Genomic DNA, 41,289 nt, shown 5'->3' on the forward strand with positions numbered 1-41,289 from the left:
GATTTTGTCGGGACGACCCGCAACAACAACATCACCGTGACCGTCAGCGTGCGCGGACGCGCGTCGGACCCCGACGTCACCTTCTCCTCGGCGCCGGACCTGCCGCAGGACGAGATTCTGGCGCGGCTGCTGTTCGGCCGCAGCGTCACCGACCTTTCGCCGCTGCAGATCGCGCGGCTGGCGGCGGCCGCCGCGGAGCTTGCCGGCGGCGGGGGCAATTCGCCGATCCTCGACCGCATCCGCGCGACCACCGGCCTCGACAATCTCGACATTGTTACGCAGCAGGGCGGCGGCATCGGGGTCGAGGCCGGGACCTATATCAACGAGAACGTCTATCTCGGCGTGCAAGCCGGCGAGGAATCGGCCGACGCGACGATTAATCTGGACGTCACCCCGGAACTCAAGCTGCGCGGCACGGCGGGAACACGCGACACCAGCCTCGGCATTTTCTACGAGCAGGAATATTGAGTTCGAGCGGCTCGCGCTGCGAAAAGGGGCGGCGAAACGGCATCGAAAGCGAACGGCGCATTGCCCTCATCAATTCCGTGGCTGGCCTGACCGCATCGCACCTCAGGTCGAGCTGAACCATGTCCTTTATCAGGAACATATTCACCAAGACATTATTGTTCATGCGAAATCCTCGCAATTACGAGCCAAGTCGCCCTGCCTCAATCGTCCCTTCTCGAAACCGGCACTGTCGATCGCATTTCGTGCTATCGATGACGCTTCGCACGAAGGCCAGAGGGGCGAGAAGCCACGGCAGGTCGCGACAGTCCCGCCCCCTTAATCTTCTATTCCGCCGCCGGCGCTGCTGCTGCTAGTAGGTTGTGGTTCGCACGGAATAGGTTGGCGGAGTCATATTTTGCTTTGATCCGGCACAAACGGTCCATGTTGCCGCCATAGGCTGCGCCAATCCTTCCCACTTCGTCCTCGGGCATGAAGTTAACATAGACCGAGCCAGCTGCATGCGGTGCTGTGCGATCAAAGAAGTCCCGCGCCCAGCCGATGCAGGCCGCATCCTTCGCAGCGTCCGACCAGCGCGCATGCACGTTCATCGTGAAGTGCGCTGCACGTTGCGGAAAGGCGGTTGCGTCGGGGGCGACACGGGCCATCGCGCCGCCGACATGGGCGATGAATATCTCGGACTGCGGGTCCGGCAATGTGCCGATGGCGTCCACGATCAGCGATATGGCCACGTCCGAGAGGTTGATGAAGTCATGGCTTTTCCAATAGTTGCGTGCGCCGGGCGTCAGTAGCGGATCGAAGGCCGCCTGCCAGCCGGTAAAGGGATGCGGCGAGATCACGTCGGCGATGGGATTGCCCAAGGCGCGCAACCCCGCCATGGCCTTTTCGCCTTCGGCCATGTCGCCCGCATAGCATGCGGCAAAGACCAGTACCTCACGCCCGTGCCATTCTTCTGGCAGGAACGGCAGTGGGGGTGCCTTGCGCATCACGGTCCAGACGGTCAGTTCCTCTGGCGCGTTCGCACATATCTCGCGGAATCCGCGCAGCAGGTCGGGCGCGTCCGCGATCGGATGCACAATCAAACCCGACATCACCTGCGGGCCGAGCGGATGCAGCGCGAATTCGAACGAGGACACCACCCCGAAATTGCCGCCGCCGCCCCGGATCGCCCAGAAGAGGTCCGGGTGATCTTCGGGACTGGCGCGGACGATGCTGCCATCAGCCAGCACCATCTCCGCCGACAGCAGATTGTCGATGGTCATGCCGTATTTGCGGGTGATCCAGCCAAAGCCGCCACCCAGCGTCAGCCCAGCGATACCGGTCGTCGAATTCACGCCAACCGGGACCGCCAGCGCATGCAATTGCGTCTCGCAATCCACGTCCGACAGCAGGCATCCTGCCCCTACCCGCGCCTTGCGCGCCGCAGGATCGACATGCACCGACCGCATCAGCGACAGGTCTAGCAGAACCGCGCCGTCGATCACCGCATGCCCCGCGATCTGGTGGCCGCCCGCCCGGATCGCCATGAGCAGGTCGTTCTCGCGGGCAAAGTTCACCGCCGTGCGAATGTCGTTTGTCCCAAGTGCCCGGATCACGAGGCCCGGCCTGCGGTCCACCATGCCGTTCCAGATCGTGCGCGCCTCTTCATAACCGGCCTCCCCGGGCAGCGGGGCGCTGCCGCGCAGGTCGGCCCGCAGGGCAGCGAGTGCCGCATCGTCGATGCGCTTCGTGCCGCCGCCAAGGGTCTTGAGGGAAAAAGTCATCGGATAACCTCCTTCATGTTAGAATGAATATAATCCCGTCAGCCTGCGCCCGGCCACTGCGCACGGTCCAGTGAAGGGACTGGACCGAGCGATACAGTTTCTGGACTATGCGCGGCCCGGCGGTTCCCCGATCCTTCCCGCAGACAAAGGATGATTGCATGACACATGGAAGCTACCAACAATTCTGCCCGGTCGCGATGGCGGCAGAAGTGCTGTGCACCCGCTGGACAATGGTCCTGCTGCGTGAGTTCGTGGCCGGATCAAGCCGATTCAATGATCTGCGGCGCGGCGTGCCGCGGATGTCGCCGACGCTGTTGTCGCAACGGCTGAAAGAGCTTGAAAGCAGCGGCATCATTGAACGGATGCGCGTCCGGGGCGAGCGCGGCGTCTACGATTATCGTCTGACGCCTGCGGGACGCGATCTGCAACCGGTGATCGAAGCAGTGGGCATCTGGGGCCAGCGATGGGTCGAATCGCAGGTTTCTCTGAAGAATCTCGACCCCTCGCTGCTGATGTGGGACATGCGCCGAAACCTCAATCCAACGCCGCTGCCCGCCGCCCGCTCAGTGGTTCAGTTTCGCTACTCCGAACTTGCGCCCGCCCGCCAGAACTGGTGGTTGGTGGTAGAGCCGACCGGCGAGGTCGATCTGTGCTCGGCCGATCCCGGCTTCGAGGTCGATCTTTATGTCACAACGGATCTGCGCACGATGACGGCGATCTGGATGGGTATCGAACGGGTCGCTGCAGCGAAGAGCCGGATCATTTTCGACGGTAAGCGCGAGATCGCGACCTCCATGCAGGACTGGCTGGGGCTCAGTCCATTTGCGAAGGAACCGCGCCGCGTCGCGTGAATGTGTGCTGGCAGGTTAAGGCTAACTTTTCTCCGGTTCGGGGCCGTACAGTGACCCCGGCCGGGGAGGAATCATGAATCCGATCTCATTCAAACGTCACCGGTTTCCGGCGGACGTCATCCGTTACGCGGTATGGCTCTATTTCAGATTTACGCTGAGCCTTCGGGATGTCGAGGAGCTGCTCGCCCAGCGGGGCGTTGAGGTCAGCAATGAGACCATTCGGTGCTGGGCCTTGAAGTTCGGGCCGTTGATGGCTGCCAATCTGCGGCGGCGGCGATTGCCGCCGACCAGTCGGTGGCATCTGGACGAGATGGTGGTGAAGATCGGCGGCCGGCGGATGTTCCCGTGGCGGGCTGTCGACGATGGGGGCGAGGTCCTGGACGTTCCGGTCCAGAAGCGCCGAAACAAAGCTGCAGCGCTGAAATTGCTGAGAAAGTTGCTCAAGCATCGGGGAATCCATCCCGAGACCATCGTCACCGACAAGCTCGCCTCATACCGCGCCGCGGCCAGGATCTTGGGGCTGGGGGACCGACATCGACCAGGCGGCATGCACGCCGACAATCGGGCGGAAAACTCACACTTGGACATTCGACGACGAGAACGAAAACAGCAGAAATTTAAGTCGCAGGGCTCAGCCCAGAGGTTCCTTTCCACCCGCGCCGCCGTCTCCAACGTCTTTAACCTCCAACGCCATTTGATCCGCCGACCGACCCTCCGCCAGTTTCGGGCCGAGGCTCACCAGACGTGGGCAGCGGCGACCGCGGCTGCGTGACTGACGGTCGGGCTGGGGATTTCTGCCGCTCAGCCCAGTTAACGTGTCAGTTCCCTGCAATCTATGCAAGACCGCTTTGCCCTCATATCGCCTCGCGGCTTCAAACCACCCAGGGCCGTATGCCCCCTACCCATTCATCACCTAATCTTGTCGGGAGAGGGTCATGAGAGGGCTGCGACCGTTGATGATGTAGGCAATCGCCTCCAGAATGATGCCATTGGTGTTGACGTCGGAATGGATGGTCGGCTCTCGAGTGGCCTCATAGATGCCGGAAGCGAAGCCGAAACCGTTTGTTTGTCCCTTTTCCCGCGCCAGCGCGTACAGCATTTGCGAGTAGGCGTCAGGTCGCGTCGCGAGCCAGAGAAAACAACCCTTGGTGCTAACGAGGCGAATTGCGTCACCCAATCTGATTATCTGCCTCTTGCCGCTTGGCGAGGGGGCATCGACAACCCAAGTGCCGCCATTCCCGCCGATCTGATAGCCCTGATAGGTGAACCAGGGCGGCTGATCGATCGGGCATTCCGACACGCACGTCGGAATGCCGGTCTCCTCGTATCGCTTGATCTGCGCCGCGTGGAGGACGTCGGCGATGATCTTGCCGTATGCCGATGCGCCGAGCTCGACCTCCTCGGTGGTGCTGGGCTCGGTCGCAATGCGGCCGCGGCTGCGGACCTCCTCGAGGAAGCGCAGGGTGGCGTCCATATCCGCGAGGGGATTGCGCTCCTGGTAAACCGGATTGACGTCGACGCCCCAAAGCCTGAAGCCGCGTGCCGGGTAGTGGGCATAGGAATTCTGCTGCACCGAGGTCGTCGTGCGGGTGCCAATATCGTGCATGTCGCCGTCAATTATCGAGGCCTGCAGACCCCATGTGGTCACCAGATCCGCGACTGGAAAACTTTGTTCCGTGTATCGGTCGAGAATCTTCAGGGTAATCAGCAACCGGCCGACGTCGGCCGAATCAAACCCTTTCCGCTGGCCGCGTTCCCTGCCAATCGGTCTTTCAGCTTCCGGCAGATTTACAGCCTTGTAGCGATAGGCTGACCGGCCAAGAAAATCGATGATCCGCTGTATCGAGGTTTCAAAGCGGGTCTGGTCGATCAATCCGATCCGGTGCGCCGACACATTCGCCATTATGAATGATCCAATGTCCCACATGGTCGCAAACGCGTAGCCCTGAAGCTTGCCGGCCTCCTCCCATGCGGTCGCAGGAGCCATGCCGTCATTTTTCGCGGTTCCGCGCTCGAAATACTGCCAGGCGACAGCGGCATCCTGCTTCAGCTTCCGTTCCATATCAGCGGTCACGGTCGCGGCTCCGGCATCGGTTACGACGGTGCGTGCGCGGGCTGACTGAACAAGCTTCAGCACCGGCATTTCGGGGGTCACGGCTTTGTAATAGGACTCGAAATTCGTCAACTGCGTTCCCGGTAGCGAAGCGAGTGCCGCGAGAGTATCCATCACCTTGTGCCTTTTCTCCGGCAAGTTCAGCGTTACGGGGTGGATCATGAATACCGCGTCGTTCCGCGAGCCGAAAAATTTCAGGACCTCCCCGGTTTCGAAATACGGGACCTCACCATCCCAGCCTTTCTCGAATGCGACCGTGTTCGACAATTGAAGGATGCCGCCTTGACCCATCCCCCAGATCCATTTGTAGTCGTGCTTGTCGGCGCTCAGCATCGGAACGCCGCATGTCTCCAGGGCCGAAAGGGTCGCTGCGTCGAAGGCGTTGTTCGGCGGAACGAAGGTCATCGGCAGCTTCCCGGTCGCCCGGTACATCTCGCTGGTTGCCCGCCTGAGCATATCGCCGCTCTCATCGGAGGAAAGGCCGACGAACTCCTCGGCCGTGTGATTCAATCCATGGGTGGCGATGTCGTAGTTCGGATTGCTGAGCAGCCCTTCAATATGGGCCTTGGAGATGCCGTCGGCGCCAAGAGAGTTTTGGCCGCCGGGAATGACCGCTTCGGTCAAAGGAATTCCGGCTCGCAACAGGTCGCTGGTGAATTCGCGATGCGCGACATCTGTCGCAGGGCTGAGGTGATAATCATCCACTCGGACGATTACGTAGCGGGAGGGGCCCTGACGCGACTGGACGTAGAGATCATGGGGCAGAACGCAGCGGACCGTTCCCTGATCTCGTGCGGCGGCGAGCACTTTCGCCAATTCCGTCGCGTAGGCCGACAAGTCGATGTCGCTGAGGCTGTCGACGGAGGAAAGCGGAATATGGACGATGATCGGGTCGTGTTTCGCTGCCGCGATCTGGATGCCTTTCTGGATTGCCCTTGGCGGGCGCGGCTGGCCGGCCACTGCCTCCGACAGCGTCGTCGTCGCGTCATCGCCGAACGTATTGGCGAGCCCGGTCGACGTCATGATGTAACCGCCGCTCAGCACGGGGTTTCTCAATCTGGACCCCTCATCGCCGGGCACGCGGATCGCCGTGCGGATTCCGGCCGCTCGCACGCCCGCTAGATCCTCTGAAGAGCGGAGCGGAGAGGAAGTGATGAGGGTTAGCGCAGTTAGAAGAGGCTGTTTCTCATAATCGCCCCGGGTGTTCATGGCCCAGGAAAACGCGGCCTGGGCGATACTCGCCTGCCTGAGCTGGAAGTAGGGGTCCTCAGAGAAGACGGTTTGAGCGTCGATGGCCAGTTCGAGCAAGTCGGGAAAGGTGTCGGCCATAGTGCGAAGTTGCTGCGCCAACTTCGACCGGGGCTCAAGCCGCGATACGCCCTCGCTTATCGGCGCAATACCAAGCGTCACCGCGATCGTCCGCTCCAGCAAGGGCGCAAGGAGAGCGGCAAGCCGGCGGGGCGCGGAATCGGCATTGCCGCCGGTGATTGCCACGATAAGCGGATTGGGCAGCGTCTCAGCCGTCGCACCGGACGCGCCGCTGCGCATTGCTATTGCGACCAGCGGGAGGCTCAGACCACCCAGAAGCGCAGCGCGCCGGGTAATGTTCATAGTCTTTGCTCCGATCCAACGGATGCCTCACGCCGCCGCTGCGGACTTATCCAACGTCCCTCCGATCGGTAGGAGAAAGACCTGAGGAGAGCGCCCAGGAAAAGTGCCGCGTCCAGAAGACGCAGAGCTGGAAACGCAATGCCATAGACCAGCATGGCGAAGCGGCGGTCGATGACAGCGACCAACATGGTCAGCGCGTAATCGAAGGAAAGGAAGAGGGCCAGCAGATAGAGCGGCGAGACCGGCCGGATCGACAGATCGCTCAGCGAAAAGGCGAGGCTGTCGATCCCGAACGCCAGCTGCAGGACCGCCATCACCGGCAAAATCAGCGAGAAGGCACAAAAGATCAGAAGCTCTATGAGAATGGGACCGAGAGCCGCCCAGAACTTTCCGCACCATACGCCGTGCCGCCACACGGTCTGCCAGAATCCGAGATACCAGCGACTGACCTGCTTGCGGTAATCGGTGAGGCGGAAAGGATCCTCGGTGAGGCAGCGTGCGCGGGGCGAGTAGGCGATGCGGCCAAGCCGCTTGTGCTGGACCTCAAACGTCATGTTGAAGTCTTCGATGACCAGCCCTGGCGCCGCGATGTTGATCCTCTTCAGGGCCGACGTGCGATAGATGCTGGCTACGCCCGGAGCGATATAGCTGACGCTCGTCCACTTCCACGACTGGCCGAACTGGAATACCGCCTGCACGATCCGGTAGAGCCGGGTGCGATACGCGGTGAACAGCATCCCACGGCTCGGGCATCGCTGGTTCTGCCAGCGCGAAAGAACATGTCCGGCGACGACGACAACTTCGGGGTCGTCGAAAAGCGGCAGCGCATGATCGAGATAGTGCGGATCGATCTCCGAATCGGCGTCGTGGATGAGGACCGCCTCATAGGCGTCGCAAAGGCGATGCTCCTTGATCGCCAGCGCGAGCGCCTGCGCCTTGCCCCGGTTCGGCTGGATGTCGAGCACTTGGCAGCCCAGCCACCTGGCGATTGCAACGGTCCGATCCTTCGAGCCGTCGCTCGCCACATAGATCTGGCTCGCCGGCATGATTTTCGTCAGGGCGCGGATGCATTTCGGCAGCGCGACCTCTTCGTTGTATGCGGGGATGACAGCCGCGACATCGGCCACTCTCAGTCGGGTCGATGGCTGAGGATGATGGCTCACAAACCTTTCCGCAATAAAGCGAAGAAGCCCGATCGCGCACCAGAACGCAATGTTAAGTCCGAGCGAAGCGCTCAGCACGATTAGGGCCAGATTGATGATCGCTTGATCGGTCATCGAAGCTCCGTCCGACAGACGCGTGTGGCGGCCGAATGGGTCCCGCCCCCTCTTTCGCCTAGACAGCCATGCCGGCGGCTGCGGTTGCGGCCAGTTTGTCGCCCGCGCGGCCAACTGCATCGGAGGGACGCGACGTTAGTGCCTGTCGCATATGAGCATAAGTCGTCTCGATGCCGGCGCGGATCGATATCTTCTGACGCCAGCCCAGCGCCTTGACTTTGCTTAGATCGGGCAAGCGCCTGGCATGGTCGGCAATGAAATGTTCTTTGAACGTCGGCGTGACATCGACATCGACTACCGATCGGACGATGTCGAGCAGTTCGAGGATGCTGAGCTCCTTGTCGCCGCCGATATTGTAGACCTCGCCCGAGCCGCCTTTTTGCATCATCCGGACGAAACCCTCGATGAGATCGTCCACGTGCAGGAACGTTCGCGTCTGCAAACCATCGCCGAAAATGACCACCGGTTCGTGATTGATGACACGTCTCAACATCTGAGGAATGACGCGCTGGTCGTCGGGCGACATGTTGGGCCCGAAGGTGTTGAAGATCCGAACGATGCGGGCGTCGACGCCAAACTTGCGGGCGTAGAAGACCGTCAGCGCCTCGCCGAAACGCTTGCCCTCCTCATAGGCGCTGCGCGGCCCAACCGGATCGACATTGCCGACATAGGTTTCCGCCTGCGGAAAGACCTTGGGGTCGCCATAGGCTTCGGCGGTGCTGGCAAAGAGGTATCGCGCCTTCGACCAACGGGCTACCTTGAGGAGATTGAGCGAGCCAACGGACGATGTGACCAGCATATTCTCGCCAAGGATGGCGATGTTCGGCACGCCCGTCGGACAGGCAAGATTGTATATCTCGGTGTAACGGCGCCTAAGCAGGCGCGCAAGGATTCGAGGATCCGCGATATCTCCCTCGATGAATCGAAAGTTCGGCCGGCCCAGCAAGTCGCGGATACTCTCGATTCTGCCGGTGATCAGATTGTCGACGCAATCGACTGCCGCACTGTCGTCGACAAGCATCCTCGCGAGATTGCTTCCGATGAAACCGGCACCCCCGGCAATGAGCACTTGGACCGTCATTCTACGCACACGCATACATGAACCAGCAGTCATGTTGTGCGATGCGGGCCTCCCTCAGCCCGTTCGTCACATCAAATTTTATGTAAAACTAAACTACCCGCGGGAATAGTCCCGCCGGAGCGAAACCTTTCGTTAACTTTAACGCGCCGATGGATGCGGGATGAATTGCGTTCGAATGTCTGGCTGATTGAATGACTACAAATGTCTAAGTTTATTATAGATATTTCTTGTTCTTGCCAATAGGAAATACCGTAAAACCATATTCTGTCGCGCTTATTATATATAAGAGAATTATCGTTCTCTTGTAATACAACACGCCACTCATAATTTCACGTGTTTCTGCCTTAATTACAGACGTGACTTCATATTGGAGACTACGATGTCCCGCTTAATTTTAATAGCAATTAATGGTATTTGTGGACATGCGCGAACGTCGGCCAATGGCTAAGAACGGCTGATACGTTCCTTCATTGTAAACATCCGCTGTTGGCAGATTTTGCCCGTCGGCACCGTTCGGCCAGGTCGTCAGCAATACGGTGCTCAACGGACGTTAGGCTTGTCTGCGACCGCTTTGGGGCGGAGAGCGGAACCACCGGGCACCCGGAGTTTTGGGCGGGAGTTGACCCGATGCTGTCGTCGCGGCTTTCCCAACTGCGCAGCTGATATGCGAGGACCAGGAAATACCAATGGACAGGTCCTTCAGAACATTTTTCAATGCCGGCGTTAAGATGCCGGAGGCCTGTGTCCATGCCCGAAAAAGAATATCTTAAAATGACCATAAATGTCCTCGCCAGAATGACAGCGGCAGACGAAATCCGCCGCCAAAAGCGACTTGGCTTGGACGTGATCAATGAGAAGGTGATTGAAGGTCTCATTGAACAACGGCAACACCTCGAAAACCAACAAACACAGACCCTCAAGATTCTAGTTTTGCTTGTGTTTCTATCGTTTGTGGCGTGGCAGGGCGGAAACATCAAAATTCCAGGGACTGGAGCGTCCATCGCCGAAGTTCCAGGATTTCTGGAAATCAGCCTTGTCCTGTCTGCTTTGACTCTGATGTGGCTGCCTTATCTCTTTTTATCCATTCAAATTTACGAGGGTGTGATTCAGTCTATAGTAAAACAGCTATCTGCCCAAAATCTTATTGATGAAGATATCGTCGTGGCATCGAGGATGCCAGTGCAATTATTTTTAAAGTATGCGAGAGAGAGTGTTATAATTGGGCGAAAAAATGGATTCACAATATCGCCGCACGGTAAGGCATACAACACAATACTTGTCGGATTGCTATTGCTCGCTTTCAGTTTATTTTTTGTTTTTCTGTTTGTGTCTGTACTTGTCATTGCACACCTGGGATTAGACGACGAATTTCTCGGATGGTCTGTTTACTTGCTCTGTTGGTTCGTAATCTGTGTTGGCGTGATTGCAATCTCCGCCAATTTCGTGAACTCAAGATATGAAATGGACTTTAATCATCTAGAGATAATTGAACCGCCAGCGGACCAAAGTGGCGTCGCTGGATAGGGAGAGTTGGATTCTGGGTCAAACACCGTTTGGATTGTCAGAAATCTCACAAGAACAGCCGGTTTTGGCACATAGCTTCCGTTCCGAGTACAGCAGCAACACGTCTGGAAAGTGGGGGACAGCGGACCACCTAGAGCGGATTCGCCTTGATCCGGATCGTATCCTGCGGTGGCGAAATAGTTGGCGCATTGTTGCGGTGTGAAGAGCTCGATGATGTGGCCGATGGCGTCCCAAAGGCCGTCTACGGTTCTTTCAGCGGCCTTGCGGAGGAGGGCCCTCAGCTTGGTGAATGCGTTCTCGATCGGATTGAAGTCGGGGCTGTAGGGCGGGAGGAACAGGAACCATGCGCGCCCTTGCCCACCATCAAATTCCCAGTTCACTCCAGCCCATTCCCAGTTTCGCTTTTCGAATTCCCAGTTAATTTGCCATGGGAATTTGCGATTTTCGTCAGGGATTCCCGATACTTATAGGTCATACAGGACGGCAGATGGGCTCGATTTCGAAAAAATTCCCAGTTAATTCCCATAGAACTGGGAATTTTGGCAGAGACAGGTTCGCCCCAGACTGCACCCACCACCACCCAGTCTCCTGTTTCCGGGCGTCTCCAGCGCACTCCTGGAAAAAGCCCGTTATTTCCGCGGGTTGGCGGGCTTCTTCGTCGGGTCATCTGGCTTAGAAACGCGGGTTCGGCGCCGCTTTCGGGCAAATTGGCCGTTCGTCTCTGTCGGGCCTTTTCGGGGACCAGGCGGTCACGTCCCCCGGATGATGGTGTAGCCCGGCGGTGGCGAAGCCGTCCGCGAGCGCGCCCTTGGTAACGCGGGGGCGAGCGGGCGGCCTCGTGCGTGGCCGCGAAGTCGGAAGATCCTCAGACCTTGTCCCCGACCTCGCCGTCCAGGATAAACAGGTTCGGACCGCCTTGGGGCTTAATCACCAGCGAGCCGACGCCATGCTTGTCTTGGAACTGACCCGTGCCGCTGACCAGCTCCCAGAAGCCATTGTTGAAAAGCGCTGGTTTCCCTTCCGCACCTTTGACGAACGTGGCCTTCACCGTCCAGCGCAATATGGCGACGTCGCCGTTTTCCGCGGTCACTTGCAGATAGCCCTGAGGGTCGCCCGAGACGGGTGGATTAATGTCGTGCCACCCGATCTCCGTGACCGCCGCACCGGCGAACGCTCCCGAACCCTCGGCCTTTCCCTCGCGCCGAACAGCAAGGACGAAGTGCTTCGATCCATCGGCGAATTCGAACTTCAACTGTTCCTGCGGCGTGAGCATGACTTCGACGGACACAGGTTCGGCGAGGGCGCTGCTCCCGACGATGGCGGCCGCAGCCGCGACGGCTAAAATGAATGACGATCTCATAACTTGCTCCTTCCATTGTTGCCCGAAGCGAGAGTGGTTTGGTCCCGATTGGCCAGCGCAGTTTGTCCGCGTGTCGTCCGGAAGTGAATCAGCCAGGCGTCCTGCGACTTTGGTCGCGGCACGGCCCGCCGAAGGGGAAAAAGCGTTGTTCGCCAAGGAATCTGCGCTTGACTTGACGTCGGGCGGGGGGATGCTTTGGTCCTGGTTCTGAAGTATGGCCGCGGTAGGGTGCGCTTACCGCCGCGCCCGCTCAGTGCATGCAGCTCGTACGCATGAGAATCGTCATGGCGTCGAGTTCAAATTCATCGACAAGGTTCTTGCCGAATACCTCCAGCCAGCGCGCCTGCGCGCGGTAGGCCGGCTTTTCGCGCGCCCCGGAACAATCATATTTCAGTTCCGCAATGTTCTGCAGGTGATGGACCAGCTCGTGCACGAGCACGGAGACTTCGGCGGGCGTCGCGCCGGTCCATCCTTCGGGCAGGTAGATCGTCCGGCTCCGGTCGTCGTAGATCGCCTGAACGCCGTGGCCGAATTCGGGCGGGGCCGAGTGTCCGGCCTCGGCGGCAACGCGGTCCGGCCGAATCGATGCAAGCCGGCCGTAGCGGACTTCCGCCATCTTCGCCGCGGACGCGAACTCCACGCGCGGATGCTCGTAGATCGCCGGCAGGCCGAAGTTGATGGAAAGCCAGGTCACGATCGCCGTGAGCAGCATCTGCATGGCTAACCTCCGAAACTGGGCCGACGCGTGTCGGCTTCGGTCGCAAGTTTGTCGGGCGGATTGCGTTCCGTGAATCATTCAGGAGTCTTGCGACGAAGGTCGCGGCCGCGCCCGCCGGGCGATCAAGCCATTGCCTGGCAACGGAAATCCAGCGCGGCGCCGGATTGCCAGGGGCGTGCTTTGATCTTGGTCCTGAAGTATGGCCGGAACCCGGCCAAGCGCCGGGGCACCCGATGATGATCTGGTCGCCGGCGATCACGTCCTGATCCGCGAGAAGCTGGCGGCGCCAAGCGCATTCTGGAAACCGCCTGCTCGCCATCTACAGCAAGGGCTTGGCCCGGATGGGGGTAACGTAATCGGGGAGGGTGCGGTCATCGCGAACCGCACCCTCTTCGATCACTTCAGAGGAAGAACGCGCTGCTTGCGGCGGTGCTGGAATTCCACACCGAACTGCCGCTCAGCGATTGCAGCCGACCCAGTTACTCGTCGATACGCCGGGAAGCAAGGCGCTGGGCGGCAACAAATTCGGGCGGAACATAGCCGACATCGGCGACAGGACGCGAATATAAGAGCCGCGCCTGACGCAGGGCAGCAAGACGGCGGGCAAGGCGCCGCTCCTCACGCAGGGCTTCAAGGCGTTGCTCGGCAAGGTATTCGGGCGGAACATAGCCGACATCGGCGACCGCGTGAGAGCCTCCTGAGCGCTGCTGCCGACGCAGGGTATCCAGGCGTTGGGCAGCAATAACCTCAGGCGGAACATAGCCGACGTCGGCGACAGCACGAGAGGCTGCCAAGCGCTGTTGCCGACTCAGGGTATCCAGGCGTTGGGCAGCAATAACTTCCGGCGGAACATAGCCGACGTCGGCGACGTGCGCTTGCGTGCGGTGATCGTCATACGGGATGAACGGATCCTCTGCATATGCGAGGGAACCACTCATCAGCACGGCAGCAGTCGATGCAATCAGAAACGTCTTCATGATACTCTCCTTGGTATGGAGCTAGTTGACAGCGCCGACCACAACGATTGGCGCCCTGCTCCAGCGGCTGCGGTAGGGCGAGCATTCCGCGCGCCCGCTCAGTGCATGCAGCTCGTATGAGGAATATGTCGGCGGGCGGCGGCAAAATGAATCATCCAGGCGTCCTGCTACCGAAGGCGCTGGCCGAGCGCCGGGCCTCGCCCCAAGCCGCGGGCGGCCAATGGAAATCCGGCGCGGCGCCGGATTGCCGAGGGCGTGCTTTGCTCCTGGTCCTGAAGTATGGTCGGGGCCGGCAAAGAGCTGGGGACACCCGATGAAGATCCTCGTCGTCGACGATCATGTGCTGATCCGCGAGGCGCTGCGCGGCGTCCTGAAGGAACTCAAGGAAGATGCTGCGATCGTCGAGGCACCGGATTCGCGCCAGGCGATGCAGCGGATTGCCGAGAACCCCGATCTCGAGCTGATTCTGCTCGATCTGAACCTTCCCGACCGCAGCGGCTTCGAAGTGCTCGCCGAATTGCGCCAGCGCCATCCTGCGATCTCCGTGGTCGTGCTCTCGGCCAGCGACGAGCGCGACCATGTGGCCAAGGCGCTCGATCTCGGCGCGCTGGGCTTCATTCCGAAGTCAGCGCGGCGCGAGGTCATGTTGAGCGCGTTCAATCTCATTTTCGCCGGCGGCATCTATGTGCCGCCGGAGATTCTTGCCCGCCCGGGGCTGAAGCCGGCGATGCCAGCCCGATCGGGGAAGCCGGTCTCGGCCGCCGAACTCGGCCTTACCGGCCGGCAAATGGACGTGCTGGTCCTAATGATGGAGGGCAAGAGCAACAAGGCGATCTGCCGCGTGCTCGACATTGCCGAGCCGACGGTGAAGAATCACGTCACCGCGATTCTCAAGGCGCTGAAAGCCAGCAACCGCACCGAGGCGGTCATTGCGGCCGGGGCGCTCGGTGTCGCGCCGCGCGAGCGCGAGTAGGCCGGGTCGGCGCCGCGTCGGCGGCATCTCGCGCTTTCAGCAACTGGTTGAGCATGGCCCTGAGCCGCATCGGCGGCACCGGCTTGTGCAGCAGGTGGTAGCCGCTCGCGCTCGCCTCGCGCAACCGCTCGGGTGCGGTGTCGCCGCTGATGAGAAAGGCCGGGATCGCGGCGCCAAGTTCGCCGCGAAGCTGCTCAATGGCCCCGATGCCGGTCTTCGCATTGGCCAGTCGATAATCCGAAATGATGAGGTCCGGCTTGAGTCGTTGCGCTGCCAGTTTCGCTAGCGCCGTTTCCCCGGATTCGGCGGTGACCACGTCGCAGCCCCAGCTTCGGAGGATTCCGCCCATGCCGTCGAGCACGAGCGCATCGTCATCGATCACGATGATGACTTTGCCGCGTGCTGGATCAGCGATCGTCGCAAGCGGGACCGGGACCTCGGTCGCCTCGCTGCGAGTAGCTGACAAAGGGACGGTGATTGAGAAGCGCGATCCCCTGCCAACCCGCGAATTCACTTCAATCGGATGGTCGAGAAGGCGGCCCAGGCGGTCGACGATCGAAAGTCCAAGGCCGAGCCCGCCGCGGCGATCCAGCTTCGGAGCCGCCAGCTGAACGAACTCTCCGAATATTTTCCGCTGCTGTTCCTCCGGGATGCCAGCTCCGCTGTCGCAGACATCGATGCGCAATCGACCACCGCGGCGGCGGCAGCCAACCACCACGCCACCGTGCGTCGTGTAGTGCACGGCGTTGGACACCAGATTTAACAGGATTCGTTCGAGGAGAATAAAATCGCTCCGGACCCAAGCGCTGTTCGGCACCACGCCCAAGCGCAGCCCCTTTTCGAGTGCGGCCTCGGCGAAAGTCGTCTCCATGCGCGTGAGCAGCGGTTCGATCGGAAATTCGCTCAAGTTCAGTTCAAGCGCGCCGGCTTCGAGCTTGGACATGTCGAGAAGAGCCTCAAAAAGTTCATTCATCGAACCCACAGCGGCGTTGATGCGGGCGACGAGCCGGTTGCGTTCTTCTGGGTCGGATTCGGTACGCAATTGGGCCACGAACAGCGTCAGGGCATGCAGCGGCTGGCGCAGATCGTGGCTCGCCGAGGCGAGAAAGTGCGACTTGTACTTGTTGGCGATCTCGAGCTGCCGGCTTTTTTCTTCCACCTCAGCCGTGCGCTGTTTGACTTCCTTTTCAAGACGATCGGCCGCCTGTGCTTTCTCGGCCAGCAACCCGTCACGTTCCAAAGTGTTCTGGCGGAAGATCTCGACTGCTCGGCCCATCGCCCCGATCTCGTCGGCTCCTTCCACCGCGACGGGTGTATGAAGGCCGCCGCCGGCGATGGCGAGCATGCCGTCGCTGAGCGCGGTGAGACGGCGGACGATATTCCCGCCCACGTAGAGCCACACGATCAGGACCGAGCTCAGCAGGCTCAGCGCGACGACGACGACAAGGGCGCGGGTACTCAGCCGCTGTACGGACAGCGCATCGCGGATCGCCTCGCCGATGTCCCGCTTGGCCGCGCTCCCCAGCTGGTCGACCGCGGCGGTGAGTTGCGCCGATAGTCTGCCGGTCTCGGTGAGCAGCCTTTCGCCTTCCCCGACCAGCGCGAGTTCCTGCTTGCGGGCTTCCGCGATCGCGTTCGTTCCCTCGGCGAACTCCCGCAGCTTTGCCGCCTGCTCCAGGAACAGCGGACGCAGCTTGGGATCGAGCCCGGCCGCCGTCGCTTCGAGGTCGCGCAGCGCAAGGCCGAGTTGGAAGGCGAGAATCGGAAGACGTCGAGGCTGATCGGTGGTGGAGGCTTCGGCCAGCATGTCCGCGAGCGCGGAGACCTGCGCTTGGGCGGTTCGCATCAGCCGCTGCAGCTCAATCAGCGACGCCAGCCGTCGTGGCTGGTCGCCGGGGCCGGTCGGGCCTGCCTCGCGAGCCTCGACGAGCGTCGCGATCTGGCTGCCCGTGACCTCCAGCCAGGGCGCCAGAAGCCGCTGCGTCTCGTCATTGGTCTGGAAGACGCCGCGTCGCAGGGTTCTGATGCGCTCGCTGGTCTCGAGCCGGCCCGCGACCAGGTCCTCGAGGCTCGCGAGGTTGGCCGTCAGCGAGGAAACGATCGGCTCGATCTGCAACAGCGGCAGGAGCCCGGCATCATCGCCTTTCAGATCGGCGAGCCTGGCGTTCAAGCGCCCGACCTCTGAGACGAGTGCGGCCTTGATTTCGTCGCGTCGATTGCGGTCGGTCGCCGCCAACAGCGCGGGGGCCGCGGCGATGATGCGTTCGGTCGAGCGCGAGAGTTCGAGTGCCGAAAGGGTGGGAGGGATGCGCGCATCTACGACATCGAGACGGCCACCGACCTCGCGGAAGGCGTAAATCCCCGCGGCGGCGGCCAATACGGCGAAGGCGCTGATCCCGAAGAACGCGAGCAACAGCCGCGCGCGCACCCCGAGGTTCCAAGCCCGGCGCGCCGAATTCTTCGTACCTTCGGAATCCGATGTGGTCACAGCCGAACCGTACTTCCGAGCTTTGTATGTTAGATTAGCATTACGCTCGATGAACCGTTGAAGCAAACCGGAGGGAAGCCAATGAGGCGCAGGGATATTCTGGCCGGCGCCGGGCTAGCGGCGGCAGCGAACTTGCGGTTCCCGGCACCGGCAATCGCGCAGGGAATTCGGCACCTCACGATGGTGACCGACTATCCCGATGCACCGGGCATGCTGCCCAGTGCGCGGCGCCTGGCCCACACGATTGCCGATGCCTCGCAGGGGCGTATCAGGATCGAGGTTTCTCCGGCCGGAGCGGTCGTGCGGCCGTTGGAGACCTTCGACGCCGTGCAAGCCGGCGTCGCCGACATGTTTCATTCGCACATCGGCTACTTCGAGAAGAAATCGCCGGCGTTTCATTTCTACTCAGGCGTTCCATTCGGCTTTACCGCGAACGAGTTGTTTGCCTGGGTCCGGTTCGGAGGAGGTCAGGAGCTGTGGGATGCGTTGAGCGGGCAATTTGACGTCAAGCCGTTTCTTAGTTGCAGTACCGGCTCGCAGATGGGCGGTTGGTTCGTGAACGAGATCGCCTCGACGGAGGGGTTCGAAGGACTGCGCTACCGGATGGCGGGGCTCGGTGCCGAGGTGTATCGCCGGCTGGGCGCGATCGTCGTGCTCGTGCCGGGCGCTGACATCGTGCAGTCGTTACAATCCGGCGCTGTCGATGCCTGTGAATGGGTTGGGCCCTGGCTCGACACGGCCATGGGACTGCACGAGGCGGCCAACTTCTACTACTATCCCGCCTGGCACGAGCCGGGTACCGCGCTGGCGCTCGGCATCAACAAGCGCGTGTGGGAGAGTTTCGATGAGGGCGACCGGCGGCTCATCGAGATAGCTGCCGCGGGCGAGTACGCAATTTCGCTCGCGGAGTTCAACACCAATAACGCCCTGGCGCTGCGCCAACTAAGGGCGGAGGGTACCGTCAAGATTCGAAAATTTAACGATGCAATGCTGAAGACATTCGCCGAGATCAGCAAGGACGTGGTGGCCGAGGCAGGCTCCGGCGACGATCTCTCCAGAAAGATATACCGAAGCCACTTGGAGTTTCGAACTTTGATTGGGGAGTGGAGTGATGTCTCCGAAGGCGCCTATCTGGGCATCCGCGCGTTCGGCTGACGTTGGTGCGAACAAAAAACCCTCGTCCAGATGCCGCCGCCATTGAGGCAAAGCGCGCAGACTTTGAGCCCGCTTGCGCCGTATCCGTGCGGCGAAGATCGGGCCGAACCGGGCTCACCAAAACCGTACCGTCTCGTGGCTCACATCGATGCCGCGCTCGTGCAGCAGATCCTCAATATTGCGCAACGACAGCGGAAAGCGGACATACGGCATCACCGCAAGGCGGATCACCTCGGGCGATGTCTTGAAGTAGCGGAAGGGATTTCTCATCCGCCAACGCAACTGGCGAGTTCGAGCTCTCGGCTCATCTCCCAAGAGAGACCTGCCGGCCTATCTGCCGTCAGACCCCTGGGGCGCGGATCAGTTCGGTAATCCTCCGGATCGCGACGCGACGGTTTTCCCGTTCCGCTGCCTCGGTTGGGATCTTCAGGAACTCCTCGCCATAACCCTGCGTGATCAGGTTCTCCGGCGGGATTAAGAAGTTGCTGGAAAGCGCAACCGCGACGGCCTCGGCGCGGCGGTCGGACAACAGCAGGTTGGCGTAGTCACTGCCGACGGCGTCGGTATGTCCCTCGATCAGGAAGACCTCGTCCGGCCTTTCCCTCAGCACGTCGGCCATCGCCTCGCCGACCATCGCCAGTGCGCCGAATTGCGTCGGCGAGATGCTGGCGCTGCCGAAGTCGAAAGTGATGGTGTCGAGGTCGACTCGGCGCATCTTGTCGCGCAACCGCGCGTTGGCGCGGACCTCTTCCAGCGCGTAGACCCGCTCCATCTCCTCCACCGGCGGCGCCATCAGCGCCACGCGGATGGCGCGGCGGTCCGCCCGCCTTGTCTCGACGATGTACTGCTCGCGCGGGATGCCGATCCTGAGCGGCGGCAGAACGATGTCGTAGCGGAACTGCGGACGCCGGTCGCCCTCGTAGAAGTCACGATTGTCGATGAGGACAATCTCGCGGCCGCGGCGGTCGATGCGGGTGCGGATGATGATGTCGCCATAGCGGTCGCGCACGGTGACGATCTTCACGCCGTCGTCGCGGGTTATGGTCGTGCGCGTGCGTCCGCCTCTCAGATTCTCGACCTCGGCGTCGCGAGCGCGGTAGAGGAAGCGTTCGGTCTCGGTCGCCTCATCCTGGCGGATGATGAATTGACTGCCGAGCTGGATGATGAAGCGCGCGCCGAAATCCTCGACGACGTTTGCCTCCTCGGACACGGGACGCCGCCGGTCGCCGTCTCGCCTTCCGTCCTGGCCGGCGGCGGAAGGGGCGGCCTGCTGCTGTCCCTCCGTCGTGCCTTCCTCGCCAATCTGCTCTTCCTCGACCGCCTTGCGCTCCTCGCTCAAGTGCTTGCGGAGCGCGCGGAAGTTTTTCGCCTCTTCTTGGTCGCCCTGGGTCTCGAGCTGCTTTTCGACGACGGAATCCTGTTGCGCGGCGGCTGGCGGCGGCTGGTCGGCGGTCAGTTCCTGAGCCGGCGGTTCGTCGGTCTGCGGCTCGGCCGGGAGAGCGGGTTGCGCCTGAGTCTCCGGCGGAGCCGGCGCGACCTCGGGCTGAGGTTCGGCCTGAACCTCCGGATGAGCCGGCGCGACCTCGGGCTGAGGTTCGGCCTGAGGCTCGGCCACGGGCTGAGGTTCGGGCTGAGGCTCGGCCACGGGCTGAGGTTCGGCCTGAGGCTCGGCCACGGGCTGAGGTTCGGCCTGAGGCTCGGCGCACTGCCGCTTCATTTCATCCTCGCTCAGCCCCTGCTTCCGGGCTGCGGCCTCGCAGGCTCTCCTGTCGGCCGCCGCCGGCGCCTGCCGCTGGGCCATGCCGGGCCGCTGCGGCTGCTGCTGGGCCTGAGGCTGCGGAGACGGAGCCGGCTGCTGGGCCTGAGGCTGCGGAGACGGAGCCGGCGGCTCGGGAACCGCCGCGTTCGGCGGCGGCGGCGCCTCGGCCGGGGCGCCGGTCTCGGCGCACCGGCGTTGTATCTCTTCCGCGCTCAAACCGTCGTGAAGAGCTTTCGCCTCGCATGCCGTTCTGGCGTCGGATTGTGCGACCGTCAAGCGTTCCCGTGGCGAACCGTCTAAGGACCAGGCGATGCCGGGGACGGCCAGAAGGCAGATTGCCGTCAGCGATGCGATTGGAATGAGCTTGTGGTTCATCGATCCATTCTCCGTCGGGTCCAAGTGAGCTAAGCCTTCACGCGTGACGCCCCCGTCTGCGAGCAGAGGCAGTAACAAGCGTCCGCACCCGCCACTTCAACGCCCCGCATGCGGTAAGGTTCCATGCGCGATCGGCGGCAATTTCGGAAAAAGGGTGGTGGACGCCCTTAACGGGCTTCGGCTGTCAGGGCGGAGGGGACGACCCTTCCGCGCCATTTAAGATACGCCTATGCCAGGGTGGAAGACTGTGCAGAATTGCTCACATCGAAAGGACCACCTGGCCCCTCTTTTTGCGGCGCCGTTGATGCCTGAGACCGGCATTACCGGCGCGCGACCACGACCGCCCTCTCTGGACCGTCGGCGCAGGTTCCCGAATTGCTGGGCGTTGCGGTCAGCCGCGACATGAAACGGCAGGCCGTCTGCGCGACGAGACCGCGGACCGCATCGGACTTCGACATGGCCATGCGGCCGAAATGGCGCAGGTCCACATATTCAACGGCGAACCAGCGCCGGTCGATGGCGAAGGCGAGGGGCTGCAGAACCGCCTCGGCTTGGGTGACTTCGACCAACGACATGGTGTCGATGGTGTCGCTCATGCGATGATGAACGTCCTTCTGCAGGCTGGCGATCCAGCCGGCTATCCGATTGGCCTCGTCATATTTCAACAACAGCGGCCGGCTCAGCATCACCGGGTGACCCGATCCGAGCGAGGAAACGCGCAGCCGCCCGTCCCGCGGTTCGCCCTGGAGCCTGTGCGCAACGACCTGGAGGGCGAGCGCGTGCTCCGACTGGGCGACGAGCTTGCTGCCGATCGCCTCGGCGCCGGTGGTCGACCAACTTGGGCCGGGGAGGCCGGAGGTTGCCGCGACGGCGGCGAGCAACAGAATCCCTGAAAGGCCGCCGCGATATGAATGTTGCGTTATCATGACCTTTCAACGCCGATGCTCGCCAAGACCGCTTTCTTCACGATACGTTTTCCTTTGCTCATGGGTTCCACCTCGGTTGCGGACGTTTGTCCCCATTCGAACGGACTGAGTTTGTCGTTCGCGACGATCGACGCGAACGACTGAGACCCAGAGCCTTCAAAGTCTGCGAAACAAAAACTGGCAATTTACCGAACGATGATTTGTTCAATATTGCTCATGGCGCAATTTTCGTTGCACAAAACTCACGATGATAAAATGTTCGCTGAGAAGGATGACCCTCTCTCGCCATTTAAGCTACGCTTATGATGGGGTGAAAACTGTGCAGAATTGCTCACATCGAAAGGGATGAGGATCGCATCCATATGCGCGTCGGCGAAATGAGCGAATTTAAGTATCGATATTCTAAGTACTTATATTCGTCTGGTCGTGCAGAACGACATTCAACAATGAACTGTGGACTTCGATGCGGCCATTGTAGTGAATGAAGCCCAATTTTCGAAATTTGTTCATGAAAAAACTCACGCGCGACCGTGTCGTTCCGATCATCTCGGCAAGCGTCTCCTGGCTGATTTTCGCGAGTATCGGCTCCGGTCTTCCTTCCTTGCCGAAGTTCGCCAGCAGCAGAAGGATCCGTGCCAGGCGCTTCTCGCTCGAATTGAACAGCTGATCGACGAGGTCCGCTTCGACGCGGATGGTCCGCTCCAGAAGATGGGCGATGAACATCTCCGAGAACGCCGGTTGCTGGTGGATCACGCGGACGATGGCCGCTTTTTCCAGTCGCACGATGACGGATTCCGTCATGGTCGCGGCCGTCGCTATCCGCTGCGGCCGCCCGGCAAGACATCCTTCGCCGAAGAATTCGTCCGTTCCAGGAGACGCGATGACGGCTTCCTTGCCTTGCTCCGAAACGACGCTGATCTTCACCTTGCCGCTCTCGATGTAGAAGACCGCGTCCGCGGGGTCTCCCTGGGAGAAGACGGTCTGGTCCTTGCGGTACCTGCCAATGCTCCGGCCCTCGCCGACATGGGCGAGAAAAGATTTCGGATCGAATGACGCCTGGGGCTTGATCGCCCAGGGTTTGGTCGCCTGGGATTTGATCGCCATGACACGATCTCCTGTGCGTGTCTGTGAAGAACGGGCCTCATCTTAACATAGGATTTTCGCGGCGAAAAATGCGCCATGTGCATTTTTTGACCGATTGTGGCTCGGTTGCAGTCAGGCAGGTGGCTGGCGACGCGGTCGCGGGCGGTGCGGCGAAAGTGTTCAATTTTGCTCAGACGCTACTCGCCGCCCTGTCTAATCTGTGCAAATCCGGGCGTCGTCCCAATGCCCCCCCATTGTACCCTCACGCGTCCGGTACAGGACCCTGGCTGGAACACACCGGCCGGGGTCTTTCTCGTCGGCTGAAAAGACGCAGCTCATGTCTCGATTTGTCATTTGCAGGGAACCCGTCATGGATGCGGTGGACAGGTTTCCCGACCGGCAGCAAATCGAGAATCATGGTAAGCTGCTCTGGAAACTGAGCAAGGTCACCCAGCTATGAATCGTAATGGTCTCTACCTCGTCATCGGCGTGCTCGCCGTGGCCGCTTTGGTCTTGGGCTATCAGTTCTACCAGGAGCGGCAGAACGCCACCGGCGTCGAGATCAATATCGACAAGGGCGGTCTTTCCATCGAGACGAAGTAGCTCGGCAATTCCCGGATGGCGTCCTCGCTGGCGCGCCGTCCGGAATGTGCCGATCGAGGAATTAAAAGTCGGCGTGCAAACAGGCTCGATGTTCGGTCGGGTGAAGCAAGGGAGATAGCTCATGTCGCTCGGAACCATCCTCATTATCCTCCTCGTCATCTTCCTGCTAGGCGGCTTCAGTGGCCGCCTCGGCGGCTACGGCTACGGCTACGGTCACGGTGGCATCGGCGTCATCGGCGTCATCCTGATCATCCTCGTCGTACTGGTTCTCATGGGTCGGCTCTGATCTGACGGCGGGATGTCGGATGTGCTCCTGAACGGTGGCTGCGAGCAGGCCTTCACTTGACGACGCGTTCGACCAAGGCGCGTAGGCTCAGGCCCTGAACGATGACGGTGAAGAGAACGACCGCATATGTCGCGGCGAGGATGACGGATTTCTCGGCCATTTCCGGAATTGAAAGCGCGAGAGCGATGGAGATGCCACCGCGCAACCCGCCCCATGTCAGAACCGGTATCGTCCCCCGCACGAAGGAGTGGGTCGCGCTCAGAGTCAGCACCGGGACCGAGACGGCAAACAGGCGGGCGCAAAGGACGAGCGGCACGGCAAACGCCGCCTCAAGCGCAACGCGGCGACTCAGCCATCGACGAGCATCTTGCCGCCGCGGGTGACGGTCTTGCCGTCGATCGTGACGACCGGTTCGCGGATGACGCCTTCAAGCCGCAGCTTGGCGTGGCAGGTTCCCCCAAGCGTGATCGTGTCGCCCATTCCGATATGGGCTGAGCCGTAGAGCTTCTTGTCGGTGCGCATGATCCCCATCGGCGTCACCTTCGGATTGAGGCCGACGGCGATCTCGGCGGGGCAGTTGTAGCTGTTGACGTCGCCGTGGCGGGCAAGAATATCGCGCCAGATTCCGGCTTCCCGGCCGCCTTCGATCCTGGTGACCATCCCCTTTTCGACGGTGAGTCGGATCGGCTCCCTGATCGCGCCCACCGAGTGGGCCGTGAGATCGAAAACCACCGTGCCCTCGCCGGTGCCCTCGACGGGGCACACATGCGCCTCGCCGTCGGGAAAGGCGCAACCGCCGCCACCGCTCGGCCGCATCTTTAGGGGCATGCCGGCGACGGAGCGGCCGACGCGGCCTTCGATGCTGGCGGTGAGGCTGGTCCCGTTCGGGCAGGTCACCTCGATCCGCGAGCCGTCGGTGAGCATCTTGGCGATCTTCTGGCCGAGGACGTCGATGGCCCGATAGTCGGCGCCCGCCGGGCCGTCCGGCGCCAGCATTTCGGGCGTCAGTTCCTCCATCAGGATGAAGCGCTTGCCTTTCTGCAGCAATTGCTCGGTGATCGGGGCGTGGGCAAGCGCGGTGCTCGTCAGATAGATGCACAGATCGACCTCCGGGTCGACGGCGGCCTGGCATATCGGGCTGACCGGGTCGGTGGCGTGGGCCGCGCGCGGGGTCATGATCGCGATGACCGGCTCCATGCCCAACTGACCGGCCGCGATCGACAGCCCTTGCCACAGGGCCGGGTCCATTTTGGTATCGGTGATGATGAGAATCTTGTCGCCGGCCTTGGCATTGAGTTCCAGCGGCGTGCGAAGTACCTTAGCGATATCATTGATGTCAACAGACATATGGAATTTCCATACAGGGCCGACGAGGGAGCCGAATTGCCGCCGCGCGGCGCGACTATAGCAGGTCCGGCGGCGTTTCAATCTCCGTCGAGCCAGGCCCTGGCTTGCGGGATGGCGCCGGCCCTTTTCACGGCCGGCGGCGGTCCCCCATAGGCGCGGGCGAATACCGCCAGGCACCCGTCGATCTTTGCCGCCAGCGCTTGGCGCGACGGCGGATCGTCCGGCGAGCCTGGAATATGCCGGCGCGCGAAGCCGCCGCACAGCCGCCCCGACGAATCGAAAACGTCCAGGATCACCGCTCCGGCCTCGATGTCGCCGCCGCTCGGCTGGGACGGGTCCTCGACAATCTCGATGCGGTCCATCGCGGCCGCAAGATCGCCTTCGGCGACGACCTCGTCGGCGAAGTTGGCGAGGGTGGGCGGGCCCTTCATCAGCGCCGTCGCAAGCGCGTAAGGGCCTGAGAACTTGGCCTGCAGTCCGGTCGCCGGACGGTCGTAGCGGAGCGCCTCGAGCGAAGCTGCGGGCACCGTGACGCGCACGGCCGTATCCGGATCGGCAAGGACAGGCCCGAGCGCATCTCGCGCGGATAGCGCCACCCCGATGAGCCGGTGGGCGGCGTAGCAACACGGATAGAGCTTGACGGAGAGCCGGTCGGGGCGCGGCGCAAAGTCGGACTCGTCAAGGTCGGCCTTGCCGTCGCCCGCGCCGTAAAGCTCGGCGTAGCCGCCGGGGCCGAACACGTCGGACGCGCCCTCGATGCCGGCGGCGGCAAGCCGCGCCGCCCGATGCCCGGCAGCCGCGGCAAAGCCCGCCTGGCACGGCTTTGCCTCGGTGCCGAAGTTGATCTTCAGGCCGCCCGACATGGACGCAACGAGCGCAAAGGCGGCGCGCATCCGGCGTTCGTCGAGCCCGGCCAGCCGCCCTGCTGCCGCAGCCGCCGCAAAGGCGCCGATCGTGCCGGTGCCGTGCCAGCCCTTGTGGTAGTGACCGAGCCCGACGCGCCTGGCGACCGCCCGGGCGGCGATCAGCCCGGCGCCGAAGGCGGCAACGATGTCATCCGGGTCATGTCCGCCGTCCAGGCGCAGAACCACCGGCAGAATGACGGCGCTCGCATGGGCGGCGCTTTCCAGGAACACGTCGTCGAAATCGAGCGCATGGGCGGCAATGGCGTCGATCATGACGGCGGCTTCCGCGCTGTCGCAGGTTTCGCCGGACCAGGTCGGTACCCGCCCGCCGCCATGGGCGGCAAGCGCCATCCGGGTCACAGGCTCGGGAAAGCCGGCCGCTGCGGCAGCGAGCGTGTCGGCGATGGCGCGGCCGATCAACGCCCGGCTTTCCCCGTCGCCGCCATCGCAATTCGCGACCGCACGGGTAAGCTCATCGATGAATTTGCTCATACGGCGCGCGTCCATGTCGAAGTGGGCTTGCATCCGAGGTCATCGTTTCCCTCCTAGCGGAATATGGCCGGGGTCCGCTATAAGAAAGCTGCCCCGGACGATCGCGCGGTCGGGAAGGAACCCGAATTGGCAGGAACGCTTTTTGACAAGATCTATGACGCGCACGTGGTCGCGAGGCGCTCGGACGGCCGCGATCTGGTCTATATGGACCGCAACCTGGCGCACGATCTGCATGCGCCGATCGCGCTCGGCCGCCTGAGCGATGCCGGGCGCTCCGTCAGGCGGCCCGATCTGACCTTCGCGGTCCTGGATCACTCCCTGTCGGCCCGTCGCGGACCGGGCAAGGACGGCGATACGGTCTTCACCAAGGCAACGCGCGAGCGCGCGCAGGGCTTCGGGGTCCACGTTTTCGACCTCGGCGACCGCGAGCAGGGCATCTCTCATGTGGTGGCGCCCGAACGCGGCATCGCCCTGCCGGGCGCGACCTACGCCTGCCCGGACAGCCATGCGTGCACGGTGGGCGGCCTCGGCGCGCTCGCCTTTGCCTGCGGCACGACCGATCTGGAACATGTCTTCGCGACCCAGGTCCTGGCCCTGAAGCGGCCCAAGACCATGCGCATCAACCTCAGCGGCACGCTCTCTGAAGGCGTGTCGGCAAAGGATGTCGTGCTCAAGATGATTTCCGAGTTGGGCGTCGCGGTCGGGCGCGGCTACGCGATCGAATATGCGGGCGAAATCGTCCAGGCGCTGGCGATCGAGGGCCGGCTGACGGTCTGCAACATGGCGATCGAAATGGGCGCGCGCACGGGGCTCATCGCGCCGGACGAAACCACCTTCGAGTGGCTGTCGGGCCGGCCCTTTGCCCCGCGGGGGGCGGACTGGGACGCGGCCTACGCGGCCTGGCGGAGCCTGCGCAGCGACGAGGATGCGACCTACGACGCCGACCTGTCGGTCGATTGCGGCGGCCTCGAGCCGCAGGTGAGCTGGGGGACCGACCCCAGCCAGGTGATCCCGGTGAGCGGGCGGATACCGGACCCGGCGCAATGGGACCCCGCGCGCAGACCGGCCATGGAGCGCGCGCTCGACTATATGCAGCTTAAGCCCGGCGCGCCGATCGAGGGCGTGCCGGTTAACCGCGTCTATATCGGCTCGTGCACCAACAGCCGCCTGCCGGATCTCGTTGAAGCGGCGACGGTCTTGCGCGGCCGCAAGGTTGCCCAGGACATGAAGGCACTGGTCGTTCCCGGCTCCACCGCCGTCAAGCGCGAGGCGGAGGCCATGGGCCTCGACGAGGTCTTCAAATCGGCCGGCTTCTATTGGGGCGAGTCGGGCTGCTCGATGTGCGCCGGCGGCATGCTCGACTATGGAGACCCCGGCGACCGCTGCGCCTCGACCACCAACCGCAATTTCGAAGGCCGCCAGGGCAAGGGCGTGCGCACCCATCTCGTCAGCCCTGCCATGGCCGCCGCCGCCGCCGTCGCCGGCAAGATCGTCGATGTTCGCCGCTTCACGGAGGGCGGCTGATGAAACCGTTCAAATCCGTCAGCGGCGTTGCCGCGCCGCTGTTGGAAGACGATATCAACACCGACCAGATCGCTCCGGCCGCGGGCCGCAATTTGACGCCGGACTATGCGGCCATGCTGTTCGCCAGCCGCCGGGAAGGCGACACGAACGGCGAGGATGCCGCATTCGTCCTGAACCGTCCGCGATACCGCTCGGCCCAGCTGCTCGTGACCGGCAGCAATTTCGGCTGTGGCAGCTCGCGCGAGACCGCCGTCTGGAGCATGGCCGCTTTCGGCATCAGGTGCATCGTCGCCCGCAGCTTCGCCGATACCTATCGCGAGAATTGCCTCAAGAACGGCGTTCTGCCCGTCGTCCTCGCCAAGGAGGATACGGCGGATTTCGACGCCCTGGTCGTCGACAATGACGGCCGCGACGCGTTCATCGCCGACCTTAGGGCGCAGACGATCACGGCGCCCGGCGGCCGCGTCTTCGCCTTCGACATTCCCGCCGACGAGCGAACGCTGCTCCTGCAAGGCCTCGACGATATCGGCCTGACGGAACGGCATGAAAAGGACATCGCCGCCTGGGAAGCCCGAACGCGGCGCGACCAGCCCTGGCTGCAGAAACTGCGCCAGTCGGCTTCCGAAAAAATCGACTAGAAACTATCGACTGGATCATCGTTTGGAGAAACCATGAGCACCCGAAAGGCTTGGCGCGACATCATCAACCGGCCGGGACTGGCGCTGTTGCCGGGCGCCTATGACGCGTTGTCGGCGCGCCTTGTCGAAGCGCAGGGCTTCGAGGCGCTGGTCGCCGGCGGCTATGCCGCCCTCGGCAGCATGCTGGCCGCGCCCGACCACGGCCAAAGCAACATGCGCGACATGGCCGATCACTATGCGCGCATTTGCGGCGCCGTTTCGATCCCCGTCTTCGTCGACGCCGATACCGGCTTCGGCGGCGTGCACAACATCACCCAGGCCGTTCGTGCCCTCGAGGCGGCGGGCGCCGCCGCCATCTTCATCGGCGACCAGGTGTTTCCCAATCGCTGCGGCTATCTTCCCGGCAAGGAGATCGTCACCGCCGAGACCATGCTGGCCAGGCTCTATGCGGTGCTCGCCGCGCGCAGCGACCCGGATCTGTTCATCGGCGCGCGCACCGACGCCTTCGCCGTCGAAGGGTTCGACGCGGCGATCGAACGCTGCCAGATGTTCATGGAGGCGGGCGCCGATCTCGCCATCCCGCAGGGCGTCGACGAATTCGACGCCATCAAGCGGGTGCTCGCCGAGGTCCCCGGCCCGCATATAGCCAACCAGTCGCATGCCGCGGGCAAGCCGAAGGTGACGCTCGATCAGCTCGAGGAACTCGGCGTAACGGCGGTCACCTTCCCCTCGGCCCTGCTGTTTGCCGCAGCCGGCGGCGTGGTGCGGGCGCTCGAGGCCCTGAAGCGCGACCGGTCGTTCGACCGGGTGGCGGGCGAGCTGATGTCGCTCGAGGACTATTACGAGACGGTCGGGTTAGAGGCGATGCTGGAAAGGGAGCGCCGCTACGACGCCCAGGCGGCCGATCTCGTCAAGGGCAGCAAGGACGCGGCCGAATAGGCCCGCTCTAGCCGAGGAATTTGAACAGGCCGACCGCCGGCAGCAGCCACGATACGCCCATGAGCTTGCCATAGAAGGCGATGAGAAAGGCCAGCGTGATCGCGCCGTAGATCAGGGCCACGATGCCGCCGAGCCTGGCCCAGAGAAGAATGTAGGCGACCGTATAGATCGTGAGCGCCGCCGGCTGCCCGACGAGGAGGGAGACGGCCAAGACCGCCACCAGCATGGCAAAGAACAAAGCGACTTTCGGCAGCAGAACCGCCTCGCTCGAAGCCGAAAATGCGGCTCGCCATGCGCCCGCGTCACCCGCGGCCGTGGCCGCCTGCCGAAACTCGCCTATGACAAGGGTTGCCAGCATGGCAATGGTCGGAATGGAGATGGTGAGCGGAAATTGACGCGCCGATGGCCGCCATTCCAGCGCCGCGATGGCCGCCGCCACAAAGACGGCCAACAACATCAAGGCGAGCGGCAGCGAGAAGATCGGGTCACCGGCAAAGCCTTCTCCCTGCATCGGGGCGTCGCCGCCCTCGTTCCCACTCCGGTACTGGGCCCGGAGTTTCCACATGATCGTGAAGACGATCACGATGGCGAACACGATGACGAACGGGCGAGACATCCATCCGAATTCGCCGAAGGCACGGCTGGAAAGCCTGTAGCCGGACTCCATGATCGGCCCGAGAATGAATCCGAGCAGCAGCGGCGGGCGCGGCCAGCCGGCGGACTTCATCCAGATGCCGACGAATCCCGCCGCCAGCAGAATGATCCACGAGCCGATATGGGTGAGCTCGATCCAGGCGCCCATCAGCACCAGAACGATGACGATCGGCACGATGAAATGGCCGGGTACGAAGGCGAGGCGGGCAATCTGGCGGCTGGCCGCCATCAGCAGGACCGCGGCGACTATATTGGCGATGATGATGGTCCAGACCATCGAGTAGGTGATGGCGAGCTTTTCCACGAGCATCTGCTGGCCGGGGCGCAACCCCTGGATGAGCAACGCCCCAAGCAAGACCGCCGTCGACGCGCTACCCGGGATGCCGAAGGCGACCGTGGGGATGAGCGCGCCGCCGCGCACCGCGTTGTTCGCCGCTTCCGGCCCGATGACGCCGCGAATGTCGCCCTGCCCGAACTGCGACTTGTCCTTGCTGCTCTGAACGGTGTGCCCGTAAGCGACCCAGTCGACGATCGCGGCGCCGAGGCCGGGCAGCATGCCGATGTAAATGCCGATGGCGCTGCACCTGATGACCAGCCACCTATTTTGTATTGCGTCGCGGACACCCTGCATCATGCCGCCGCCGGACGACTGGTCGCGCGGGACATCCGAGATCGAGCGGCTGCGGATCGCCAGATCCATCACCTCGGGAATCGCGAAAATGCCGAGAACGACGGCGATCAGCGGCAGTCCCTCCAACAGAAAGACCTGATCGAACCAGTAGCGCGGGACCGGGCTGGCGGGCGCGTAGCCGATCATGGAAAGGAGCAGCCCGAAGCCCGCGGAGCACATCCCCTTGAGAATCGAGGCGCCGGACAGGGCGCCGACCATGGTCAGGCCGAGAAGGCCGAGCATGAAGAACTCCGGCGAGGCGAATTGCAGGATGACCGGCCGTATCACCGGCAGGGAGACGGCGAGAATGAGCCCGCCGATCACGCCACCGGCCATCGACACCGCAAACGCCGCGCCGAAGGCGCGCTCGGCTTGGCCCTTTCGGGCCAGCGGATAGCCATCGATGACGGTGGCCGCCGCGGCCGCCGTGCCGGGCACGCCGAGGAGAACGGCGGACAGCGTGTCGCCGGTCGACGTCACGGCGTAAAGCGCAAGCAACAGCGCAAACGCCGCCACGGGATCCATGCCGAAGGTGAACGGCAGCACGATCACCATGCCGACGATGCCGCTGAGGCCCGGAACCGCGCCGAGCCAGACCCCGAGCACCACGCCGAGCATGAGGAACCCGATGGCCGGCCACTGCAAGACGAGCAGCAGGCCATCGAAGAAGGTGGTGAGCATCTAGAGCGGTTCCGGGCTATAGGGAACCATTTGACCGGGATGATTTTGCGCCGTGGCATCGCTGCGTTTCTTGCGCGATGCGCCACATCGCGCTTCGCGCCGCGCCTGCCCGGAGGAACCGATTTGGCTCCATCGAATTGATCCCCTATAGCCCGGAACCGCTCTCACGGCTCAGATCGCGGGAAAGGTGGCGCGCGCCCGCCTGGGGCGCGCGCGCAGGAGGCCTATTTCTGGCCGCTCTCCACATATTCGCGGAGCACTTTCTTGATTTCGTCCGAGGTCGCGGCGAGCACCTCAAGGGCTGCCGGCCCTTCCTCGGCGGGCACGAACTCGACCGGCTCGCCGGTACGCTCGACGAAGAGCTTCTGCAGCTCCTCGTCCGCGGCCGCCTTGTAGAAGCCTTCGCGCAGCGCGACGACGGCCTCTTGCGGGGTTCCCGGAGGCGCCAGCGCCAGGAAGGTCACCTTGGCCGCCAGTTCGACCAGCCAGTCGAGAGCATCCCAGACCGGGCCCGAAGGCGGCTTGCCGTGGATCTCTTCATAGAGATCGACGAAGCAGGGGATATTGCCCTGCAGCTCCTTGCGGACGAACTCGCCGGCGGTGTTGCGGGTGCAGAAATAGTAGACCGGCATACCGTCGCCGCCCTCGGCGATGAAGTCGGCGGACCGCGTCACCAGCGTGCCGTAGCTGGTGTTGGCATACTGGGCCTCGTTGGCCAGAATTGCGGCGTAGATGGCCGAGCCGCCGCGATAGCCGGTCACGTAATTGTAATTCGCGCCGATGAGATCGAGGCTCATCCGGCTCAACAGGTCGACGAAATCGGTCGGCGCGTTGCCGCCGACATTGAACGTCTCGAGCTTGACGATATCGGCCGGCTTCGTCAGGCCCGGCGGCACGTCCTTGCGCATATAGCTGACACGGATGTCGCTCGAGGCGCCGACGAACTCGAAATTCGCATAATCGGCCCTGAGCTCGGGAAGGTCGAGGGCCTGGGCGGTCGGCACCCATGGGCCGTAGACCAGGGTCAGCCCGTCCGGCTCGACGGCCTCGTAGACATGGTTGGTGGCGATCAGATTGCCCGAGCCCGGCATGTTCTCGACCACCATGGTCGGGTTGCCCGGCACGTATTTCTGCCAGTAGTCGGTAAAGGTGCGAATGAAGGTATCCGCGGTTCCGCCGGCGCGAAGGCCGACAATGACCTTTACGGTCTTGCCCTCGTAATAGGGCGCCTGCGCATGGGCGGTGCCGTCGATCGGCACCAGCAGCGCGAACAGCGCAAAGGCGGCAATCCAGGATCGCAGTCCGGTCATGATTTCCTCCCGTCCCAGGAACTCGTCACTGTCTTTCGGCGTGCTGCGCGGGCGCGCGCACGCACTTATCTTGCTTCGTTGTCGTATAGCGTTTTTCCCGCTATCTTTCCAGTAGACAAAACGAATTCCCGCTGAACGGAACGCCGGTTCTGCCCTTCGGACGCGGCGCAACGCGGACGACCGACCCGATCGGTTAGCACAACGGTTTGGGCCGGGCAGTGTGGCGCGCGGCCGCAGGGGACATCGCGCCGCAATGGCAATGGGCGACTGAGAGGGGGGAATGAGCGCGAAAGCTTGCATCGTTTTCGGCGGGTCGCGGCGCATCGGCCGCGAAGTCTGCCTCGCGCTCGCCGCCGCCGGCCATGCCGTGGCCGTCAACGCGCGCGTTTCCGCGAAAGAAGCCGAAGCGACGGCCGGTATGATCCGCGCCAAGGGAGGCGAGGCGATGGTCGCGCTCGGCGACGTCACCGACCCCGAGGCCTGCTCCGCCGCGGTCGAGGCGGCGGTCAAACGCTTTGGCCGCCTCGACGTGGTCGTCAACTGCGCGGTCAAGCGCGAACATGGCACGCTGATGGAGCTTGAGCTTAAGGCTTGGCGCCAAGCGCTGGCCTCGGTTCTCGACGGTGCCTTTCTCACCACGAAATACGCAGCCCCCCATCTTGCCAAGACGGGCGGCACCATCATCCTGTTCGCCGGCACCAGCGCATTCATCGGCGCGCGCGGCCCGGCGACGCCGGCCGCCAAGTCCGGCCTTGTCGGCTTCGTTCGCTCGGCCGCCAAGGACCTGGGGCCGATGGGGGTGACCATCAATCTGCTTTCTCCCGGGCGCATCGAGGCGCCGGGCGACCCGGACGAGTATCGGGCTAGACTGTCGAAAAACCGGCCGGTGGATCGGATTCCGCTGGGACGGGCCGGCACGCCGGCCGAAATCGCCGACGTAGTGACGGCGCTTGCAAGCGGCGCCTTCCGCTACATGACCGGGCAGACGATCCATGTGAACGGCGGGTTCTATATGGGATGAGCCCGCCGCCGGAAGAGACAGCGCGCCCGGACGGTCTGACGGTGAGGATCGCCGCGTTCATTTGCGAGGGCACGCGGCCGCCGCCGGGGCGGCTTCACCATGCCAAGCGGCATATGCTCGACACTTTGGCGGCGATCGTCTCCGGCGCCGGTCTGCCGGCCGGACAAATCGCCCTTGCCGACATTCTTCTGTCCGGAGATCGCCAGGAAGCGACGGTCGCCGGCGCCGCCAAGCGTTTCCCGGTACAGTCCGCTGCCTATGCCAACGCCATGGCGGCCCATGCCGACGAGACCGACGACGCGCACCCGGCCTCGGTCACCCATCCGGGCTGCGCCGTCGTTCCGGCGGCGCTGGCCATGGCCGAAAGCCGCGGCGCCACGGGCGCGGAAATGCTCGCTGCTATCGTCATCGGCTATGAAATCTGCGCCCGGATCGGCACCGCCCTCGGCGGCGGGCGCTTCATCGTCGAGCGCGGCTTCGACAGCCATTCCTTCGGCGCCGTCTTCGGCGCGGCTGCCGCGGCGGCGACGCTCGCCAAGCTCGACCGGCGGCAATGCCAAAGCGTGCTGTCGCTTGCCGCCCATCAGGCCGCGGGGCTCGCGACCCTGTTTCGCGACCGGGAGCATCTGGAGAAGGCCTTCGTGTTCGCCGGTATGCCGGCGCGGAACGGCGTAGCGGCTGTGCTTTCCGTCGAGCGCGGACTTGTCGGCGTCGATGATGTCTTCGACGGAAGTCCCAGTTTTTTCTCGGCTTTTGGCGCCGATCCGGAACCGGCCTTCGCCGATCTCGGCAGCCGCTGGGCGATCGAGAATACCAACATCAAGCGCTGGTGCGTGGGCTCGCCGGTGCAGGCGGCGTTGGACTCGCTTAAGGCCCTGATGAGCGAGCATGGCGTCGGCCCGGACGACATCGCGGCCATCGAGGTCAGCCTGCCGGAGGAGGGGGCCAGCGTCGTCGACGATCGCGACATGCCGAACGTCAATCTGCAGCATCTTATCGCCTTGATGCTCGTCGACGGCACGGTGACCTTCCACAACGCCCACGACCGCGACCGGATGAGCGACGAACGCATCCTCGCCGAGCGGCGCAAGGTGCGGCTGATCGGAAGCCCCGAACTGACCCGTGCCGAACCGGCGCGCCAGGCGATCGTCGAGCTTGCGACCCATGACGGGCGGACCCTCCGGCATCACACCCGCGCGGTCCGGGGAACGGTCGGAAACCCGATGACCGATAGCGAGCTTGAAGCCAAGTTTCTTGGCCTCGTTGAGCCGGTGCTGAAGCGCAAGCGGGCGGGCGCGCTCGCCGCCGCGGCCTGGCAGCTCGACAAGGCGGACAATGTCGAGCACCTTTGCGCGCTGATGAATTCAGCCGCTTGAAACCGGTTGACTGGCTTACCCGCGCCCGCCTCACTCCGGCATTTTCGGCATCGGCAGGCCGCGCTCGATCTTGAAGCCCTTGATGACCTCCTTGACGACGCCGCAGAGCGGCAGGCTCAAGCGCGCCAGATCGGCCTCCTTGAGCACGATGGTCATGTCCTTTTCCGCCCACGGGACCGGCCGGTCGTCGGCACGGGTGTCCATGGCCCAGTTCTGGGCGCTGCTCTCGGCCAGCGCCTCGCGCAGGCGCTCCGGCGAGACGCCCAGAGTCTCGGCGAGCTTGAAGCCCTCATAATTTGCCGAGATGCAGGCCCAGAGGATCAGATTGTTGACCATCTTGCCGATCTGGCCGGCGCCGAGCGGCCCGAGATGGAAGATCGCGTCCGAAAAGGCCTCGAACACCGGCCGGCAGACGTCGAACACCGCCTCATCGCCGCCGCCCAGGATGAGGAGACGGCCCTTCTCGGCGGCGTCCTCGCCACGGGTCAGGGGAATGTCGAGCATGTGGACGTCCTTGCCGGCGAGCCTCGCCGGCAGGCGCTTGATGAATTGCGGCGCCACCGTCGAGGCAATGGCGATGACCGCGCCCGGTTTTGCGCCCGCCAGCAGACCGTCATCGGCGAAGATCACGTGGTCAACCTCGGCGTCGAAGCCGACGACGACGATGACGATGTCGCACGATGCCGCGACCTCGGCCGGCGTCGACGCGCTGGTGACGCCGATGTCGACGGCGGCCGCCATGGTTTCCGCGTCGACATCGAAACCGACCACCGGGAACCCCTTCGCCATCATGTGGCGGGCCATCGGATTGCCCATCTTGCCGAGGCCGATGAGGCCCACGCGCTCGATCTTCCTGCCCGCCATGCGACTTTCCTCCGATCGCTGAGCGCCCTTTGCAGTCGCACTCTAGGCTGCTTTTTCGGCCCGGTCGCGGCGCACGGCGACGATCGTCTTCATGTTCGTGAATTCGCGCGCGCCGATATATCCAAGCTCGCGCCCGAAGCCGGACGCCTTGATGCCGCCGAAGGGGAGGCGGGGATCGGAGGCCGACATGGCGTTGACGAAGGTCTGGCCGGCTTCGATCTCGTTTTCGAGCCGCTCCTGTTCGCCGGCGTCGTTCGTCCACACGCTGCTCGCAAGCCCGAACGGCGTGTCGTTGGCGAGATGGATCGCTTCATCGAGGTCGCTGACCTCGAACAGCACGGCCACCGGGCCGAACACCTCCTCGCTATAGGCGGGGGCGTTCCGCGGCACGGAGGCGAGCGCGGTCGCGGCAAAGAAATTGCCGGCGCCCTCGAGCCGGGAGCCGCCGGTCAGGAGCTTGGCTCCGGCGGCAACGGAGTCGCGAACCTGCCGCTCGAGGGTCTCCACCCCGTCGGCGGTGGCGATGGGCCCCAGTTCGGTCGCATCGTCCATCGGGTCGCCGACGACAAGGGCCTCAAGCCCGGCGACGAACCGGTCGACAAACGGCTTATAGACGTCCTTGTGCACGATGAAGCGCTTGGCGCAGATGCACGACTGGCCGTTGTTCATGATGCGGGCCTGGATCCCCGTCTTCACCGCCGCTTCGAGGTCGGCGCTGGGCAGGACGATGAACGGATCGTTGCCGCCGAGCTCCAGAACGCATTTCTTCAGCGCCCGGCCTGCCGCCTCCGCGACGCTGGCCCCGGCGGCCTCGCTGCCGGTGAGCGTTACCGCCGCCACCCGCGGATCGTGAATGATCCGGGCGACCTTGCTCGAGCCGATGAGAAGCGACTGAAAGACGCCCTTCGGCAGGCCCGCGCGCAATGCGAGTTCCTCCAGGGCAAGCGCGCAGCGCGGGACATTCGAGGCGTGCTTGAGGATGACCGTGTTGCCGGCCATGACGGCGGGCGCCAGACAGCGGATGAGCTGCCAGAACGGGAAGTTCCAGGGCATGACCGCAAGGATCGTTCCCAGCGGCAGATAGCGGATGAAGCTGTCGGACTCCGTCTCGATGCGTTCGTCGGCCAGGAAAGCTGCGCCATGCTCGGCGAAATAGCGGCAGGCAAGCGCGCATTTGAGTGCCTCGGCCCCGGCGGATTTCCGGGTCTTGCCCATTTCCTCGGTCATCATCGTGGCAAGGGCGTCCTTTTCCGCCTCCAGGAGTTCGGCAAGCTTCACGAGGCACCGGCTGCGTTCGGTGGAATCGCCATGCCGCCAGCGCTGGAAGGCATCGGCGGCCGCCTGCAGCCGCGCTTCGACGTCGGAGTCGGATAGTTCGTCGAATGTGGCCACGAGTTGGCCGGTCGCTGGATTGATGCTCTTCATGGGCATGGTGTTTTCCTTCCTGCTCTGTTCCCTCGGGCGGACCTTCGCCCAGCCGCTGGAAGGCGGCGACGCATCGCCCTGTCAAAGGGCCAGGTACCTCTGCTTCAATTCCGCATCCGCGTTAAGTTCCGCAACGCAGCCGTCGAAACGCACGCGTCCATCCTCCAAAATGTAAACCCGCTCGGAAATCCGGCAAGCGAATGCGGCATTTTGTTCCACCAGAAGAACCGAAATGCCTTCGTCGCGGATCACGCCGGCAACGTCGCCGACCGTGCGCACGATGACCGGCGCCAGACCCTCCGACGGCTCGTCGAGCAGAATGAGGTCAGGATTGCTCATCAGCGCGCGCGATCGTCAACATCTGCTGCTCGCCGCCGCTGAGCTGATTGCCGAGATTGTCCCGCCGCTCCGAAAGCTGCGGGAGCAGCTCGTATGCGCGCTCGACCGACCAGGATCCTTTCCGCCGCGTGGCCTGGGCGGGCCGCCCAAACCGAAAGCCAGGGCAATCGCGGCCAGCGTGCACTGCAAGCGTATTGAATGATGGTTCATTTTAAGCTCCCTTTTCTTTCTACTCGCGCAAGCGAACGCGCGTCGGTGCAATATCAGGCTGCAATGAGCCGCGTTGTTGAAGGGCGGTAGTCAGCTCGCTGCGTCGACGGCTTCAAGAACGATGACACCGATCGGTTCGGCGAGATGATCGCCGATCGCGCTGCGGTAATTCTTGTAGTGTTCGCTGTCCCGGTGTGCTTGCAGCGCCTCGCCGTCGCGATACTTCTCGAACAGATGGTAGCTATGTTCCCCCTCGCGGCTGACTTGGCGCTTATACAGGTCGTAGCACTCGTTGCCCGGCTCGTTGCGGGTCGGCGCAACCATACCCCGCAGAATCGTCTCGACCTCCTTTTCCTGCCCGGATTTCGGCCGAAAAGACGCAAATACCAAGACCTTGTTTTCGGCCACGAAGCCCCTCACTCTCTGATTTTCGGACAATTGCTATCTCGACATGTTGCATCATAACGTTCTATAACATACGGGACAAGGTCCTAGGAGGAGCGAAAATGCCCGCAATTAATCCGATTCCTGATGCGATGAGCATCGTTATGGTCCAGTTTTCGCCGGACGCTGCGACGGATGCCTCAGGAGTGCGGCGTAATATGGCGGCGATCAACGCCTATGTCGACCGTGCCTGCGCAGGCTTCCCGGGGGTCGATCTCATCGTTTTCCCGGAATACAGCACCCACGGGTTCGGTTTCGATCCTTACGCCAATCATCTTCGCCTTTCTTCGACCGTGCCGGGGCCGGAGACCGAGGCCTTCGGAGAGAAGGCGCGCGAATATGGCGTATGGCTGTGCGTTTCCGTGGTCGAACGGGCCGACGACCCGCGCCACAACCCGCACAATGCCATGGTCATTATCGATCCGGACGGAGAGGTGGCGCTGAAGTATCGCAAGATGATGCCGTGGTGCCCCAAGGAGCCGTGGACGCCGGGCGAGGCGATGTATGTCTGCGACGGCCCCAAGGGCTCCAAGCTTGCGATCACGCTATGCTCGGATTTCGACTATCCGGAAGTTGCCCGCGAAGCGGCCTGGAAAGGCGCCAACGTGATCCTGCGGCCGTCGAAATACATGTATCCCTGGGACAATATCTGGGACATCACCAATCAGGTTCGCGCGTACGAGAACCAAGCCTATGTCGTTGCCGTCAACCACACGGGCCAGGACGCTTCCTACTCCTATTTCGGCCGCTCGATGGCCTGCGACTTCGACGGCAACATCATCTGCAAGATGGGCGATACCGAGGGCTTCACGAAGGTCGACGTCTACCCCAGGCTTGTCGAGGCGGCTCGCGATCGGCGCACGTCGAACAACTACCTCTACCAGCTCAAGCACCGTGGCTACACCGGTATGCCCCCGCACGGCCTGACCGACAATCCGTTCACCATCTACAGCCAATGGGACGAGATACCCGAGCGTTGGAATCAGCCGCCCTCGGAGGAGGCTGAGCGCGTTTCGGAGGCGGGACGGGCAAGTCTGTCCCGGGCATCGAGAAAGCTCACTGCCGCTGAGTAAGTTTCAGCCATTTGCACGGACGCATGCCATTGGCGTCCGTCCTGTTACGGTCGCCGCAATGGGCGGTTGAGGCGACAAGAACAAACAGAGGAATCAATTCAAGGGAGAAATCGATGTGCAAACGTTTCGCCACAATTGCTTTCGCGGGGGGAGCGGCACTATGGATATCGGCCGCCGGACTGGCGGCAGACGATAGCTACCCTTCCAAGCCGATTACCATGACCATCACCTTCACCGCGGGCGGCGCCGCCGATATCGCCGGCCGGCTTGCGGCCGCCGCGGCCGAGAAGGAACTCGGTCAGCCGATTTCCACGGTCAACAAGCTTGGTGGCGGCGGATCGATCGGCTTCGACTATGTCGGCAACCAGGCGCCGGACGGCTACAATATCGGCTGGCTGTCGGCATCCATCCTGACGACGACGCTCCTCGGCAATCTGCCCTACGCCTACGATCATTTCGACTATGTTTGCGGCGTCACATTTGATGCCACCGCGCTCGTGGTGCGCGCCGATGCGCCGTGGAAGAGCCTGCCCGAGTTCATCGAGGCGGCGAAGGCCGATCCCAAGAAGATCAAGATCGGCCATGCCGGCTCCGGCAGTTTCACGTACATGACGGCAGCCGCGCTGATGTCGCAGCAGGGGGCGGAGGTGACCTACGTACCGGTTGCCGCGCGCCGGGTTGCCTCGCTTCTCGGCGGCGAAATAGACGCCATATCGGTGCATCCGCCGGAGGTGATCCCCAGCATGCGCGACGGAAAGGTCAGGCTCTTGGCGATCTCCTCGCCGAAACGCGTGGACGCCTATCCCGACGTTCCGACCTTCGGCGAACTCGGCATGGAAGTCGGCTTCTATCAGTTCCGCGGCATCTTCGTGCCCAAGGGAACGCCCGAGCCGATCAAGACCAAGTTGGCGGAGGCTTTCAAGGCAGCCGAGAACGACCCCAAGCTCATGCAGGCCGCGAAGGATCGCGGCTTTGGTATCAACTATATCGGGATCGACGAATTCCCCGATTACGTGGCGAAACAGAACGACCTGCTGAAGCAGGTCGTTGACGAGCTCAAGAAGGCCGCGAACTAAAAACCCAAGTGGCCGGACGGGCGTGACAGGCGGAGGTGGTCAATATTGGCCATCTCCGCCGGCGCCGGCCATAGAGAGCGGTTTTGGGTCGTATGGGATCAATTCGATGGGTCAACTCGGATCAACCGGCCGAAGGCCGGGTTCTTTGGCATCGCGGCGTGGCTGCAAGTCTCCTCCGATGCCCCACATCGCAATTCGACATGCGCCTGGCGACGGCGCACAATTACCCCGATCAGACGATTCCATATGACCGGGAACGGCTCTAATCGAGAAACGGCAGCGATGCGCGCAAGATTTCTCTTTCCGGCTTTCATCGTTCTTGTGGCGATTGGCTACGGCATCATGGCCCGCGACTTTCCCAACATGCCGCTGCAAGAAGGCTTCGGCCCAGGCCTGTTTCCGGGCTTGATTGCCGCGACGCTCGGCGTGCTGGCCGCTTTGGAGGCGGTCAGCCAGTTGCTGGCCCATCGCCGGCTGAAACAGGAAACCTCAGCCGGAACGGGCACCGGCGATGCGGAGGCCAGCGGGTTGACGCTTGCCGAGCTAAGGGCGGTTGCGATCTTGGTGACCTCGGTGGTCGCCACCGTCTGGGCGATTCCCCGGATCGGCCTGGTTCCGGCGGCGGCGGCGCTGGTATTCGTGCTGTCGACGGCCATGGGCACACGTCCGTTGTGGAAGAGCCTCGTTGTGTCGGTGATTACGGCGGGCGTGGTATATGCCGTATTTGCCGAGGCCTTCAACGTCGTGTTCGCGTTTTAGAGCGGGTCTTGGCCATATGGAACCATTTGACCGGGATGATTTTGCGTCGTGGCCAGGCGCGGTTCGCAGGGCGATACGGGATATCGGCCAAGAGCCGCAACGACGCCACGGCGCAAAAGAACCCGGCCTTCGGTGGGCCAAATCGGCCCACCGG

The 41,289-nt window shown here is 63.0% G+C and carries 37 protein-coding genes and 2 pseudogenes; 17 read left to right on the forward strand and 22 right to left on the reverse strand.

What is annotated here, in order from left to right; translation table 11 throughout:
• A partial coding sequence (locus tag Q8P46_01085; GenBank protein MDP2618767.1) for a translocation/assembly module TamB domain-containing protein occupies positions 1–468 on the forward strand: 468 nt, incomplete at its 5' end.
• Between the two features lie 323 nt (positions 469–791).
• Here the strand turns inward: Q8P46_01085 and Q8P46_01090 are convergent.
• Positions 792–2,228, reverse strand: coding sequence for an FAD-binding oxidoreductase (locus Q8P46_01090; protein MDP2618768.1), 1,437 nt, complete (start codon positions 2,226–2,228; stop codon positions 792–794).
• A gap of 158 nt (positions 2,229–2,386) precedes the next feature.
• On the opposite strand from Q8P46_01090, the gene Q8P46_01095 reads away from it, so the two are divergent.
• Together Q8P46_01095 and Q8P46_01100 are read left to right on the forward strand one after the other, a co-directional pair.
• On the forward strand, positions 2,387–3,079 hold the full coding sequence (locus Q8P46_01095) for a helix-turn-helix domain-containing protein (GenBank protein ID MDP2618769.1): 693 nt from the start codon (positions 2,387–2,389) through the stop codon (positions 3,077–3,079).
• Between the two features lie 73 nt (positions 3,080–3,152).
• On the forward strand, positions 3,153–3,851 hold the full coding sequence (locus tag Q8P46_01100; GenBank protein ID MDP2618770.1) for an IS6 family transposase: 699 nt from the start codon (positions 3,153–3,155) through the stop codon (positions 3,849–3,851).
• 141 nt (positions 3,852–3,992) lie between these two features.
• On the opposite strand, the gene Q8P46_01105 is transcribed toward Q8P46_01100, so the two are convergent.
• From Q8P46_01105 to Q8P46_01115, 3 genes are read right to left on the reverse strand one after another with little or no spacing between them, the layout of a single operon-like run.
• Positions 3,993–6,803 carry a DUF3131 domain-containing protein gene (locus Q8P46_01105; GenBank protein MDP2618771.1) on the reverse strand — a complete coding sequence of 937 codons (2,811 nt, stop codon included), beginning with the start codon at positions 6,801–6,803 and terminating at the stop codon, positions 3,993–3,995.
• On the reverse strand, positions 6,800–8,080 hold the full coding sequence (locus tag Q8P46_01110; protein MDP2618772.1) for a glycosyltransferase family 2 protein: 1,281 nt from the start codon (positions 8,078–8,080) through the stop codon (positions 6,800–6,802). The genes Q8P46_01105 and Q8P46_01110 overlap by 4 nt, the downstream gene beginning before the upstream one ends.
• Before the next feature lie 58 nt (positions 8,081–8,138).
• Entirely contained in the window at positions 8,139–9,161 is a 1,023-nt protein-coding gene (locus tag Q8P46_01115; protein MDP2618773.1) for a GDP-mannose 4,6-dehydratase, read from the reverse strand.
• Positions 9,162–9,908: 747 nt separating this feature from the next.
• On the opposite strand from Q8P46_01115, the gene Q8P46_01120 reads away from it, so the two are divergent.
• Positions 9,909–10,685, forward strand: a complete 777-nt coding sequence (locus Q8P46_01120; GenBank protein MDP2618774.1) for a hypothetical protein — start codon at positions 9,909–9,911, stop codon at positions 10,683–10,685.
• 149 nt (positions 10,686–10,834) lie between these two features.
• Here Q8P46_01120 and Q8P46_01125 read toward each other — a convergent pair.
• The 4 genes and pseudogenes from Q8P46_01125 to Q8P46_01140 all read right to left on the reverse strand — a co-directional run bounded on the left by Q8P46_01125 (position 10,835) and on the right by Q8P46_01140 (position 13,740).
• A pseudogene (locus tag Q8P46_01125) lies at positions 10,835–11,107 on the reverse strand (transposase).
• Between the two features lie 443 nt (positions 11,108–11,550).
• On the reverse strand, positions 11,551–12,045 hold the full coding sequence (locus tag Q8P46_01130) for a hypothetical protein (GenBank protein MDP2618775.1): 495 nt from the start codon (positions 12,043–12,045) through the stop codon (positions 11,551–11,553).
• A gap of 250 nt (positions 12,046–12,295) precedes the next feature.
• The gene (locus Q8P46_01135) at positions 12,296–12,763 is read right to left on the reverse strand and encodes a hypothetical protein (protein MDP2618776.1); all 468 of its coding nucleotides are present in this window, start codon (positions 12,761–12,763) and stop codon (positions 12,296–12,298) included.
• A gap of 479 nt (positions 12,764–13,242) precedes the next feature.
• Complete coding sequence (locus Q8P46_01140) at positions 13,243–13,740, reverse strand: hypothetical protein (GenBank protein MDP2618777.1); 498 nt, start codon at positions 13,738–13,740, stop codon at positions 13,243–13,245.
• Positions 13,741–14,053: 313 nt separating this feature from the next.
• On the opposite strand from Q8P46_01140, the gene Q8P46_01145 reads away from it, so the two are divergent.
• Positions 14,054–14,713: a response regulator transcription factor gene (locus Q8P46_01145; GenBank protein ID MDP2618778.1), complete on the forward strand. Its 660-nt coding sequence runs from the start codon at positions 14,054–14,056 to the stop codon at positions 14,711–14,713.
• Here Q8P46_01145 and Q8P46_01150 read toward each other — a convergent pair.
• A complete protein-coding gene (locus Q8P46_01150) occupies positions 14,667–17,141 on the reverse strand; it encodes an ATP-binding protein (protein MDP2618779.1) in 2,475 nt (824 codons plus the stop codon). The two genes, Q8P46_01145 and Q8P46_01150, sit on opposite strands and share 47 nt — an antisense overlap.
• A gap of 141 nt (positions 17,142–17,282) precedes the next feature.
• Between Q8P46_01150 and Q8P46_01155 the strand changes: the two genes are divergently transcribed.
• Positions 17,283–18,356 carry a TRAP transporter substrate-binding protein gene (locus Q8P46_01155; protein MDP2618780.1) on the forward strand — a complete coding sequence of 358 codons (1,074 nt, stop codon included), beginning with the start codon at positions 17,283–17,285 and terminating at the stop codon, positions 18,354–18,356.
• 117 nt (positions 18,357–18,473) lie between these two features.
• Here the strand turns inward: Q8P46_01155 and Q8P46_01160 are convergent.
• From Q8P46_01160 to Q8P46_01175, 4 genes and pseudogenes are all read right to left on the reverse strand, one after another.
• Positions 18,474–18,626 (reverse strand): annotated as a pseudogene (locus Q8P46_01160) (IS6 family transposase).
• A gap of 70 nt (positions 18,627–18,696) precedes the next feature.
• The gene (locus Q8P46_01165) at positions 18,697–20,490 is read right to left on the reverse strand and encodes an OmpA family protein (GenBank protein ID MDP2618781.1); all 1,794 of its coding nucleotides are present in this window, start codon (positions 20,488–20,490) and stop codon (positions 18,697–18,699) included.
• Positions 20,491–20,810: 320 nt separating this feature from the next.
• The gene (locus Q8P46_01170) at positions 20,811–21,416 is read right to left on the reverse strand and encodes a hypothetical protein (GenBank protein MDP2618782.1); all 606 of its coding nucleotides are present in this window, start codon (positions 21,414–21,416) and stop codon (positions 20,811–20,813) included.
• Positions 21,417–21,818: 402 nt separating this feature from the next.
• Positions 21,819–22,520, reverse strand: coding sequence for a Crp/Fnr family transcriptional regulator (locus Q8P46_01175; GenBank protein ID MDP2618783.1), 702 nt, complete (start codon positions 22,518–22,520; stop codon positions 21,819–21,821).
• 435 nt (positions 22,521–22,955) lie between these two features.
• Between Q8P46_01175 and Q8P46_01180 the strand changes: the two genes are divergently transcribed.
• The gene (locus tag Q8P46_01180) at positions 22,956–23,102 is read left to right on the forward strand and encodes a hypothetical protein (GenBank protein MDP2618784.1); all 147 of its coding nucleotides are present in this window, start codon (positions 22,956–22,958) and stop codon (positions 23,100–23,102) included.
• Between the two features lie 121 nt (positions 23,103–23,223).
• Complete coding sequence (locus Q8P46_01185; GenBank protein ID MDP2618785.1) at positions 23,224–23,388, forward strand: DUF3309 family protein; 165 nt, start codon at positions 23,224–23,226, stop codon at positions 23,386–23,388.
• 52 nt (positions 23,389–23,440) lie between these two features.
• Here the strand turns inward: Q8P46_01185 and Q8P46_01190 are convergent, their stop codons facing one another.
• From Q8P46_01190 to Q8P46_01200, 3 genes are all read right to left on the reverse strand, one after another.
• Positions 23,441–23,704, reverse strand: coding sequence for a cation:proton antiporter (locus tag Q8P46_01190; GenBank protein ID MDP2618786.1), 264 nt, complete (start codon positions 23,702–23,704; stop codon positions 23,441–23,443).
• A 32-nt stretch (positions 23,705–23,736) separates the two neighbouring features.
• Positions 23,737–24,735: a hypothetical protein gene (locus tag Q8P46_01195; GenBank protein MDP2618787.1), complete on the reverse strand. Its 999-nt coding sequence runs from the start codon at positions 24,733–24,735 to the stop codon at positions 23,737–23,739.
• Between the two features lie 77 nt (positions 24,736–24,812).
• Complete coding sequence (locus Q8P46_01200; protein MDP2618788.1) at positions 24,813–26,165, reverse strand: MmgE/PrpD family protein; 1,353 nt, start codon at positions 26,163–26,165, stop codon at positions 24,813–24,815.
• Between the two features lie 93 nt (positions 26,166–26,258).
• On the opposite strand from Q8P46_01200, the gene leuC reads away from it, so the two are divergent.
• From leuC to Q8P46_01215, 3 genes are read left to right on the forward strand one after another with little or no spacing between them, the layout of a single operon-like run.
• Entirely contained in the window at positions 26,259–27,656 is a 1,398-nt protein-coding gene (gene leuC / locus Q8P46_01205; GenBank protein MDP2618789.1) for a 3-isopropylmalate dehydratase large subunit, read from the forward strand.
• Entirely contained in the window at positions 27,656–28,294 is a 639-nt protein-coding gene (gene leuD, locus Q8P46_01210; protein ID MDP2618790.1) for a 3-isopropylmalate dehydratase small subunit, read from the forward strand. The genes leuC and leuD overlap by 1 nt, the downstream gene beginning before the upstream one ends.
• Positions 28,295–28,327: 33 nt before the next feature.
• A complete protein-coding gene (locus Q8P46_01215) occupies positions 28,328–29,233 on the forward strand; it encodes an isocitrate lyase/phosphoenolpyruvate mutase family protein (protein MDP2618791.1) in 906 nt (301 codons plus the stop codon).
• 7 nt (positions 29,234–29,240) lie between these two features.
• On the opposite strand, the gene Q8P46_01220 is transcribed toward Q8P46_01215, so the two are convergent.
• Positions 29,241–31,238 (reverse strand): tripartite tricarboxylate transporter permease, encoded by a 1,998-nt coding sequence (locus Q8P46_01220; protein MDP2618792.1) that lies wholly within the window; start codon positions 31,236–31,238, stop codon positions 29,241–29,243.
• Between the two features lie 224 nt (positions 31,239–31,462).
• The gene (locus tag Q8P46_01225; protein ID MDP2618793.1) at positions 31,463–32,548 is read right to left on the reverse strand and encodes a hypothetical protein; all 1,086 of its coding nucleotides are present in this window, start codon (positions 32,546–32,548) and stop codon (positions 31,463–31,465) included.
• Between the two features lie 280 nt (positions 32,549–32,828).
• On the opposite strand from Q8P46_01225, the gene Q8P46_01230 reads away from it, so the two are divergent.
• Positions 32,829–33,569: an SDR family NAD(P)-dependent oxidoreductase gene (locus tag Q8P46_01230; protein MDP2618794.1), complete on the forward strand. Its 741-nt coding sequence runs from the start codon at positions 32,829–32,831 to the stop codon at positions 33,567–33,569.
• Positions 33,566–34,945, forward strand: coding sequence for an MmgE/PrpD family protein (locus tag Q8P46_01235; protein ID MDP2618795.1), 1,380 nt, complete (start codon positions 33,566–33,568; stop codon positions 34,943–34,945). The genes Q8P46_01230 and Q8P46_01235 overlap by 4 nt, the downstream gene beginning before the upstream one ends.
• Positions 34,946–34,975: 30 nt before the next feature.
• On the opposite strand, the gene Q8P46_01240 is transcribed toward Q8P46_01235, so the two are convergent.
• The 3 genes from Q8P46_01240 to Q8P46_01250 form a co-directional block, all read right to left on the reverse strand.
• Positions 34,976–35,809 (reverse strand): NAD(P)-dependent oxidoreductase, encoded by an 834-nt coding sequence (locus tag Q8P46_01240; protein MDP2618796.1) that lies wholly within the window; start codon positions 35,807–35,809, stop codon positions 34,976–34,978.
• 42 nt (positions 35,810–35,851) lie between these two features.
• The gene (locus tag Q8P46_01245; GenBank protein ID MDP2618797.1) at positions 35,852–37,240 is read right to left on the reverse strand and encodes an NAD-dependent succinate-semialdehyde dehydrogenase; all 1,389 of its coding nucleotides are present in this window, start codon (positions 37,238–37,240) and stop codon (positions 35,852–35,854) included.
• A gap of 75 nt (positions 37,241–37,315) precedes the next feature.
• Positions 37,316–37,573: a hypothetical protein gene (locus tag Q8P46_01250; protein MDP2618798.1), complete on the reverse strand. Its 258-nt coding sequence runs from the start codon at positions 37,571–37,573 to the stop codon at positions 37,316–37,318.
• Here Q8P46_01250 and Q8P46_01255 point away from each other — a divergent pair.
• The gene (locus Q8P46_01255) at positions 37,566–37,775 is read left to right on the forward strand and encodes a hypothetical protein (GenBank protein MDP2618799.1); all 210 of its coding nucleotides are present in this window, start codon (positions 37,566–37,568) and stop codon (positions 37,773–37,775) included. The genes Q8P46_01250 and Q8P46_01255 overlap by 8 nt on opposite strands.
• A 98-nt stretch (positions 37,776–37,873) precedes the next feature.
• Here Q8P46_01255 and Q8P46_01260 read toward each other — a convergent pair whose 3' ends face one another.
• On the reverse strand, positions 37,874–38,191 hold the full coding sequence (locus Q8P46_01260; protein MDP2618800.1) for a putative quinol monooxygenase: 318 nt from the start codon (positions 38,189–38,191) through the stop codon (positions 37,874–37,876).
• A gap of 194 nt (positions 38,192–38,385) precedes the next feature.
• On the opposite strand from Q8P46_01260, the gene Q8P46_01265 reads away from it, so the two are divergent.
• The 3 genes from Q8P46_01265 to Q8P46_01275 all read left to right on the forward strand — a co-directional run bounded on the left by Q8P46_01265 (position 38,386) and on the right by Q8P46_01275 (position 41,135).
• Positions 38,386–39,300 carry a nitrilase-related carbon-nitrogen hydrolase gene (locus Q8P46_01265; protein ID MDP2618801.1) on the forward strand — a complete coding sequence of 305 codons (915 nt, stop codon included), beginning with the start codon at positions 38,386–38,388 and terminating at the stop codon, positions 39,298–39,300.
• Positions 39,301–39,413: 113 nt separating this feature from the next.
• Positions 39,414–40,376, forward strand: coding sequence for a tripartite tricarboxylate transporter substrate binding protein (locus tag Q8P46_01270; GenBank protein ID MDP2618802.1), 963 nt, complete (start codon positions 39,414–39,416; stop codon positions 40,374–40,376).
• Positions 40,377–40,622: 246 nt separating this feature from the next.
• A complete protein-coding gene (locus Q8P46_01275) occupies positions 40,623–41,135 on the forward strand; it encodes a tripartite tricarboxylate transporter TctB family protein (protein MDP2618803.1) in 513 nt (170 codons plus the stop codon).
• Positions 41,136–41,289 lie beyond the last annotated feature (154 nt).

The organism is Hyphomicrobiales bacterium, from assembly GCA_030688605.1.
In the GTDB taxonomy this organism is placed as follows: Bacteria; Pseudomonadota; Alphaproteobacteria; order Rhizobiales; family NORP267; genus JAUYJB01.

Coding starts and splice junctions, on each gene's coding strand:
- Q8P46_01090 (MDP2618768.1), bottom strand. CDS start 2,228: ATGACTTTTTCCCTCAAGACCCTTGGCGGCGGCACGAAGCGCATCGAC.
- Q8P46_01095 (MDP2618769.1), top strand. CDS start 2,387: ATGACACATGGAAGCTACCAACAATTCTGCCCGGTCGCGATGGCGGCA.
- Q8P46_01100 (MDP2618770.1), top strand. CDS start 3,153: ATGAATCCGATCTCATTCAAACGTCACCGGTTTCCGGCGGACGTCATC.
- Q8P46_01105 (MDP2618771.1), bottom strand. CDS start 6,803: ATGAACATTACCCGGCGCGCTGCGCTTCTGGGTGGTCTGAGCCTCCCG.
- Q8P46_01110 (MDP2618772.1), bottom strand. CDS start 8,080: ATGACCGATCAAGCGATCATCAATCTGGCCCTAATCGTGCTGAGCGCT.
- Q8P46_01115 (MDP2618773.1), bottom strand. CDS start 9,161: ATGACGGTCCAAGTGCTCATTGCCGGGGGTGCCGGTTTCATCGGAAGC.
- Q8P46_01120 (MDP2618774.1), top strand. CDS start 9,909: ATGCCCGAAAAAGAATATCTTAAAATGACCATAAATGTCCTCGCCAGA.
- Q8P46_01130 (MDP2618775.1), bottom strand. CDS start 12,045: ATGAGATCGTCATTCATTTTAGCCGTCGCGGCTGCGGCCGCCATCGTC.
- Q8P46_01135 (MDP2618776.1), bottom strand. CDS start 12,763: ATGCAGATGCTGCTCACGGCGATCGTGACCTGGCTTTCCATCAACTTC.
- Q8P46_01140 (MDP2618777.1), bottom strand. CDS start 13,740: ATGAAGACGTTTCTGATTGCATCGACTGCTGCCGTGCTGATGAGTGGT.
- Q8P46_01145 (MDP2618778.1), top strand. CDS start 14,054: ATGAAGATCCTCGTCGTCGACGATCATGTGCTGATCCGCGAGGCGCTG.
- Q8P46_01155 (MDP2618780.1), top strand. CDS start 17,283: ATGAGGCGCAGGGATATTCTGGCCGGCGCCGGGCTAGCGGCGGCAGCG.
- Q8P46_01165 (MDP2618781.1), bottom strand. CDS start 20,490: ATGAACCACAAGCTCATTCCAATCGCATCGCTGACGGCAATCTGCCTT.
- Q8P46_01170 (MDP2618782.1), bottom strand. CDS start 21,416: ATGATAACGCAACATTCATATCGCGGCGGCCTTTCAGGGATTCTGTTG.
- Q8P46_01175 (MDP2618783.1), bottom strand. CDS start 22,520: ATGGCGATCAAATCCCAGGCGACCAAACCCTGGGCGATCAAGCCCCAG.
- Q8P46_01180 (MDP2618784.1), top strand. CDS start 22,956: ATGAATCGTAATGGTCTCTACCTCGTCATCGGCGTGCTCGCCGTGGCC.
- Q8P46_01185 (MDP2618785.1), top strand. CDS start 23,224: ATGTCGCTCGGAACCATCCTCATTATCCTCCTCGTCATCTTCCTGCTA.
- Q8P46_01195 (MDP2618787.1), bottom strand. CDS start 24,735: ATGTCTGTTGACATCAATGATATCGCTAAGGTACTTCGCACGCCGCTG.
- Q8P46_01200 (MDP2618788.1), bottom strand. CDS start 26,165: ATGCAAGCCCACTTCGACATGGACGCGCGCCGTATGAGCAAATTCATC.
- leuD (MDP2618790.1), top strand. CDS start 27,656: ATGAAACCGTTCAAATCCGTCAGCGGCGTTGCCGCGCCGCTGTTGGAA.
- Q8P46_01215 (MDP2618791.1), top strand. CDS start 28,328: ATGAGCACCCGAAAGGCTTGGCGCGACATCATCAACCGGCCGGGACTG.
- Q8P46_01220 (MDP2618792.1), bottom strand. CDS start 31,238: ATGCTCACCACCTTCTTCGATGGCCTGCTGCTCGTCTTGCAGTGGCCG.
- Q8P46_01225 (MDP2618793.1), bottom strand. CDS start 32,548: ATGACCGGACTGCGATCCTGGATTGCCGCCTTTGCGCTGTTCGCGCTG.
- Q8P46_01230 (MDP2618794.1), top strand. CDS start 32,829: ATGAGCGCGAAAGCTTGCATCGTTTTCGGCGGGTCGCGGCGCATCGGC.
- Q8P46_01235 (MDP2618795.1), top strand. CDS start 33,566: ATGAGCCCGCCGCCGGAAGAGACAGCGCGCCCGGACGGTCTGACGGTG.
- Q8P46_01240 (MDP2618796.1), bottom strand. CDS start 35,809: ATGGCGGGCAGGAAGATCGAGCGCGTGGGCCTCATCGGCCTCGGCAAG.
- Q8P46_01245 (MDP2618797.1), bottom strand. CDS start 37,240: ATGCCCATGAAGAGCATCAATCCAGCGACCGGCCAACTCGTGGCCACA.
- Q8P46_01250 (MDP2618798.1), bottom strand. CDS start 37,573: ATGAGCAATCCTGACCTCATTCTGCTCGACGAGCCGTCGGAGGGTCTG.
- Q8P46_01265 (MDP2618801.1), top strand. CDS start 38,386: ATGGCGGCGATCAACGCCTATGTCGACCGTGCCTGCGCAGGCTTCCCG.
- Q8P46_01270 (MDP2618802.1), top strand. CDS start 39,414: ATGTGCAAACGTTTCGCCACAATTGCTTTCGCGGGGGGAGCGGCACTA.
- Q8P46_01275 (MDP2618803.1), top strand. CDS start 40,623: ATGACCGGGAACGGCTCTAATCGAGAAACGGCAGCGATGCGCGCAAGA.